We start from the raw sequence: 57,671 nt of genomic DNA, 5'->3' as shown, positions 1-57,671 counted from the left end.
ATTGGAACGTATACTGTCCAGACCCGGCGGTAAACGTCAATTCATGGTCTCCACTCTTTTGGAAAGTCGCCTGTTCTCCGGTAGAACCTAATTTTCCGGCCAGCTCTCGTGGCACATTACCAGGCGGATACTGAATGGACGGGTATTGTGTGGTAATGGTCTGTTGTAGCGCATCCAGCTCCATAACGCCTGGAAGCGTAATCTCAGCTGTCGTATTATGCGGTACGTGAACCGTCATCTGCATTTCCTCATTCACGATTTCCCAATGGACAGCAAGCGCACCATATGGTGTCTCCAGCTTGCCATGGGCCGAAGTAAGATTAATAGGCGGTTTGGGTGCTAACCGTGACTTTTTGTAGCCCGCTTCAAGCACATCGATTCCGGCAATATTTTGGTACATAAAGTCTCCAACTGAACCGTACGAATAGTGATTGAACGAATTCATATCAGTGCTCCAGAAGGAGCCGTCCACTTTGATGCTGTCCCAATGCTCCCACATGGTCGTGGCCCCACGTTCAACCTGATAGAGCCAGGAAGGATAATCTTTCTGGAATAAAATTTTATAAGCTACATCTGTATAGCCATTGTCGGATAAAACCAGGCATAGATAGGGCGTGCCCACAAAGCCGGTATCCAGATGCATATCGTTTTTTTCTATCAGCCGTACGAGCTCCTGGATCACTTGCTTTTTATACCTTTCTGGTACCAATCCGAAGTGCAAAGCCACAACCTGTGCAGTTTGGGTATTCGAAGTCAGCTTGCCAATGTCATCAAAATAACGGTTCGCAAAAGCGGCTTTAATCCCTTCATGCAGGCTTTGATAGGTGTTGTAATCGGTATAGCGATTCAGCAGTTTGGCCGTCTGCGCCAAAATATGAGTCGAATACGCAAAGTATGCAGTCGCTACCAGCGTTCCATCGGTCGCTCCAAAATAGCTTCCTTCCTCGCTGTCCAGCGCCAACCAATCTCCCAGTTGCAAACCACTATCCCACAGATGCTCCTCAGTCCCCTGGGCACGGATATAATCGACCCATGCTTTCATACTGTCATACTGCTGAGCCAAAATCTGCTTATCCCCATAACATTGATAGATCGTCCACGGACATATAACCGCCGCGTCCCCCCATGCTGCCGTCGTTTTGTCCATATTATCTGCAAAGGTTCCTTTGAGGACGTCCGGCACGACAAAAGGCACAGCCCCATTCTCCAGCTGGTTGTAAGCCAAATCTTTCAGCCACTTTCGGAAGAAGGAAGCACTATTCATATTGAAGCTGGCCGTTCTGGCAAAAATCTGTGCATCGCCGGTCCAGCCTAATCGCTCATCACGCTGCGGGCAATCGGTCGGCACATCCAGGAAGTTCCCCTTTTGCCCCCATACAATATTGTGCTGGAGTTGATTGAGCTTTGGATCGGATGTCTCGAACAAGCCAATTGTCTCCATATCTGAATGCAAAACAACGCCCGTAAAATCTTCAATGTCTACGCCAGCCGGAAAGCCCTCAAGTTTCACATATTGGAAGCCTTGAAAAGTGAAATGCGGCCTAAATATCTCCGTCCCCTTGCCGTTGCAAATGTACGTAATCTGCTGCGCTGCATCCCGAATGTTATCTCGGTAAAAATTCCCTTGCTGATCCAGCACTTCACCATGTATCAAATTCAGAACCGTACCCTCAGGAGCTTCAACTTTAAATTCCAGCCAGCCTACCATATTTTGCCCCAAGTTAAGGACCAGCTCGCCTTTAGGCGTTTGAATCAGTTCAACAGGCTTTAATCGGTTCATTACACGGACAGGCTCGTTCTCCTGAGCAACCAGATGACTTAACGGAAACGGGACGACCTGCATCATTTTCCGTTCATTCAAGGAGCGGTGCTCGCCTGCCTGCTGCTCCAATCGGGCATCATAGATTTCGCCGTTATAAATATCCGACATCAAAATGGCACAGCTCGTTTCCTCCCAGGAAGAATCTGAGCAAATGAGTTCTGAACGGCCATCTTCATAGCTAATCTTCATTTGAAATAACAAAGCATTCGTGTTCCCATAGGTATCCTTGCGCTTTTGCCAGCCTAGATAGCCGCTGTACCAGCCTTCTCCTACCGTGGCTGTGATGCGATTATGTTGTTCTCGAATGGTAGAAGTCACATCATAGGCTTGCACCTGGACACGATCGTTATAATCTGTCCATCCCGGGGTAAAATAGGCATCGCCTACTCTTTGTCCATTTAGCTCCAGCTCATATAGACCAAGGCTTGTGGCATAAATGACTGCTTTTTTTACTTTTCCCTCAACTGAAAAACACTTGGAGGAAGCAAAAGGGGCTCTCGTCTGAAACTTTTCATGGAGGCTTCGCTCCTTCACTGTAATCCATTCTGCCTTCCAGTCCTGCTCAGAAAGCAGCCCCATTTCCCAAAAGCCAAACTCACTCCATTCCGATTCCTCCGGTTCGGTGTCACCTGCTCCCTGAGCCCATACTTTTACCCGGTAATAATATCGTTGTCCGGATTCCAGTGGAGGACCTCCATAGGGAAACAAAATAGATTGCTCCGAATAGGAAAAATGATTCCAAATCAGCGGTTCAAAAGTAGGATGTATGGATACTTGCAATTGGAAGCGTTTTTGGAAAACGTATATGTTGTCAGATTCAATTTGCCAGCTTAGTCGCGGCTTTAGGCAGCTCAGTCCAATCGGATTGTTTAAATGTTCACATCTAAGCGCTTTCACTTTTAGCATTCGTATGTCCTCCCTGAGGTCTTCTTTTGTGTTTCTATACTCAAATTAAAACGCTTCCAATAGTTGTGCGCAATGTTGTATCCCTGCATGTTGTATGCTTGATTTACAGGTGTTGAATGTCCAACCCTTATATTGAATCTTAAAATGGGTCTATTAGAAAAATATGTACGTGTATACATCGCTGCTACACTAAGCGATCCCGTCTCAAAAGGAAATAGCTTGTTTTATATACATATGGATTGTAGTATTAAGCCGATCAAGAAAGGAGAATCACAGTATTGGAAACGAACTACAAAAGGCTGCTGGATCAGATGATGGCACCCTATGATGAAATGCTGCAGAGTCTAATAAGTGATCACGCCAATTTTTCGAAGGTTGACTATTTGGAGCAACACAATGAGGAATATGGAAAAAGTGATGCCAACTATACCAATCGCTTGAAGGTGCTTTTGGCTATGTATAATCGTGAGGATCGAGATGCCCCGCATTACGAACCGATTGTGAGAAGGCTGCTCGTGAATGAGATTATAGACAGGGAAACGAACAGTTTTCAGGGGATTGGCGATGCTCTGTATTACGCCATTTTTTTACTGCAAAAGTATGAGCGTGAGCAGGACCAAATTTTGTTCCAGCAGGCCAAGAAGGCCAATTTCGATACATATGCCGGGTTTGACCCTGAGTTGATTTTGGAAACATATTTGTTCAGCAAAGATACAGCTGATCTTGAGGATTGCATCAATATCGCGAGTGAGCTCGGAGAAGATATGTATCTATCATTATTTATCGATTTGTGGATCAGAGAGCAGACGGATTGGAACAAAGAAAATTTACAGGCACTCGTTTATCATGAGAGATGGCGCAACCATCCAGAAGGTGAAATTGAAGCCCTTAAAAAGCTGGCCGAAATGGAAAGAACAGAAGGAAATCATCATAATTACTGTTCCACTGCATCTAACTTGGCAGAGAAGTTTATTGAAACAGGTCGATTGGATGAAGCGTGGGAAACGATGGTAACCATTATTCCGCTTATTACGAAGGAAAAAGAATGGTTCCTGTACGGACTTGGTCGCAATATTATTACCTCCTGTATCCATATCATCTTGCATTTTGGGGCAGAAAGCCTGCAGGCCTCTTCATTATGGCTAACAATAAAAGGGATTCTTCAACCTGCCGCTAACAATATGGGGACCAATCAATATCAGCTTGCTGTATCTGCCAGCAAATTTATGGCAGATACCGAATTGGAGCAAACGTTAATCAGAAACCAAAAGCACCGTTAATAATCCAGTTGCAACAAGGAGACTGTCGCGTGTACTGCAAAGAACCAGGCACTCGACTCAGTGGCTCGCCGTCCGGTCGCCCCTCGAAGCGAGGGGCAGCAAAAATACGGATTGCAGTGCATGGCCTTCTCTACAGATTTCCGGTCACGATAATACCATCTGCTTGCTTCAGGTGCGCTCTGACCCATGCTGTAAAGGAATCGATAAATAGGCGTAATTCTGACTCCTTGGCAGGCCAAGTATCCAATTGTGTTAATATTTCATGCCATACCGACGCCTGAATCGGATTATCCCAGCAGGGGTCAAAAGCCTCATACGTTTCTCCCGTATCAGGATCGACAAGCGGATATTTGGACTTTAACGCAGACAGCACGATATCAAAGTCATCTGCGTAGATGAATATCATCTCCTCCAGCTTCGGTTCATCAGCATCCCCATAACGCAACGGTTCAAAAGTATATCCAATATTGGCTCGTGGACCCCTATAGCGATAGATTAGTGTCTGAATCTCTTTTTTGTCCTTCTTACTCAATCTCACCCACTCCTTTCTTCAGCTATAACTCGAACCAATCCGCAGCGCATTTCTCTTCTTCCAGCACCCTGCACATTCCTTCCCTCAACCTCATCGCATCTCCGCCGCCGATATGAAATAGACAATAGATATAAGGTTCATCATCTTCTAAATCTTCAATATTTCTTGCCTCTTCCAATGAAATCTGGAGCGCTTCAGGCCAATCAGAATTATTCTGAAGCAGGACAAAACCATCCTCATCCCTTTGCATCCGATATCCGTCAATCCTAGGCAATGCTTCAGCTAAGCGTTCCATTAGCGCTTTAATATCCTTAACATTTGCGACCTTAATTCCATACTCCCAACCCATCTGCATTCCTCCAACACGTTTTCAAAAAACCTGACTGAAAGACCTGAGTGCGTACAAGCTGTATTTTTTGTTTAATGCCACCCATTTTTGCCGGATTTCCATAAGCTCTTCACTCCCTTCTGATTTTCCTGAAATTTCTTATAACTTATTATAATAGATATAGGCTTCCGGTGAGTATACTCCGGAAGCCTATGGATTCATCTAACCACTCTTTTATTTATCATGCCTTGTCAGGCACAGGCTTACTATTCCCGTCTCCCTTTTTTACCCCCAGCATAACGATAGCCATACAAGCAACCAGAACCGCTATAAGAATAAAGGGAATATATTTGTCTACTCGATATAAAGTGGTCGTCAAAATAGGAGCAATGATCGCGGAAATTCCCTGTATCGCAGCTACCAGCCCTGCTGCTCCCCCTTGCTGTTCTTGACTGACCGAAAGCGAAGCACCTGCCATAAATCCGGGCATCAGTAAGCCCGTGCCTATGCCAAACATAAAGAACGCTGCATAGTAAAGGGCCAAGCTGGCTGAAATCAGAAAAAATGCCATTCCAGCAATCAGGAATAGAGAACCGAGCAAAATCATCGGCTTAGGCTGCCATTTAAGCCATTTCATTTGGATGATCTGCACGATCAGCATCGCTGCTCCGGAGAACATAAGTCCAAAGGAAACAACTCTTGCTGTTTCTTCGGATGTAAGACCTAACTGATCTTGAAAATAAAAACCACCTATAACCTGAATAGTCACAATACTAATCATCGTAACCAAGCCTGCAAACAAATACATTCTTAGACCTGGCTGGAGGGGATTAATTCGAGCAGGTTTTTGCTGAATAACAGGCTGGGCGGCCGGAATCGCCAGTAGAGACACCACGAATGCAACAGCGGCAATGACAATTCCAAAGTATAAGGGCCATAACAGTCCTATTAAAGTAAAGGCACCTGCAATCGCGGGGCCAAATACCAGCCCAAGCCCATTCGCCGCACTAATAATAGCCATACCACTTCCACGCTCTTCGCCCTCCGTTACATCCCCCATATAAGCTTGGGAAGATGACAACACGGCCGGGATAAAGCCGCCAATTAAGCCGCGTGTAACAATCAGCAGGAATAACAGCAGTCCCCCACTGAGCCAACCCTTTAATCCTGCAAAAAGAGTAAGCGTAAACAACAGGCAGCTTACACACATCCCTATAAACCCAAGCAAAATCACAGGCTTGCGGCCCTTTGCATCACTCAGATTTCCCCATACTGGAGCCATTAAGGCCATCGTTATAGAACCAAGCGATATAATTATTCCGGAATGGCTTTCTCTTAAGCCTAATTCACGAATAAGGGGCGGCATAATTGGAGCAATGAGCATGAGCCCTAGCATAGCCACAAAAACACTGAAAAAGATGCTCCCTTTTATTCTATTCATCCTCGCACACTCCTCTGTTATAGATTCTCTCTATGCAGAAGTATACGGAGCATACCAAAAAGCTACTGCCTATAGACGGATAAATTTGCGGTTAAACGGATTTAATTTAGCCTATAAAACAGCAGCCAGGCTGAAAGGGCTTAATTTCCTGACGAGTTTTTACGATATATGATGTACAGTCTTTTTACCTTTAGTAACAAAACGCAGTTGTGGGTTGAGTCTGTATATCGATCTCTAAGGGGGAAATCACAGTGAAAACAAAGATAGGATCAATCATGAAGGTGAGATCGTTAAGGGCGAAGTTAACCATAATGTGCTTGATTATTTTAATTGTACCTACTTTTGTGATTGGAAGCAGTTCTTATGTTGTTTCTAAGAATGAAATGAATGAATCAGGCAAAGTGGCACTTAAGAATAGTGTGCAAATGGTAATTGGTATGATTAGTTTCCTCAATGGGCAAGTCGAAGCCGGTAATTTAACATTGGAGGAAGCACAGGAAAAACTGCGCATCGAACTGCTCGGTGTAAAAGATGCTAATAACAAAAGACCGGTAAAGATTAAATATACTGTAGGTAAAACAGGTTATCCGTGGGCAGTCAACCAAGATGCGGTTTCAGTGATGAACCCTTCAAATGAAGGCCAGGATTTAATAAATGCCGTATCCGAAGACGGTGTGCATGTGGGAAAAGAGTTTGTAGAAGCCGGTACAAACGGCGGGGGATTCGTCACTTATAAATGGGCTTTACCTGGTACAGATCAAGTAGAGACGAAAATCTCGTACGTTGAGAAGGATCCTTATTGGGGGTGGATCATCGGTTCTGGAGCATATTTTAACGAATTTAACAGCGGAGCGACCAAAGTCCTTTATATTGTCCTGATTATTACGGCTGTTGCGGTTATTCTGGGAGCAGTTATCGTAAGCTTTGTTTCGGGACGTTTTACGAAACCTATTATCACGATTGCAAAGCGGCTTAACTCAGTTGCGGACGGTGATTTAACAGTCCAAGAAGTCAAAATGAATTCAAAAGATGAGATCGGTGAGCTTGCACAGGACTTCAATCATATGATTAAAAATATTCGATTTCTGATCGGTGAGGTAAACCTGTCCACCAAGCAGGTCGCTGCTTCCTCAAAAGAATTGACCCTTGGAGCAGAGCACACTGGACAGGCAACCGAGCATATCACCGTCGCAATTCAGGAATCGGCGGCCGGTGCGAAGGAGCAGCAACTGATGCTTCAGAAGACAACCAGCTCGCTTGAGGAAATTTCAATAGGTATGCAACGGATCACGGATAGCTCCTTGACTATTGCTGAATCGTCTGCAGACGCGATGGAAATGGCAAGCCTTGGCGGTACTGCTGTACAACATACAGTGAAGCAAATGGACTTGATTAACCATTCTGTCAATGAAACCGATGCGGTTATGAGAATGTTGGATGAACGCACTCAACAGATCGACACGATGCTACATGCCATTACGGATATCGCACAGCAGACCAATCTGCTTGCCTTAAATGCTTCGATTGAGGCTGCCCGTGCAGGCGAAGAAGGCCGCGGTTTCTCCGTAGTTGCTTCAGAGGTAAGAAAGCTGGCCGAACAATCGAATCAGTCTTCCGGGCAGATTTCTGAGTTGATTCAGAATATGCGCAAAGATATGGAGCATTCGCTTCAGACCATGGAACGCGTAAAACAGGATGTCGACTCCGGCATTAAAATTGCCAATGAGACGGAGCAGCAGTTTAACAAAATTGTGGCGTCCACCAATCATATCGCACAGCAAACGGAAGAGCTTGCAAGCATCACGGAGCAAATAACCGCAAGTGTCCAGGAAATTTCAGCAAGTGGAGAAAACGTATCGAGTCTGGCGCTCCAAGCGGCGGACAACTCGCAGAATATTGCAGCGTCTGCAGAAGAACAGCTAGCTTCGATGCAGCAGATCACCAGCCTGGCAACGACCTTGTCGGATATGTCACAGAAATTACAGGATCTAACGGTCAAATTTAAATACTAACGGAATAAGTCTTTCCAAAATATCACGCTAAACTGTTATTCATATTATGAGGTCAACCATTTCTTTCTGGTTGACCCTATTTGCATTTGCTCTGAGAAATTACGGAAAAGGCTCGCAAATCGTGATCCCCTTCTAGCGATGTGAATTGGGCACGGTTTTTATCGATTTGGTTCAGAATTGGTTCAGAGGCATTTAGTATAGTAAATCAGTAGTGTAAGAAAGAAAAATTATATTAGTAGGTTAGTCATCATGGAGGATCCTAGTAAGTTCATCGTGACACCGGAATTTTATGGAGGAAATTTATGCGTAAAATCAAGTCTTTTTGTTTATCTTATCTTGCTATTATCGTTTTATTTGGAACCTGGACATGGAGTTTTTCCGAGAGTGCTGTGTATGCAACCTCCCCACCAGTACCTAGTGTAACGGATGCTGTGTATGCTACTGAAACCACAGTAACGAGTTGGACAAATCCTTCTAAACAAGGTCAATCCGTAACGTTTAGCATCAAAACCATCTCAACTCCACAAATTACGAAGGATTTAACCGGCACGGTGGTCCTTATGGATGGTACGGATATATTAGATACGCTGACGATGAGGCCAAATGGCATTGCGAATGGATATGCCACTGCCACTTACACCACAAGTAATCTAAGTGTGGGAAGTCACCCGATTACGGCTATATATAGTGGGGATGCTCGATTTATTCCCAGTACATCTGAGCCATACATTCAGGTCGTAAATGCATCTGCACCTACACCTTCACTGAGACCTACAGTAACTACAGTATTGAGTTCGACGAATCCGTCTAGTCAAGGTCAAGAAGTAAGGTTTAGCGTGAGGACAACTTCAAACCCACAAACGTCGGGCGATTTAACTGGAACGGTCATTCTTATGGACGGCACGAATGTATTAGATACGCTGACGATGGAGCCGGTGGGCATTTCGAACGGCTATGCCAATGGGTACTACACTACAAGAGACTTAAGTGTGGGAAGCCACGCGATCACTGCTATATACAGCGGGGATGCTCGATTTGCCCCGAGTACATCTGAAGCGTATATACAGGTTGTAAATGGAAATGCAAGCACTGGTGGTACTGAAAACACTGGCGGAACTGGTGATACTAGCAATAACGACAGCAGCAGTAGCAATAAAAAAGATAAGAAGGATAACACGGATAGCAGTGATTCATCTTCTTCCAGTGAAACAACCACACCTTCATCACCATCGGTTTCTTCAACGGTTTTACCGACTCCAGAAATCATGCCAGTAGAGCAATCCGAGGTTGCGCATGAAAAATATATAACGGGTTATCAGGATGGTACTTTCCGACCGGACCAGTCGATTACACGGGCTGAAACCGCTGCAATGATGGCTAGGATTATGAAGTTGGAGACAAAAGAAGGCTCAACGACATACAAAGATGTACCTAGCACGTATTGGGCAAAGGATTCGATTATAGCACTTACGACACAGCACCTCATGAATGGGTATGCAGATGGAACATTTCGACCAGAGCAACCCATTACCCGTGCAGAAATGGCAGCAATACTCGCATCCTGGAAGCAGCTTAAAGGAACACAAACCACAGCTTCTCCTTATACCGATATCGAAAAACATTGGGCAAGAGATTCCATTGTAGCGTTAGCTAATGCAGGATGGATTACCGGCTATAATGATGGAAGCTTCCAACCCAATAAATATATAACACGCGTAGAAACCGTTACAATTTTGAACACAATCTTAAAACGAGGACCCCTGGAAGGAACCATTCAGGCTACATGGAAGGATGTACCAACAGATTACTGGGCATTCAAAAATATTGAAGAAGCGTCTCGTACCCATACTTCAACCATCAATACAGATGGCATTGAAACTTTCGTGAAATAAGCACCAAATAAAAAGGCTGGAGTCCTATCTATACAGGGTTCCAGCTTTTTGTTTACTTAATATTTTTTAACATGGTCAAAACAGAATTTTTAAAATAATTTCTTTAAAGATGATGGCTTCACTCCGTATTCCCGGAAAAATTGCTCTGAAAATGCACTCACATTACTGTATCCTACAGCCATCGCAGCTTCTGTTACATTGCTTTCCTGGCTTCGAAGCAGCTTCATCGCATATTCAAGACGAATTTGGCGCAAATGTTCAAATACAGTTGTTCCAAAACATGCTTTGAATCCTTTTTTTAATTTAAAATCATTTAATCCAACCTTTTTTGATAATGCGATCAGTGAAGGAGGATCAATCATGCTGGATTCAAGGATTTGCCGAGCCATATGCAACTTTCTGACATCTTCTTTAGATAGGCCTTCGGGCATGGGAGTTAAATCAAATAATTGAATCATAAACCTATTCAAAATCTCTAGTGCCGCTGCTTCCATTAATAAAGGCGATCTATGCACACTTTTCAAGTCTTTGATCAAATGTTCAATCATCACTATACTTCTGTGATCCAGTTCAAAACTAAGATGATGGAACGCAGCACCCTTCAGAATTTGATTAAATTCAATAGCTACCTGTCGACGAGCTGCCAACTGTGAAGCTGCATAATTAAACAACGAGACAGGAATGCCAAGCGCAAAGGATTGGTATTGTTCGTTAACAGGAGGATGGAAATATGCTTTGAAATCCTGTAAAAAAATAAGAGCACCCCGCCCTATCGGGAGCGTGTAGTCCAGACCAGCTATATTTACATGACGTTGACCCGAAAGTGCAAATTGAAGTTCAATCATTTGTCCTCTGGAGGCAAAGTTCGTCGGATAAGGCTCGTGATATTGAATATGCGAATACACAATCTCGATTCCGCTGTAAGTCGTAACTCGGTAAATATGTCCGTCGCCCGCTTCCGGTAACATCATATACGTATGCTCGTTTTGTTTTCTAAACGGAGTTTTTTCTAAATAATGCTGATATATTAATGATAACGAATTTGAATTCACTAGCGTCCACCTCAAAGGTTTTCATTCATTCTGATACCACAAGTGAGAATCGTTATCATTAATATTAGCTGAATTTGACTGGTTTGACCAGGCTTATTGGAGTATGCTGTAGAGATATTCGGGGAATCTATTAATCCCAATCCATATAAAACGTTGCCTTCAATTTACCCTTCTCACATGCTGGGCAGCTCAAATGAACCGGCACATTGTTTTCAATGTGTTCCTGCTGCATAACACTCGCGCATCTAGGACAAGCATAAGAAATTTTATACTGTGATGAGTCCGATTCCATCTCAATAAACAATTCATTGCGGATGGCCTGACAGACCGGGCACACATACAGAGCGTCATAAGCATCATATCTCGTCGAAGGGTTGCCTATGAAATCCTCAATACGCCGTTTAAGGGCAGCATCCTGTACAAACGAAGCAATGGATTCCAAACGCATATATAATAAACCAAACCCCACAAATATGTTCTCAGTATACGCACAGATATCACAGTCCAGCTTGTACGCTTCCCCCATTTTTATCCTCCCCAGCTCTTCTAAGGTTATTGAAGCCTCTACCTATTTCTTTACAAGACTTGCTGCATGCGTGACCCGGTTTCTCCCGCCACTCTTGGAAGCATACAGTGCCAAATCTGCTTGATGAACTATCGATTGTTCCGTATCCGCTTGCGTAACCGTTGCCACGCCAATACTCACAGTAATGCTGTAATCTCCCCAATCCCTTGAGGCCGTCGTGGAGCGATATCTTTCTGCTGCACGAATGGCTTCCTCTGCGTCGTTGCCCGGAAGAATAATGACAAACTCCTCGCCACCATAACGAGCGACAATATCCATCTCCCGTGACATGGATTGTAGTAATTCAGCCAGATTAGTGAGCACCAGGTCGCCCACCGGATGACCATAAGTGTCATTAATGCTTTTGAAACGATCAATATCAATGATCAGCAACGAGAAAGGTATTCCGGTCTCTTGAAAGGAGGCTAGGCTGATTTGTAATTGATCTTGAAAATATCTTCTATTTTTAAGCCCAGTTAACGGGTCGGTTGACGCCATCGTTTCTAGCTGGTGATTGATCCGCACTAGTTCCTGCTGTTTGATTTCATATTCTTCGTGCAACCGTTCAAGCTTCTGGTTTGCTTCATTCGTCGCCTGATATAATTCCTGAAGCTTGGTTTTGGTCTGTAGTATATCTTTCTCATGTTCAATCCGCTTACGCATCATAAGCACTACACAATCAATAACAGCTTCTCCATTGCGTTCCTGCCGAACTCCGTTTAGAAGTACAGGCACATCCTGTCGATCACTTGTGCGAAACGAGAAGTACATCTCATCAACATGCCCGTACAACTGGATGTAGGGATAAAAATAAGTATGAAAAAATAGCTTGTTCGTAACAGACATTGTCGTTTCAATCGGCCGCCCGAGCAATTGATCACGTTCATAAAGAAGCATGTCCAATAAAGTTTGATTTACCGATTGAATGATCCCAGCGTCCGAAATTGAAAAGTATCCACAGGGAGCTTTATCTAATTGAATATCCATTGCATGACTGCCTTTCTTTCGATATTACACACTGGCTAAATATTCTTTGATTAAATCGCTCGTTTCTCCTGGTTGGCTTAAATGAGGATAATGCCCCTTTGCTCTCATCTGCTGAAGTCTGCTGTTTCTAAGATGGGTATGCAAATAATCCCCTACCTCAATTGGAGCAATACTATCGTCTGAGCACTGGAGAATAAGCGTAGGAACCGAAGCATGCTGAAGATCGACACGACAATCTGAAAAAAATGTAACCTCTGCGAATTGCCGTGCAATATGAGGATCTCTGGAGCAAAATGCCTTTTCCAACTCTTCGGTTAAGTCCCCTCGCTCGGGATTTTGCATAGCAATGGGCGCCATGTAACTAGCCCAGCCAATAAAGTTCATTTGCATCATATCCAGTAATTCATCAATATCACTCTTATCGAAACCTCCATAATAAGAAGGCAGGTCATTCACATAGCGTGGAGAAGGACCGAGCATGACAATGCGTTCAAAATATTGAGGGCTTCGGATGGATGCGAGCATTCCGATCATGCTGCTAACGGAGTGTCCGACGAATATGGTATTCCGTAATTCTAACGCTTCCATAATATCCAGCACATCTTGAGCATATCCTTGCAAGTCACTGTATTTTTGGGAATCATAGTATTTTATTTGGGAATCTCCAGAACCAACGTAATCAAATAAGACGATTTGGTAGTTGTCGATAAAGCTAGGGACGATATAACGCCACATATCCTGATCGCATCCAAAGCCGTGAGCAAATACAATCGTCTGGCTGCCTGTACCCAACACTTTTACATTATTACGTCGGAGAATATCAACGGTCATTGTAAATCACCTCTCTGAGGTAGTATCTGTTCTATGGCTTCTCTTCCCTATTATATCGGAAAAGATTTGATTATGGATAATGGATCTCATTCATAAATCCAGCGTTTAATGATCCCCTTTACCTTGTGCACATGTTGCTGTGATGGGGAACAAATAATAACTAATTCGTTTTTCCCATTCGTATCTAACCAATAGTGAACGTCATCCCCCTCATTAACCGTTTCATGAATGATTCTGATGGATTTATGACTTATTTTCGATTTAGCCGAAAAAATGGGGTTCATATCCATAACTTTCTGACCATTAGAAAAGGATGTGTTGTAATAAGGAATCCCCCAGTTCTCTTTATCCTGATGTTGTACTAAATTTAGAAATACACGCACCCAATAATCCTCTAGTTCTGTGTAACTCTGTTCATTCAACCCATTCAAATTCATATATGTATCCACTCCAAATGATTTAATAAACTTAAAAAAGTCTCGCCCTGTGATCACATTTCCATGACGGAATGCACAATTCACAGACCGAGACTTCTTCCAATCTTTATTTTACATCCACATCATTCGTGATTTTCTCTATTAAACCTCTCAAGCCTTGGTTGGTATCATTTAATTGATCAATAATATTCATGAACTCCGATACAAGCTTGGCCTGCTCCTGGGAAGATACAGTAATCTGCGTAATCTCTTGTTCCATACTATAAACCGATTGTCTGACAGCTTGCAAGGATTGCTCGATTCGACCAGTGGCTTCCTTGGTGCCCGTAGACATCTTGCGGATTTCTGCGGCAACAACCCCAAATCCTGCTCCTGCCTCACCCACCCGAGCAGCTTCAATGGCTGCATTTAGTCCAAGCAAGTTTGTCTGCTCTGAAATTTCCTTGATGTAGCCAGCCACCTCAGTCACATTACCAGAGTCCTCAACCGCCTTTTTCGTATTGCTTAAAATTTCCTCGGCTGTCGCACTAAGCTCCTCCGAATGGGCTGCTACATGCTGAATCCCTTCCACTAGCTTGCTTGTAACATCCTCTGCTTGGCTCATCAACTTCTTCAGTTGATCCTGATTATCCATACTATAGGTGATGCACATTACTGCCTCAATCTCATTCTGTTCATTCTTTATCGGATGAAAGTATGAATCAGCAGCAAACCCGAAAACTTCGGCATCATAGCGAACTCGGGTCTTTTCTCCGTCTACTAGCATTTTGAAGTTCTTGTGTACATCAGGGAGAGGGTCGCCTGCCTTGAAATCATAGACTAAACTTTTCCCCGACTGAAAGAATAGAAATTTTTCTTTATCCATTACAGATATTAAAACATCATGTCGTGCAGCTTCTCTAATAAACGGCATGGCAGACAAAACAGCTTCTACTTGATTCATAATATGTATCCACTTCCTTATATTTTGTTATCTACCCTACCCTTTATTTCGACATTTTCACCCCATGTGTTTAGTAAAATTAACATACTATTGACTATGGGATCTCCTAATCTGTATACATTCACCGTAGTTTCCTGAAGGGAAGCTGGTTTTAAGTCCAAACAGCGCATACCTACTGAATAGGCATGCGCTGACTGCATCACTTTTTGAAGACACACACTAATATTTAGTCCAGCTGTTCCCCATTAGTTTCGATCACACTCTTATACCAATAGAAGCTCTTCTTTCTGAATCTGGCAAGTGTTCCTTTACCTTCATTATCCTTATCGACGTATATGAATCCATAGCGTTTTTTCATTTCACCGGTTCCCGCACTTACTAGATCAATACATCCCCAAGGTGTATAACCTATTAAATCTACTCCATCAGCAATGGCTTCTTTCATTTGCTCAATGTGCTGCTTTAGATAATCAATTCGATAAGCATCTTGAATGGAGCCGTCTTCTTCCACTGTATCCACAGCGCCCAGACCATTTTCCACAACCATTAACGGGATTTCATATCGATTATAAATGTTATTGAGGGACCATCTCAATCCCTGCGGATCGATTTGCCAGTCCCAGGCGCTTGCTTTTAAATAGGGATTCTTTAATCCCATGGATAAATTCCCACCCACCTTCTCCTGATTGGGGTCTGCACTGACACAAGTGGATGAATAATAACTGAAAGTATAAAAATCTATGCATCCTTCTTTTAAGACGTCCTCATCATTGTCCTGCATCGTAATTTGGATATTATGTTCTTTAAAATATCGTTTGGCAAATCCGGGATAAGCACCTCTTACTTGAACATCTGAACATAGGAAATTACTCAAGTTATCCTTTTGTTGAGCGAGCAAAACATCATCGGGGTTACAGGTAAGTGGGTATGAACACATATAAGCAATCATACAGCCAATTTTAAAATCCTTATTGATTTCATGCCCCAGCTTTACTGCCTTTGCACTGGCTACAAATTGATGATGCAAAGCTTGATACAGGTCCTGCTCATCCTTCACTGTAGCATGGGCAAGCTCTCCATTCCCCTCTGGCATCATCGCTCCAGCCATGAACGCCCCAAAAGACAAGGTTAAGATATTGATTTCATTAAAGGTGAGCCAGTATTTTACGACATCTTTGTATCTGTTAAAAAGAACTTCACAATATCTTACATAAAAATCGACCACTCTGCGATCTGACCAGCCGTTATATTTTTGGGTTAAATGAAACGGTGCTTCATAATGTGAGATTGTAACCAACGGCTCAATGTTGTACTTTTTTAATTCTGCGAACACACGATCATAGAACTGCAAGCCTTGCTCATTCGGCTCTGTATCATCTCCGTTAGGAAATATTCTGGACCAAGCGATGGACATTCTAAAAACCTTGAAACCCATTTCAGCAAATAATCGGATATCCTCTTTATAATGATGGTAGAAATCAATAGCCTCGTGACTTGGATAGTTCATTCCTTCTTCCAATACAGGCGTAATTCTTCGGGAAATAGTATGCGTCCCGGTTGTTATTACATCAGCAGTGCTTAGTCCCTTACCATCCACGTTATACCCACCTTCAAATTGGTTAGCAGCCGTGGCCCCTCCCCATAAAAATCCTTGTGGAAACTCCTTGGTTATATTATTGTTCATAGTTCATCATTCCTCCTAAAATATGGGTAGCTTAGACCATGACCGTCAACAAATCCTCTTTATAACCAATCGTCTTCTTCTCCGTTTCAATAACATCCAAGTAACTAGCAGTGTTGGCAACAATTACAGGAGTAGTCAGAACATAACCAGCCTCTTGGATAGCCTCCAGATCAAACTCCATGAGCAATTGTCCCTTTTTGACGGCTTCCCCTTGTTTTACTTTGGGATAAAAATGTTTACCTTTCAATTTGACTGTATCCTTGCCTACATGGATGAGAATTTCCACGCCCTGATCACTGGTAATTCCGATGGCATGACCTGACGAAAATAAGGAGGTTAATACACCATCTACAGGTGAAACGACCTTGCCTTCGGAAGGCTCAATGGCAATCCCTTTACCCAGAGCACCTGTCGAAAATGCTTCATCAGTTACCTCAGATAAAGGTTTTACATCACCCTTTAACGGACTAATTACCGTCTCCTGTCTTATTAATACTTCTCCTCCTTTTGCTGCTCCCGTTGAACTAACTTCTTTTTTCGTTTCTTTCACCTCATCATCTTTAAATCCGCCAAAAAACATAAGCAAGAAGCCTAATACGAAACTTACCAGGATACCAATAACAGCCCCATAAAATCCGCTGTCTATCCCTGACGGATTAATATAGCTCGGAATCGCGAAAATGCCTAAGCCGCCAATGATATAGCCTTTCGTTCCCATCATTCCGATAATACCGCCACCTACTGCAGACGCTATACAGCTTAAAATGAATGGTTTCTTACGTGGTAATGTAATCCCGTAAATCGCGGGTTCTGTTACACCAAAGATCCCGGAGATGACAGCTGGAATGGAAAGGGATCTCAGCTTTACATTTTTGGTTTTGAACAAAATTGCCAGTACGACACCTGTTTGAGCAAAGGAGGCTCCCAGCGTTGCAGCAAGGATCGGATCGAATTTGAGCACCGCCAAGTTGTTCATAGCGATAGGAACAAGACCCCAGTGCAGTCCAAAAATAACAAATACCTGCCAGAAAGCCCCCATGATAATACCTTCAATCATCGGGCTTAAGTTATACACAAAGAGGGTGGCTGCGCCAAGCAGTTGACCTGCCCAAGTCGAGAGTGGTCCAATCACAATCAGCGCTAAGGGTACAATAACTAACAAAGTGAAAAACGGAACCAAGAATGTTCTCACTACGCTAGGGATGACCTTTTTAAAGAAATTTTCTATTTTTGAGCCTACATAGGTGGATACGATGATCGGAAGAACCGTTGATGCATAGCTCATCAGAATGACCGGAATACCTAAGAAGGTGATATATACCGGTGACTCAAATATAGTGCCGCTAAATAAAGTGTATAGCGGTTTACCCGAGGCTGTTATCGTGCTAAAGGTTGGATAAACAAGTGACGCCCCGATCGCCATACCTATAAAAATGTTGGCATTGAATTTTTTAGCTGACGTATACCCCAGGAAAATAGGGAAGAAGTAGAACAAGCAGTCTCCTAATGCATTGAGAATTTGATAGGTACCCGATGTAACAGTCAGCCAGCCTATAGCTACAAACAAGGCCGTAAAACCCTTAATCATACCCGTGGCACTCAAGACACCCAGCGTGGGTGTAAATACACCTGAAATGGTATCAATAAACCTATTGAACAAACTGACTTTTTCACCTGATGTTTCTTCTGAATCACCTGCCTGGAAGCCGCCTATCGCAGCAACATCCGCATAAACCTCGGGCACATGATTACCGATCACAACTTGGTATTGTCCCCCGCTTTTTACCACCGTGACGACACCATCCATACTTTTCAGAACCTCTGTATTGGCCTTATTTTCATCCTTTAGCTTGAAGCGCAAGCGTGTAATACAATGAGTTAGACTATTTACATTTTCTTTGCCGCCGACATTTCTGATGATGTCTTTTGCTAATGTCTCATACTTCATTGTAACTGCCCCTTTATTTGTATTTATAAAAAAAGGCAAAACCAAAATAGATCAAATTCGATCTAGGTTGGTTTCGCCTGCATTACCAGTAACAATCCAAGGAGTTATTCAATTGGTCATTGAGTTACGCGCTGAATATGAATCGTTATATACAGTTTTTCTTCATCTGACAATACCGTGTCCAAGTATTTCTCAATTTTCAGCATACAACTGTAAGCTTTTTTGTACTTTGCTTTCACTTGCCTTAATAGAAAATCATCTTCCAGTGCTAATTTTTCTTTTTGAATTAACCGCTGAAAGAAAAACCTTAAATGTGTAATAAATCGTTCATAGCTAGTCGAGTGTTCATCCAGGGTAATATTGTAAGAGTACTTAATAATATTTAGGATATCCTGTATTTTTTGAGTTTGCTGAGCGACATCCGCTACTTTATGGTAGGAGCTGTTGACTTGAGCATTGATTAAATGAAGAGCTATATTACCTGCTTCATCTTCAGACAATCGTTTACCTGTTTCGTCTTCAATAAACTCCAGCGCTTTTAAGCCAACTCCAAACTCTTTAGGATAAAATTTTTTAATTTCCCAGATGAGCGGATTTGCATTTTTAAACCCTTCATCAAACATTTTAAATGCATTGTTCATGTGATCTGTAAGCGAAACATATACATAGTCGCTCAGCTGTGCTTCCAATATGCTTTTTCCATATTCAATGATGTCATAGCATAACGAAACATATTCTGTAGGGGCATCCTCTAACAGTAATTTAAATTTCTCTGAAGCATCTTTTTGTTTAAGTACAAACACCTTTTCAATTAAATGCTCTTCTACTTGTTCTCCTGCATTCTTTTTGAATGCAATTCCACGACCCATAACAACAAATTCATGCCTTTTTGAATCTTTGGCTATTATGGCGTTATTATTAAATATCTTTGTTATGATCATTCTGGCTGCCCCCCTGATCCCGCAATAATCTAAAAAAGGATTTAGATGCTGGGCGATATTTCAGATAGGTCACAAGACGGTAATAGCCGATCAAGCTTTCGCTGTAAACCAAACTATAATGTGTAGATTTATAAACCCATTAAAATGAAAGCGTATTCATAAAGAGGAATAAGCCCTACACTATCACTCACCTTTCTACGTTATTGCAAATCTGTATACAAAAAGAAAAGGCAAAACCCAACACATGGAAGTCCAGTTCCATGTCCCGGGTTTTGCCTTTTCAGTAACAATCCCAAGATCATAATAACATCGAATTTAAGTTTTGCCAACAAAAATGTTTGCGCTTTCTTTTTGGAAATATCCACATCGAATACGGCACATTACCCGTATAAAAATGTCAGCCGCCAATGTAGGACATGTTAATTTTTTTTCTGTTGTTTGCAGTCTGTTCTGTACGTTCATCGGAATACCGATCTATGCGTTGTTCCCATACTGAAGTAATCGCATCAAGTAATTCCTGATCATTCGCCCCGTTACGAAGCATCTGGCGCAAATCAAATCCGTCTGAAGCAAACAAACACGTATAAAACTTACCATCAGAAGATAAACGGGCACGCGTGCAGGATGAGCAAAACGAATCCGAAACCGAAGTAATAAAGCCAACTTGCGCGTCGCTGTCTTTATAACGGTAACGTTTTGCCACTTCTCCAAAGTAATTCTGATCTACCGGCTCCAACTCGTACTCATTCTTAAGGCGCTCCATAATTTCTTCTTTTGTTACTACCTTTTTGAAGCTCCATCCGGTATCGTTACCTACATCCATAAATTCAATAAAACGAAGAGTTATTCCCTGGTCCTTAAAATAAGCAGCCATCGGCAAAATCTCAGAATCATTAACACCTTTTTGAACCACCATATTGACCTTAATCTCAAAACCGATTTCTCTTGCAAAATCGATCTGCTTCAAAATAAACGCAGGCTTAATGCCCCGTCCATTCATCTGCCCAAATAGCTCGGGGTTCAGAGCGTCTACACTGACATTAAGCCGTCGCAGTCCCGCGTCATAGAGGCGTTGCGCCTGTTGCCCTAATAGCAAACCATTTGTGGTCAACCCTATATCCTCAACTCCACTGATAGACAAAATACTAGAGACAAGGTCGGGAAGGTTCGGTCGCATTAACGGCTCACCACCTGTGAGTCGTATTTTTTTGACCCCAAGGCCTACAAAGAACTCAGTAAGCCGATGAATCTCTTCAAACGATAGGCATTCGCTTTTGGGAAGAAAGGCAAAATCGTCGCCGAAAATTTCTTTTGGCATACAGTAGGAACAGCGAAAATTGCAGCGATCCGTAACAGATATACGTAAATCACGAATCGGACGCCGCAATGGGTCCTTCAGCGGATGTGAACTCATGTGACCACCTTCTTTTTTTCATTAGCTGTATTTGACGTTGCGGACATGGACACATGACGAGCACTTTCACTAGCCTCCGCTGACAGGCGGAATAAAAGCTGCGATATCTCCATCCTGCAGTACATCTGTAAGCAACGCGTACTCCTCGTTTACTGCAATTCGTGTAGAATTGATCGGCATGCCCGGGTATTTATCTGTGATCCAACTGTATAATTCCCCTACAGTTTGGCCTGCCAAATCTGCCATTTCTTCAAATTTTCCTGTTACTTCACGGAGTCCCGCAAAATAGTACAGCTTAATCATGACTGATTTCCTCCGGCTTTTTCTTTTGTTGTCCGATCCATTGTGTTCCGTTTTCCCATATCTCTCGCTTCCAGATCGGAACGATTTCCTTGATTCGTTCGATTGCGTATTCATTCGCCTTATACGCATCCGAGCGGTGTGGTGAAGAAACAGCGATGACAACGGCAATATCACCGATCTGAAGCTCACCAATCCGATGTGCAATTGCTACTCTTGTCCCTTCCCATTTCCGTTCAATTTCGTGGCCAATCTCTGCAAGCTTTTTCTCAGCCATAGGCACATAGGCATCGTAAGCAAGATACAATGTCCGTACGCCTTGGGTCCACTCTCTTACGTGCCCTGTAAACACGGTCACCGCTCCCGCTTCTGGTCTTAAGACATAATCTGCATAAATCTGCGGAAGAATGGGCTCCGTCACGATTTCAAATACACTCATCTTTTCCACCTTCCAGCCACCTGGCAAGCTACTCTGCTATGAAAACTCTGCTCACTATTTATATTTCCTGGATCTACACCCCTTGTTTAACCGAACAACTGATGGTATAGCTTTTGACCTCTGGCAATACTTCCAATACCGTGAATGAGGAGCCTTCCGTTTTTAAATAAAATCATTCGATGCTCAAAGGCATAAAATTCAACGAAATAAGGGGTCCTTTTTACACGTTCCGCCATAAGCCTGCCCATTTTCTCTGCATCGTCCAACGTAATCGGACGATGAGGGTCTGGAAGAACCTGCACTACATCCCGTCCGCACAGCGAAGCATACGCCGAGCGACGGGATGCGGTCAGTGCAGGAAACACAGGATGTTCTCCACAGGTCGGACAATTCTGATTGCGGATGCGGGAAATCCCTATGTCCATCTGCGTATTTTCCCATAGATCAAATAAATGAACCTTGCTGCGCATTTTATCACGTTTACCGCTCAGCCACTTCATGGCTTCTGCACTTTGGAGAGCAGCCGTCACTTGAACTGCGGGCGAGATGATTCCAGCCGTATCGCAGGTCTGATTGATTGCCGGCAGCGATGGCAGTAGGCAACGAAAACAAGCTGACTTGCCCGGCACGAACGGAAAAACAACGCCTGTGCTTCCAACACAGGCGCCGTAAATCCATGGAATTTCAGCCTTTCGTGCAGCATCGTTTATAAGCAGCCGGGTTTCAAAATTATCCGTTGCATCCATCAGCAATGTGCTTTTACCAGCAAGCTCTTGAGCAAGCCCGGTATCCAAGCTGTCGAGATAGGTATACAAGCGTACGTCTTCTCGTATCGCCTTTAACCTTTTTTCAGCAGCCGTTACCTTGGGGAGCATTTGTGCAGCATCCTGCTCCGTGAATAACTGCTGGCGTTGCAGATTCGACGTCTCCACATAATCACGGTCAACCAGGTGAATCTCTCCGACGCCCGCTCTTACTAATGTTTCAGCGATGGCGGAGCCTAGTGCCCCGCAGCCGATAATGGTAACAACAGCTTCAGACAGATTACGTTGTCCTTCACTGCCGATGGGTCTAAATAAGATCTGTCTTGAATAACGTTCCTTCATCACAATGTCCCCCTAACGTTGAAGAGCGATCGTTAACTTTGTGCTTTTTCCTGTGGCTCTCGCTAGAAACGTTAAAGGTGTCTTTATAATTTCTCCACTCTTAATGCTTTACTGCTGAAGTTCCTTTTGTTTCTCAAAGCGGTTCTGCTCGGCAGTTACGGGGAAACGTCCTTGATAATATAGCCATATGACGAGAATCAGGCTAGCCAGTGCCACTTGGGAGAGTAACATGAACCCAATGGAATATTGGCCAGTAGCCGCATGAATCGTCGATAACAAGATCGGAGGGAAAAAGCCACCCAGGCCACCCATCATGGATACAATTCCGTTCACTATGCCCGCCTGTTTATTAAAATAAAATGGAACTAGCTTGAAAATGACACCGTTCCCGATTCCCGCACTCACAGCGATAGCCAAGCACCCTACGGTATACAGGGTGATGTCTGGGGAAAAAGCCAAAAGAATCGCAGCGACCGTGTATACAGCAAACGTACCTACCAGCAGGAACAAGGGCTGAAAACGATCCGCCAGCCAGCCACCGATCGGGCGGAAGAATGTAGCAATTGCGATAAAGCCTGCTGTACGCATCCCTGCATCCACTTTATCCAGTTCGAAATTCGATACGAGAAAATTCGGTAGATACACCGTAAACGCTACAAATGAGCCAAACGTAATAAAATAAAAGAGCGAGAAAAACCAAAGCTTTTCATTTTTGTAAACCCCTTTGATTTGCTCCATAATGGGCGTCTTGACTTTAGCTTCATGACGGTCCCCAAAGAAGAAATTCAAAACGATAAAAACAAGCAATAGGATAAGGTACAGCTTGACTGTAAGTGCCCATCCTACCTGTGTCGCTACAATCGGAGCGGAGAAAGTCGTTACCGCTGTCCCCAGGTTGCCCACACCATACATCCCGTTGACAAAGCCATGTCTTTCTTTCGGATAGTACTTGGGCAGTGAAGTTACTCCAACCGAGAACACCGCTCCCCCAATCCCAAGGAACAAGCCACCGATAATTAAATCCGTCATCGTCGAAGCTTCACTGATATAGTAGACCGGAAACAAAAGCAAAACAAAGCTAACGAGGAAAACGATTCTCGCCCCGAAGATATTGGCATAATAACCAAGCGGAATGCGCAGAATCGATCCAAGCACGACCGGAATCGCCGTAACCATGGCCAGTTTTCCGGGTGGAATCGCAATATCCTCCGTAATGAACGGCATGAGGGAAGAAATGATGACCCACACCATGAATCCAAGAATCAGGTTCAATGTTTGTAGCGGCAACTGCATTTTTCTAATCATTTAACTCACCTTTTCAACTTTATTCTGTCGAATGTTTGATTTGTATTTTTCTGTTCCCATTGTAGCCGCTAGCCGTTCCTTTCGAATATAGGGGACTCCCCTTTCCCGGTCAGGGGAGTCCCTGAAAATAAAAAAGCCGCTTCTCGTAAGAAGCTGCTTGATTCATTGTAGATATATTATTGGATTAAAAATAATCTTCTTCATAAACTAGAAATCCAGCATTTTTTTCTTTAAAGCATATTGGACCAGCTCAGGCCGGCTTTTTAAGTTCAACTTCTCCATGATTTTAGCTTTATTCGCTTCCACGGTTTTGACAGAAATGAACAGCTTTTCGGCAACTTCCTTGTTACCGTATCCCTTTGCAACCAAAGGGAGAATCTCCAGCTCGCGCTTGGACAGAATCTCATACGGATCTTCGGTTTGTGATGTTGTGTCTTTCTTAATGAACTCACGCACGAGAGAAGTGGCCATTTTAGGATGGATATACGTCCCGCCCCCATGAATGGTACGTATGGCAAGCAATAACTCCTCATCTGGCGCATTTTTCAAAACGTACCCTGAAGCACCATTCTTCAAAATATGAAATAGATATTCTTCGTCGTCATGCATGGTCAAAATCAGAATTTTAGTATCAGGATGGTCCTCTTTAATCTTGCCTGTGGCGATCAATCCACTTTCGCCTGGAGGCATGCTGAGGTCCATAATTAGAATATCCGGCTGATGTTTGGCTACCATAGTATACGCTTCAATCCCGTCCGCAGCCGTTCCGACAACCTCCATATCCGATTGGAAGTTGAGAATCATGGAAAATCCGCTTCGTACAATGGCATGATCATCCGCTAATACAATTTTGATCAAGTTTCTATTCCTCCTCGTGTCCAATCGGAATTTGTAAAAAGACTTTGGTTCCTTGGCCAACATTCGAAAGGACGCCAAAACTTCCACCTACCAGCTCTGCTCGCTCCTGCATACCATACAAGCCAAGTCCTGTTCCAATAGGCTTGCCCCCCTTATCAAAGCCAATCCCATTATCCTCTACAGTCAAACGAAGCGCGTGTTCGTGCTCGGACAAAGTAACTTTAACGGTATCCACCTGGGCATACTTTAACGCATTGAGCACAGCCTCCTGACAGACGCGATAAATGACTGTTTCTTTTTCGCTTCCATACCGCTTCTGGGGAAGATCAGATACGAACTCAACCACTAGACCAAAACTTTGCTCGACCCGCTTAAAGTGGGAACGGAATGCCGCCTCAAGTCCAAAATCATCAAGGGTAGCAGGACGAAGATCCACAGACAGGTTGCGGATATCATCCAGCAAGCGTGTCATGGATGCTTCTGTTTGTTTCATGTTTTTAATGAGCTGCTCATCATTCGTCATGTATTTTAATACCCGTAGTTCAACAACCGCGCTCATCAATTCCTGGGCGACGCTGTCGTGCAGCTCTCTGGAAAGCCGTTTACGCTCGTTTTCCTGTGCTTCAATAACATGTTTCATCATTTTGTTCTGATACAATTTCTCCTGCGTCTGAAATTGCGGGGTCAAATCTCTCAGCATCAGCACCCGGATTCCATTTGTAGAATCAATCGTATGAAAAGAAGCTGCATAGGGAACCATTCCATTGCTTTTCGTCTCCAGATAAACCTGAAAAGAAGCAAAATTGTTGGATTCAGGCACATTGAAATAACAGTCGAGGCAGGTACGGGGCTCTGTGTCGCTTGTATAGCCTCTGCATGTTCCACATAAGGCCCTGTCCTGTCCTTCATAGAGTTGAATGAGAACGTCATCGTCTACAATCTCCTCAGCCGCCGGGTTCATGGCTAGGGTTTTCCCTTCCCTATCAAAAAAGAAGATAGCTTCTGTACTGTTCTCAAACATCTTCACCATTAGCGCACTCAAAGAGTCTGTCCCTATAGACAATGTCAATTCAGATCACTTCCTTCCCGTTCAACTCTCCAATTCCCCTATGTGCCAAGGTTTCCAAATCACGCATCATAGCTTCGGTCATCAGCTGTTCTTCTCGAAATCCACCCAGCAGCACACCCGCGACGCGAGCATCATTCCACAGGGGCACAGCGCCGAGACTCTTGAGCTTCTCGGATTGAACGATTGGATAGTTAAACAGGTTGTCTGCCCCAACAAATTGATGAACAGATGGAATAAAGATAGATTTCCCGGTTTTAAACACGACTCCTGCTATGCCCTTTCCAGATTGCAGTACAATCCGCTTAAATCGATCATTCAAATTGCCAGCGGCGTTTTTCCATTTAATGACGTATTGATATTCGGCCGGTTCAACCAGAGCAAGTGCCATAAAATCATAACCGAAATGTTCGCGTATTCGCTCAAGCTCCCTTTGATAATCCATCTTATTATTCATCACTCTCTCCTAATAAAACTAGGAAAGAAGGCAGGGCCCGCTTTCCTAGTTTGATTTATGTCTTCTGTAAAGGATATAACTTCTGCGCACATAATTCAACGGAACACTCCACACATGTACAAGCCGGGTAAACGGCCAGAATGCAAAAATCGCAAAACCCATAAGGACATGAAGCTTGAACGAGATCGGTACGTCTCTCATCAGTGTAGGGTCAACACGGAATATGAACAAACCGCGGAACCAGATCGAGATAGTCTCCCGATAATCAAATTCCGGCTGAACCGCATTCGTTACGAGAGTGGCAAACATCCCCATGCACACAAGCGCCAACAGCAATACGTTTACAATCAAATCAGAAGCTGTACTTAAACGACGCACATTACGAATTGTAAAACGTCGAGAGGTAAGTATCAACATCCCAAGGAACGTCATGGCTCCAAATATTCCACCAATATAGACCGCTCCAATGTGATATAGATGATCGTTTACCCCCAGTGCATGCATCCAGGTTTTGGGTATACCCAGACCAGACACATGACCGAAAATAACTGGAATGATCCCCAGGTGGAATAAGAGGCTTCCGATCATCAATTGTTTCTTTTCAATAAATTCGCTCGATTTTGCCGTCCAATTGAATTGGTCCGTTCTATAGCGGAAGATATGGCCTACGATAAAAATGACCACACACATATAAGGGAAAATGACCCATAAAAACTGCTCCATCATCATAGCGTGGCTGCCTCCTGTTCTACGCAAGCTTTAAGCGTTTCGCGCAGTCCCTTGACCAGATGAAAATACGGGCTTTCCATTTTTTCCAGCGCTTTAAGCAAATGATAAGTGCCGTCTTCCAAAATCGCGATCGGCATGCGGAAATTTTCTGTCGTCTTTGCATCCTGTACCCATTCGGCGGCATACAGGAATTCACACATGAGCGGTAGGTAATCCGGCAGCTCACCATCTGGCATTTCAAGACCATACATTTCATAGAGAACCTTTAACTTTACCAGCATTTGTCCTCTTTCTTTTGCATCTTCAAACTTGAAGTAAGTCATATATAGTGCGCAATTTTTTTGAAAATCGAAGGTTTCTGTATACAGTTCCTGGATCTCTTCCATACTAAACTCTTGCATAAGAGACCAGTACTTATGAGCATGCGTATACGCAGGATGATCCGGATCAAATGATGCTTCCAGAAAAGCCGGATGAAAATCCAGCTTTTCCGGGTACATGAGTTGTTGGGCGAAAAACCCGAATGAAGGCTTGAATTCATACAGTTTCGCTACATTAATCACGCCAAATACCCCCGTAGAAGTTTTCTTCATACATTTGCTTGCCTGATTTCGAAGGCTCTTCCATTCCCGTGGAGCTTGCCAGGCTACAACCGCTACAGCCAGCTCCTGCAACTCCACAACCTTCCATATTCCCTAAGGTATCACCGTAACCAGCAGCTCCTTGGGCGCGATATGGATTAGAATAACCCTCTTTATGCGATGTTGGAATAACGAAACGGTCCTCGTATTTGGCAATGGCCAGAAGCCGGTACATCTGCTCGGCCTGACGTGCTGTCATGCCGGTGCGTTCCAGACGGCTTTCATCGAAAGATTGTCCTGTGGACTGGGCACGCATATAGGAGCGCATCATAGCCATCCGCTGCAGCGATTCTTTCACCGTCTGGGTGTCGCCCGCCGTCAACATATTGGCAAGATACTGAATAGGCGTGCGCATTTCTTCGATAGCTGGAAAGATCATATCTGGATTCTCGATGGAGTCTTTCCCTTCAAAGTAATTCATGATCGGACTAAGTGGTGGTACATACCAGACCATCGGCAGCGTGCGGTATTCCGGATGAAGCGGGAATGCCAGCTTATACTCAATAGCAAGCTTGTAGACCGGTGAGTTCTGCGCAGCCTCAATCCAATCTTGCGAGATCCCATCTTTTTTTGCCTGCGCAATTACCGCTGGATCACTTGGGTCCAAGAACAAATCACACTGTGCTTTATACAGATCTTTCTCATCCTCTTTAGAAGCAGCCTCCTGCACCTTATCCGCGTCATACAATAGAACGCCAAGGTAACGAATTCGTCCGGTACACGTCTCGGAGCAGACGGTTGGCAACCCGGCTTCTACGCGCGGGAAGCAGAAGGTACATTTCTCTGCTTTGTTCGTCTGCCAGTTGAAGTACACTTTCTTATAAGGACAACCCGTCATGCAATATCTCCAGCCGCGACATGCTTCCTGATCCACAAGCACGATGCCATCCTCGTCCCGTTTGTACATGGCACCTGAAGGGCAGGATGCGACACAGCTTGGATTCAAACAGTGTTCGCAAAGCCGAGGAAGATACAGCATGAACGACTTCTCGAAATTGAATTTAATCTCTTCTTCAATTTTCTGAATATTGGGATCGAGAGGTCCTGTCACATGGGTACCTGCCAAATCATCCTCCCAGTTTGGCCCCCAATTCAGATCCATTTTTTCGCCTGTTACAGCAGATTGTGCACGCGCGACCGGAGAATGCTTCTGCTCTTTGGCGTTGGTCAAATGTTCATAATTGTAAGTCCAGGGTTCATAATAATCCTTCATTTCAGGCATATCGGGATTGTAGAAAATTTTACCGAGCGCTATCTTGGACAGCTTGTTCCCTGACTTCAGTTCAAGTTTCCCTTTGCGAAGCTGCCAGCCCCCCTTATACTGTTCCTGGTCTTCCCAGCGTTTTGGATAACCAATACCGGGCTTCGTTTCCACGTTGTTGAACCACATATATTCCGCACCTTTGCGGTTTGTCCAAGTTGTTTTGCACGTCACGCTGCACGTATGGCAGCCAATACATTTATCCAGGTTCATGACCATGGCAATTTGAGCTTTAATCTTCAAGCCAGTTAACCTCCTTCATTTTACGTACCGCTACGTACACATCGCGCTGGTTGCCGATTGGACCGTAATAGTTGAACCCGTAGCTAAGCTGAGCGTATCCGCCAACCATCTGGGTCGGTTTGAGATGAATTCTTGTTGGCGCATTATGACTGCCCCCGCGTGTATCCGTGATTTCGGAGCCTGGCACTTGAATGTGCTTATCTTGAGCATGGTACATAAACATCGTTCCTCTTGGCATCCGGTGACTGACAACTGCTCGGGCGGTTACGACACCGTTACGGTTGTACACCTCCAGCCAGTCATTGTCGGCAATAGCATGAGTTGCTGCATCTTCGTTATTGATCCATACCGTTGGGCCTCCACGGAACAACGTAAGCATATGCTGGTTATCCTGATAAGTGGAGTGAATATTCCATTTCCCGTGTGGAGTCAGATAACGAAGCACAAGTGAATCCTGGCCACCCTTGATTTCCCGATCACGTGTACCGAATACCATCGGTGGCAAAGTCGGTTTATAGATAGGCAGCGACTCCCCAAACTGCTGGAAGATTTCATGATCGATATAGAAATGCTGTCTTCCTGTCAAAGTCCGGAACGGAACGAGACGCTCAATATTCGTGGTAAATGGCGAGTAGCGACGTCCCTGCTTGTTAGAGCCACTGAATACCGGTGTCGGTATAACTTCACGCGGCTGCGCTGTAATGCTTTGGAACGTGATCTTCTCGGCGGCGCGGTCGGCTGAGATGTCCATTAGCTTCACACCGTGATCCTTTTCCGCCTCTGCGTAGGCTTTTTGCGAGACACGACCATTCGTTGCAGACGAAAGATGAAGAATCGTATCAGCCACTTGACGGGCTGTCTGGATCTTCGGCAGTCCATCTTTAATGGACTCATCGTAATAAACCCCGTTCAGCTTCTTCAATTCCTCATATTCATCCGCTACCGAGAAGCTAACGCCATGCGCGCCCGTTTTTCCAGTAGCCAAATTTGGACCGAGCGAAACATATTTATCGTAAATTTTGGTGTAATCGCGTTCTACGATGCTGAAATTAGGCATGGTTTTACCCGGCACAGCTTCGGCCTCGCCTTTCGTCCAGTCCTTTATAAGCCCCATCGGTTGCGCAATTTCGCCTATGGAATCATGCCCAAGCGGTGCAGTTACAAGGTCTTTATATATTCCCGGTAGATGCTCTTTGGCCATGTTCGAGAAGGTTTCAGACAGCTGACGGTAAATATCCCAGTCCGAGCGGGATTCCCAAAGCGGATTCACCGCAGGATTAAATGGATGCACGAACGGATGCATGTCTGTCGAGGACAAATCCGTCTTCTCATACCAGGTTGCCGCCGGAAGTACGACATCCGCGTACAATGGCGTTGTGGTCATCCGGAAATCAAGTGCGACCATCAAATCAAGCTTTCCTTCCACATCTTCCCGCCAGACGATTTCCTCAGGCTTCTGATCTTCGTTCGGCCGGGCAAGCAGCGCGTCGGAGGCTCCGAGCAAATGCTTCATGAAATATTCCTGTCCCTTGGCCGAGCTGGAAATGAGGTTGGACCGCCAAATAAAGAGCGAACGCGGAAAGTTCTCCGCTGCCCCTGGATCTTCAATAGCAAAACGAGTCTTACGCGATTTAATCTCTTCCACAGTGTGGTTAATGATTTCCTCGTTTGACTTCTTGCCTAATTGCGCCGCCTCTTCGGCGAATAGCAGGCTGTTTTTATTAAACTGCGGGTAAGAAGGCATCCAGCCCAACCGTGCAGCAAGTACATTGTAGTCCGCCGGATGTTGGTAACTGACCTCTCCCCCAGTCGGCGATTTCAATGTGTCGGTGCCGCTTTCTTCATACCGCCACTGTTCAGTTGCAAAATAGAAAAACGAAGTAGCATTTTGCAACCGAGCCGGTCCCTGCCAGTCTTTGGCAAAGGCAATCGTTGACCAGCCTTCAATAGGACGGCACTTCTCTTGACCTACATAATGCGCCCAGCCTCCACCGTTAACACCTTGGGAAGCCGTCAGCACGACCAGGTTCAAGATGGAGCGATAAATGGTGTCACTGTTGAACCAGTGATTGATCCCCGCCCCCATAATGATCATGGAACGTCCTTGAGTGTCGATGGCGTTCTGAGCAAATTCGCGAGCAACTTGCACTACGACCGATGCCTTGACTCCCGTGATCTTCTCCTGCCAGGCAGGAGTGTAATGAGAAGCTGCATCGTAATAATCCTTTGCATTATGAGGGCTATCATTGCGAGCGACACCATACTGACTCATCATCAAATCATATACGGTGGCTACGAAGCGCTCTGAACCATCAGCCAGACGTACTTTTTTCGCCGGAATGACACGTTTGAATGTTCCGTTACCTGTGTTATCAAAATAAGGGAATACAATTTCTTCCCATTGCTCGTCATGACCTTCCACCGTGAGCGCAGGCTCAACCTTGGTTCCATCTTCCCGTTCCAGGATCAGGTTCCATTGCTTATCCTGCTCCCAGCGCTGTCCCATTGTACCGTTCGGGACCATCATTTCCCCTGCTACTTCATCGAAAATGACTGGCTTCCAATCTGCATGCTGTGAAGCATCCCCCAGATCACTCGCCCGCAGAAAACGCCCACCTTTCCAGGCTCCTTCGTGGGGATCAAGCAGAATCATGAATGGCATATCTGTATATTGCTTGGCATAGTTAATGAACATGGGTTCCTGACGTTCCTGGTAGAACTCATCCAGAATGACATGTGTCATCGCCTGTGCCACAGCGGCGTCTGTACCCGGATTGGGTGCAAGCCAGTTGTCAGCGAACTTCACATTTTCCGCCAAATCCGGAGCCACGGATACGACCTTGGTTCCTTTATAGCGTACTTCCGTCATAAAGTGAGCATCTGGCGTCCGGGTAAGCGGCACATTCGAGCCCCACATGATCAGGTAGCCCGCGTTGTACCAATCTGAGGATTCAGGTACGTCCGTTTGCTCACCCCAAATTTGGGGAGAAGCAGGCGGAAGATCAGCATACCAGTCGTAAAAGCTCAACATTTCTCCACCAAGCAGAGAAATAAACCGCGCTCCTGAGGCATAGCTTATCATTGACATTGCTGGAATAGGGGTGAAGCCTGCAATCCGGTCAGGACCGTATTTGCGAATGGTGTAAATTAATTGCGCCGAAATCAGATGCAGAACATCATCCCAAGCCACACGAACATGCCCGCCTTTGCCGCGAGCCGATTTGTAGAGCTTGGCTTTCTCCGGGTCTTCGACAATGCTGGCCCATGCGTCTACCGGATTGCTATGCTCCTTGAGGGCAGCTTGCCAGAGTCGCAATAACTTACCGCGCATATATGGATATTTCACACGTAACGGGCTGTATTCATACCAGGAAAATGAAGCACCACGCGGGCATCCACGCGGCTCAAATTCCGGCATGTCTGGACCGCAGGAGGGATAATCGATTTGCTGATTTTCCCAAGTGATGATGCCGTTCTTAACAAAAACCTTCCAGCTACAGGAGCCGGTACAGTTAACACCATGCGTCGTGCGAATCACTTTGTCGTGAGACCAACGCTGGCGGTACACGTTTTCCCATTCTCTATTTTTTTCTTCAAGGATTGACCAATTTCCGGAATAGCTCTCGATTGGTTTGAAGAAGTTGAGACTGTATTTTTTTTTCATCGGTGATCAACGCTCCTTTTCAGAATGAATCAGCCCATCGCAAACTCACGGGGAAGATTCATTCGCTTACTCTCATTATGTAATTCATTCCTCTCCGTTCCCATTAGGGAATGTCCTATAGCGCTATAGAAAATCCCTCGTTCTAAGGAAAGATACAAAAAAAGCCCCCCTCTACCAGAGGGAAGCTTGTATGAATAGATTAATTGTTCTTTTGGCCTGTTAACAGGAGCATTATAAAGGAAATGAATATGATCGAGCATGTCCAAGCCCAGGCCATAGGAAGATGACCAGAATCCACTGCAATATAGATGGCTGTAGGGATCGTTTGTGTTTTACCCGGAATATTTCCGGCAATCATCAGCGTAGCACCGAACTCGCCCAGCCCACGGGCAAAACCAAGTATAAAGGCCGTTTTAAAAGAAGGGAAAATCAAAGGAAAGGTGATATATCGGAAGACCTGCCATTCATTTGCCCCCATCGAGCGCCCTGCGTTTTCCAAGTCACGATCCACTGCAGCGAATCCCATTCTCAGTGTCCGATAGACTAGGGGAAAAGCCACAACCACCGCGGCCACGACCCCAGCCCACCATGAGAATACAATAGGCTCGCCAAACCAATGCTCCACCAAACGTCCAAACCCACTTTTTCGTCCGAGTAAGATTAGCAGTAAAAATCCAACTACCGTCGGCGGGAGCACCAAAGGCAGCATAAGCACGGTTTCAACGAGTGTTTTCCCTTTAAATAATCCTAACCGCGACATGGACCATGCCGCAAACAAGCCTAATAGGATCACCAAAACGCTGGATAACAGTGCAATCTGTAACGATAATCGAATCGGAGGCCAATATTCGCTCCAATCTATAGCCTGCATGCTCACTTCGGTATGGTAAATCCATACTTAGCCATAATGTTCAGAGATTCTTGCGATTGAAGGTATTCATAGAAGCTTTCGGCTTCTTGGATGTGTTTGGAAGCTTTGATGATCCCGATAGGGTACTCAACCGTTGAATAAGTTTTAGAGTCCACCTCAAAAGCAATTTTCGCCTTTTGCGAAGTTAACGCATCTGTCTTATACACAAATCCGACATCTGCGTTACCCGTTTCTACATATTGCAGCACTTGTCTAACATCTTTTGCCTGAACAAGCTTGTCTTGTAACACATCCCAAAGCTTAATGTTCGTCAGTGCTTCCTGTGCATATTTGCCTGCAGGAACACTCTCAGGAATACCGATTGCTACCTTTTTCACTTCTTTTTGCATTAAATCCTTTACACTCGTGATGCTCGTCGTCCCGTCAGCAGGGATCACCGCTACCAACTCGTTCGTCAGCCATGTTTTTTGTTTATTGCTCTCTATTAAATGCTGATCTACGAGAGACTTCATGTTTTTCTTCGAAGCAGACAAAAACAAGTCCGATGGAGCTCCTTGCTCAATCTGCTTTTCCAGTGCACCAGAACCACCAAAGTTGAAATTCAATTGAATACCTTTATGGGATGATTCGTACAATGTCTGGATTTCTTTAAGTGCATCTGTTAAGCTCGCAGCCGCGGAAATGGTCAGTTCTACAGTTTCAGTCTTTTTCGATGAATCCTGGCCGGAGACCTCGTTCTGGACCGCGCTGCTACCACTTGAAGCTGATTGTTGCCCCGCACCGCACCCTGCTAGTAATAACACAACACAAAAAGCAAAAAAGAGTGCCTGGCTATGTTTGATAATTTTTTTCATTTTGTTTGACTCCTTACGTCTAGCCTGTCATGAAGTGATAGGTTTCATTATGAATGGGGTTGTGCCTGTCTGGTACGTTCAACTAGTGTACAATTCTCAAGAAGAATATGATTATAAATGTCCGCTTCCAGGTCCTCCAAACGCTTCAATACAAGTCGATGTGTGCCACAAGCTTCCTGTAACGGCTCAAAGCCATTGGTAATCAAACGCAGCTCCTGCAGTGAATCCACAACCGCTTGGTGTTCGTCTTGCAACTCGGATAAGTGAAAAAGAAGTGCGTCCACACGCTCAAACGTCGAGTCCTGAAAAAACGCTTGAATCAACGGAAACAGAAGACTTTCCTTGAATTGAATATGTACCGTTAACTTCTGTTTAAGCAAGGTATAAAGTTCATTCACTCGCTTCAGGTGCGAATAGCGTTCGCCATGAACCCGTGTTAGCTTGGTAATATACGGTGTGAGCGCCGCTAGTTCTTCACACAACTTTGTATGATACTCATCCTGAATATAGGCGATCAGTTCTTTGGGTTCTAGTGAGGAGGGTTGCATTTGCTTATGCTGTGCCTGATTTTCCTCCACTTCATGCACCCGCGCCAGCAGTTCACCAGCGTGCAGCCCCCGGCTGGCAGCCGCTTCACGGAGCGATATTTTTCCGCCACAGCAGAAGTCAATCCGTAGTTTACGGAACAAGTCACTTGTTTTGGGTACTTCTTTTACAATGTCCGCTACCCATGTTTCTTCCGTTAACTGGCTCATTTTCATTCCCCCATCTTACTTCAGTTTTATACTTAACTCTCATTTTATGTCTCTCTCAAGGCTGAACCAATTAGGGCGATCCCTTTTTCACTCGTGGAAAGAGCCTGATTATAAAAAACCTGAGACCAGCTGTTCAGCTGCTTCTTTGCCTTGAGCGATACAATCCGGAATGCCAACCCCTCCATAACCAGCACCACATAAAAATACACGCGGAAAATCCTGTGACAAATCATGTCTCACCTTCGCCATCTGCTCTTTGTGTCCTATCGGATATTGTGGCATGGATTGATTACACCGACTGACTTCAGTTAATTCAGGTTCAGCATCGATTCCCATTAAATCCTTCAGGTCTTTGCGCGCCGCAGCTACAAGTTCATCGTCTGTCATCTGAACCCATCCCTGTGCGCCTGCATGCCCAATGTAAGTCCGTAAGAGTGTATATCCTTCAGGTGCGGTATGGCTCCACTTTGTCGATGACCAAGTACAGGCCGTAATCATTTTTCCTTCTTTGCGGGGAACTAAAAATCCAGTTCCCTCATAGGCAAGATGAAGGTCTGAATTTTTATACGCCAGGGAAATATTCGCTACCGAAACGTAGTTAATCTTATGGAGCCAGCTCACACTTGCGATATCGGAAAATAATGTAGCCGCCTCAAAGGCTGGAACTGCACAAATCACTGCATCTGCATCTATGATTTGCCCATGGTCTAGCACTACTTGATAACCGTCCTCTTTTCTCACCTCAGCCACACGCTGTCCCATCACAAAATGGACGGTGTCGAGCTTTTCCTTTAACCGATCCACAATGGTCGATAATCCATGTCGATAGGAAAGAAACATGCTTTTCTTGGCGATATCCGGCAATTTGTTAGGTGCACCCGACTTTCTCCCCGCTCCTTTAGCCATACCTATAATCAAACTTCCATGCTTTTGTTCCATCTGTTTAAATTGAGGGAAGGTTGACTTGAGGCTAAGAGAATACGTATCACCAGCGTAAATACCAGATAGCAAAGGCTCAGTAATCTGCTCCAACACCTCTTTACCTAGACGCCGCTTGATAAAATCCCCCAGAGATTCATCCATATCGCCTTGCTTGGCTGGAATAATTAAATCCAGAGCTGCGCGCGCTTTTCCCAGTGGAGAGATTAGCCCTGTTCGAATGAAGGGAGTCAACTTTGTTGGAATGCCTAAAATAAAGCCCATCGGCATGGTATGCAGCTTGCTTTTATGCAAAATGGAGGCCGACTTGGCCTTCGGGTTTGTTGACACCAAATCGGCTTCCAGCCCCAATTCCATAGTCAGATCCAATATAGCCGTCTTTCTGGCCAGAAAAGCATCCGGTCCTTTTTCGATCATAAAATGGTTTTGGCGAACCGTTTGCAGCTTTCCTCCCAGACGGTCGCTTTTCTCCACCAGTGTAATCTCCACTTCAAGCTGCCTGTCCTCCGCTAACTTTTTCACATAAAAGGCAGCACTTAAACCGCTTATTCCTCCACCAAGGATCACAACTCTTTTAGCATTTTTATTCATGAGCACACGTTTCCTTCCCCACTCCAGGCATATATGCACAATAAGGGTCACTCTCCAAATAGTCTCCTGTGATGGCAAAAGCCCTTGCTCTGGAGCCTCCACAGACTGTATTGAATTCGCAAACTCCACATTTGCCTTTAAGCAGAGATTTATCCCGAAGATGGTTCATAATCGGAGAGTGCCGATAAATATGGGCCAAACTATCCTTTCGTACATTCCCGCAAGTTAGCGGTAGGAAACCACTCGGGTACACTTCGCCGATATGACTGATAAAAACAAATCCATCGCCATCATTTACGCCTTTCGGGGCGCGTCCCAAGACATCTGCCCTTTTTTGTTCGGACGTTGTGTTATGCTGTCCTGCTTTGTGCTTTTCCTGTAGGACAACCCTTCGATAATGAGGTGCTTCGGTAGCCTTTACACCACAGGGCATCTGTTGCTGTATCTGATACAACCACTTCATTACAGCCTCATGCTCATCAGGAGTAATCATATCTTTTTCCATCCCACGCCCGGTTGGAACCAGAAAAAACAAGCTCCATAACACCGCCTGCATTTCCTTTACCTTTTCTGCAATTCGCTCCAGATCATGAAGATTGTATCGGGACACGGTGGTGTTCACTTGGATAGGGATGTTCAATTCCTTCAAATATCCAATTCCCCGCATGGTCGTATTGTAAGAACCCACAGTCCCGCGAAAATGATCATGAATGTCCGCGCATGAACCGTCCAGGCTAAAAGCCCATCGTGATAAGCCAACCCGCTTTGCTTTTTCGACCGCTGCTCTTGTCACTTTTGGGGTAGCACTGGGAGTCATGGAAACCGATAGCTTTTTCTCCTCAATTGCATATTGAGCCAACTCAAATAAATCAGGACGCGATAACGGATCTCCACCTGTGAAAACCACCAGTGGTTGATTCATTTCAGCGATTTGATCGAGCAGCTTTTTGCCCTCTTCAAATGTCAGCTGACGAGGGTCAGGCTTATATTGGGCTTCCGCTCTACAGTGAAGACATTTTAATGCGCAAGCTCTCGTTACCTCCCAAATGACGATAAACGGGTCTACGCGATAATCTCGTGGCGTTTGCAAAGATATCATTGATGTCTCTCCTTTTTAAAAATATAAAAACAGCACAGATACATAGAGCATCAATGAAAATCCAATTTCAGCCATGCCTACATGCTTTGCCTTTAACTCGAATTTAGGAAGCCATATAGCTCGTATGAACAGAATTAAAAATGGAATAACCAAAAACACCTTGATCCAGGCGGCCAACAGCACAATGATCAGATGATAGATAATAGACGCATAATAGTAACGTGGATTTTTTCTTTCACGGATGATCGTTTTAACATAAAGAGCCGTTCCTATGAAATAACATACCAACAGCAAAAATAGCTCTGTGGTTAATGTCCAATCTCCACCTTCTCCAATATGAACAACAGGGTATATAAAAGAACAGAAAAGCAGAATCGCGGTAATGTCATTTAACAAAGCACGCTCATTCTTCATTTTGGCGTAATACATATTAGCCATAAAAAAGAACAGGAGCAGAACTCCGTACCAGATCAACACAGGTTTAACCCATACTAGAGAAGCCAAAAGAGGAAGGAGTATTGCTCCGTATATAACAACAGGTTTACGGTATCTTTTACTGTTTCCCGTTTTGATCCATTGGAGAACAGGAAAACTAAATAAATAGATAAAAAACCAGCATACGAATAGAGGTATATGAATGAATTGTTTTGGAGAAGCAGCTAAGCCAAACAAAAATGGAAGAATGAGCATTGCCCAGGCTCCATGCTGATTGGGGATGTATCTACTAATCCCTTTCAAAGTCTTGATCCTTTTTTCACAATGTGTAACATCTTTATAGCTTCGGTTAATCGACTCATCATCCATTCCCCCAAAATTCAATTTTTCACCCTACTTTAATTCTAAGTATTCTGTCCAATTGAACCAATCAGGGAGTTCCCTTTTTTGTTTGGGGGAATAGCCTAACCTGAAGATAAACCTTCACTTTCTTTATAAAAACGTACCAAAATAATAGTCCAGCGCTTCCTGGGAGTATCCGTCATCTCCTTGCCAGGCTGCTACCGAATAAAAATCATCATTGCCGCCGCGGCGTCTACGAGGTGTGTCCCGTGGTGCCAGCAAGCCAGCATATCCCCATACCTCCATAACCACGTCGCGTTCATTTTTGCTGGATGGGAACACATCTTTCCAGCGCTTCTCCAATTGCCGCGCACCATTCTGAGCCTCACAGTCCTGAACGGCTTCCAGCATGTTATGAAGGATAGCCAGATCCTCATCCGAAACCTGGAACTCCTCTTCTTGACTAAACAATTCAAGGTCCATCCAGCAGTAAAGAAGGTGATTCAGCCGAATACCGCCCCATTTGATCCGTTCAAAATTCAGCACATTCAAATCCTTATTGACGTATTCCTTATCGGACATTAGTTTATGAAAATTACAATCCCCACAGCTGCTGTAATTGGGCAGAACAACAGGTCGCTCCCCATAGGTATGCATAGGCAGTTTTGCGGTTAATGCCCAGCTCGATAAGGCGCTTCGCAAATGAACCTTTTTCGTGGAAAGACTGTGCAGAAACGCCGCTGCCACTCGCTCTTTTGTAGCCTTTTGCTGGTGCAACTCATGTAACCTATTTATCATCTCATCATGCGTAATGGTGATCGGATCGAACATCAAGCCCTTGCTTTTGGCATATTCAAAATCCTCACCCGAAAAGGGTCCTCGCTCCTGCTTCCAGCCGCTGGACCAGAAAGTGTTCATGAGTATTTTCTTTGCTTTTTTATCCATCACACTTCTCCTTACTTATGCCAACAGTCTCACCTACAAGATCGCTATTCACCTTTATACTTAAAAGCAACGGCCGTATTTCCCGACCGCGGGTCAAAATAAGAAGAGATTTTCCCCCAGTCAAATTCATATTCCATATAGGGGTAAGGCTTGGTTTGACGATAGTTTGGCTTTACGGACAAATGTCGTTGTAACAAACGATCATGCTCCCTTTGACGCTTTCTTTCCCCTTCTTCAGACCAATTATCCCATGAAGTTGGAAATTGATTGCCCTGAAGCGAAATCTCCACAACGATGAGGGTTGAATCCTTAAAGCATACAGACACAAAAAAGTGCCGATGCAGCAAAGGAACCTGATCAAAATGATACCAAATGTAATCATTCCCTAGCTTTCTTACAGAATGAAAATATTTCGTGTACAAATCGGTCTCTAACAACTGCTCTTCTGTTAAAGAAGAATAAATCGCGTGCTCATTATCAACTTGAATGATGCCCGATTCCCAGTCATTCATTGCTGCCACTCCTTAAACTGATATGCCAATCTTCTACAGCTACTCTTTACCCTCGTTTGTCCACATGATGGAAAATGGCCTGCCAGGCTCGATCCAGCACGCGTGTATGTAATCGTCTAGCACAAACATTTCTAACGATACCAAGCACGATCACACCCACAAATACAACACTAAGTATTGTAATAGAGGGAACCCAATATTCGAACATGGCATTTATCAGCACATCCAGCAGATGTCGCTCCGGCTGCAAATATTCCACCACTGCAACAATACATGCTGCCAGCAATACGAGCACAGATAGGGTCATAAGCGTTGCATTGATTACTTTGTATCTGGCAAGCCCTTGCTGAAAAATGCGAGTGCCAGCATATTGCTCCAGCAAGATAATTTGCTTGTGAAAATCATCTTCCACCTGCTCTACAGGCAGGTCGTGCTTTTGAATCAATGCATGTGCTTTCTTCAGTTCGGATTGAATAAATAGGCTGCTCTGGATAGCAGATCCTAACTGACCTAAAACATTCATATCTTTTTACCTCATTTCAATAGTTTCTAAATTACGAGTATATCGTTTCATACTGAACATGACAATGTATGGAAAATTATAAACAAATGATAAGATAGGATAGTCTAATATAAAACAGAAGGGAGATTGGTCATGCAGTCAGTTGATCACCAACTCTATCTGGCTGAAAGCCATCGTATTCCTAAATTATCCATTTCACGGTACATTCAATATTTTAATATAAATGTCAAACCATTTTTGGAACAATGTATGGTTGAGCATACGATCCAAGGCTATGAAGTCTACAGATTCAGATTGACTGGCAGAAAAGCGCGGAGAATTCGATTCATGGAACTTCCTGCTGCTTCTACAAGTTGAAAGCAAATCGGTCGCCGAGCAATATGTGAAGTTAAAGCAACAGCTGACAGGCTTCCCAAAAGAAATAGAGGTACGCAGCGAATTGATGATCAGCACGCCCCAATCGAATTACCCCACACCACCACCGCAACATGTACAGCGGCGTGCATTCAAGCCCTTTTTTGCTGTTGAATATGTAGATGTGCAAGCCCCATATTTGGATGAATTTCGGCACATTATGATTCACAATAACGGCCCTGCCATGCGAAACATTCTTGAGCATAAAAAGTGGTGCTACATGATGATTGCCCTTGAAACATTGGAAGTGTGGTACCATCATGACGCCTTTCCGACATGGAATCAAATTCATATCATTGGCCTTTACCCAGAAGCTATGCTCCATTATAAAAAAGATTTCGAAGAAGGCTTGCAACAACATGCCGGAGTTACTTTTCAGGAAAACTTCGATAGACTCAAAAGTATTCGAACCATGCTGTACAAAACGATCGCTTCCAGGCTCTTCCCTACATGAGCTTATTAATAAAAATCAAAGTACCCTCGCCAGGTTCCCTCATTCTGGTGCTTGGCAAAATAAAAGCTACCCCCATCGACAATATTCAATTCGGATTTGGCATCTGACGCAATCTGAAACACAAATTCATAGCCTTCGCCAAAGTCGATGCCTGGTTGAATAAAGCTGGGATAGCCACCCATTTTGTGAACCGCATATATGTCCTCTACGATGTCCTCAAAATAGTCGGGCTCCTCCTCGTCCATATCATTGAGGGCATCGCCGTATTCCTCAGGAATATCTTCCCCGTCCCAGACTGGATAATCATTCTCTTTGAGCTCGGGGAACAGCGGAAATGCTTTGATTTGCATAAATGCCGGACCAAAATCTTTTTCAACCAAATCCTCTACCGACGTATACTCACGAATACACATATATCCTTCCATATCCTCATGATCCAGTACATCGGGAGACAGGAAGACTGTCAACAGCTTGATATCACGTATAGCCTGAGGAACAAAAGGCATAGCAGGCAGATACAATTGCATGATCGGAGCCATAACATTTCCCTGTACATCAATCGGCTGTTCCTCTGTCGGTAAAGCTACTGTGACTCTACCCATCCAGCTCTGATCAAGGGAACCCGACGGTCTGCGTCCCCCTGTATGAAAAATAGTAGCTTTACGTCTTAGAATCGTTCTTAGCTTCTCAATGGAGTTGCTGGACAACGAAATCACTCCTTCTAACCTAGAATAGAAACATCACAACATCCTCGCCTGCTCTACAACCAAACTCACTTAAGCGGTCTTCCATCTCTTGAATCTGGCGCAGATAGTCTTCCTGTACAGCTGGCAGCTCCTGTTCATTCACTAATGTCCCACCGAGTCTAGCGCGCGCATATTCGGCACCTTTCCACATCGCCTCAAACACAGCTTGCGGCTGCACCGTTCGTACCGCATCCATACTGAAAATCAAATCTGCAAAGCGATCCTCTGCGAGTGTACTCAACCAAAAGAAGCCGGGATCGGTTCCCGTATGTACGCTAAATAGTTCATCATAGCCTCCCGGACCGTGATGGTGTGCATGGAAAATATCCATATCTCCCCACTCCATTCCAAGGCTGAGCATGACATCCCAGATGTCCACTCCACGGTAAGATTGACCTTGATCTGCTACCAGCCTAAGCATGACAGTGTGTTCCCTCTCACCTTCCTGATCTACAAATGCTTGAAGTTTTTCCGCTTTTGCACGTGCATGAGCAGCGTCCTCCCGAGGAAGCACACGAACGGTACCCTTCTCCTCAAATCGCGCTGGCAGTGTGTTCATAAAGTCAGTAACCTTGGCTTCTTCCAATCGAATCTGCATCTCTACATTATCGAATATATCCATACAAATACAGATTTTATCATAATGGCATTCGCCTGCCGGTCTGCGTCCCACACTAGTCCATATCTGCAAATCATGGACATGCCCATACACAATATACCCCTTAAGCAATTGCAAAATATCTTCATCTGACAACGTAAAACCACTGAATTCCACATCAATCAGCCAATAGATATTAGCATCTGGCTCCACTTGATGGATTCCTTTTATCGTCTTCACAGGCTTCTGTACCAACTCTACGGCAAGAATGCTAGATACATCCTCACTCCCATGTTCCGGTAAATTCAAGAATTCCCCTCCTTATTACCTGTTTTCACTTAACAGTTTCCTATAATTCTCAATCTATATTAAACTATAAATCACCAAGCACAAAATAGTATAAAAACGGTGCTGGGTCGTTGAACATGATTCGTAGAAACTCAAAGCTTCGAAAGGGGAGAACTCATGATGCAAAAACTTTGGCAAAAAGGAAAGGCTTTGTCCCTGCCTATTATGGTGTCTGCATCGCTGATTTCTGGAGCGCTGTTGGTAAATATACCTGCAGCGAATGCAGCTGCAACCAAGGAATTGCTTCAGTTATCCGGGCAGGCTACTTACTATGGAGAGGTTGAGAATGGTCAGCCACACGGGCGCGGTACGATCAAATGGAGCGAATATAAGCAGTATTCGGGTGATTTTGTGAATGGCAAGCGATCAGGTACTGGGAAATATATAAATCAATACACGGATGCAGATGGACAACATCATAAAGTCGTATATAGCGGAACGTGGAGCAATGACACCATAAGTGGCAAGGGTACGCAGACTGATAAAGTGACGCAAACGGACGGAACGATACGTTCGAATGAAATCCAAGTCGGTACTTTTCAGAACAATGGATTACAGAACGGCTACCAAGTGATCCATGCTGTAGCCGATCCAGACTACAGCTTTACTTATAAAAATGGTAAAGAAGTGCTAAATATTTTGCACAGTAATCAGGATCTGGTCCAAAGGTGGCAGCAAGGAGAGCTTTTCTCCGTAAATTATAAAAATGGCTCCGTTCAAAAGGAATACTCCATGTTCCCTGAAGAGGTCGCAACCAAAGAACGTCAAAGACAAGCGGCCATCAAATATCTCAAAGGGATTACCGCCAAGATCACCCCTCACTTGCAGCAGTTTGAAAAGCTGTCCAAGCAGGTTCCTTTAAAATAAGCTAGAGTGTCGCACATTATATAGTAGCTTCTATGCATGATGGCCTCTCATTCTTATGGAAAGCTCCATTTGAACAGAGAGGCTTTTTTTCATTTTCTTCATGAGTAACATGTAAGAATTTCGGATCATAACAACTACTACTATTTTCCCTCATACCCCCTCATGAACTCATACAAATGACTTATTTTTCACAAAAACCCCCTCCTTTTTTTGCTAACCACCGCTAGAATCACTAAAATATTAAGTAATTATTTTAATCATCCGAGGTGGACATCATGGCTAAAATTATGGTTCCTCCTGAGAAACTAGAGGCGGTTTCCAGGCAGTTCGCACAGGCACGTGAACTGGGAGCACAAATTTGCGGACAACTGTCACAGCAAATTCAAATGCTAGAGAATAGCTGGGCAGGAACGACACAGCAGCGCTTTTATCAGGATTTTCATAAAGCACGTGGACAAATGGATGCTTTTACTCAAACGGTCGGTTCTGTCAGCACAGAGCTGCGTTCCATTGCAGTAAAATTCAAGGAAACAGATACCCAAGCAGACACAGGGATTAACCAAGGTAATCAGAGCGGGCAGATTAAGAGCAATGAAGGAGCATCTTCCGAAAAAAGAGGAAACGATCCAGCAGATATAGCCATTAACAGCCTGTCAGAAGCCAATAAATGGCGGGGGCAACTGGGCTTTGCCGGGACAGCGATCTATAGCGGTCTGGCTTCCACACTTGTGCTCACCAAAACAGTAGAATTCAAAAAAAGTCTGAAAAATCCCACTCGGGCGGTTATACATAATGCGGCATGGGTGAAAGGCAAAGGTAACAATGCTTTTATGCGTAATTTGGGCAAAAGCATAAACCGCCAATTCGCTAAACCAGGTATTGTCATGAAAGGCTTGAAGGGCTTTGACCGTTTAGCCGGAAAGCTTCAAATGGGTAAGCTCGGCCTTGGATTCAACAAAGCCAATAGCTTTCCTCAGTGGACGCGGAACGTTATTGCCGGGGTGGAAAAAGGACGTTACGGCATAGCCACTCGCCAAATTCCCGGCATGATTGCCAAAAAGCTGTACCCTATTAATGCCACCATGAATATTGTGGGCGAGGGCATCAGTCTGGCCGGAAAATGGAAAAGTGGGAAGCTTACCGGAACGGATGTCGCTGTATCTGCTTCTAACGTAGCGATCAAAACTGCCGCAACTTATGGCGGTGCTGTCGTTTTGGGGTCCGTAGGCGGTGCTATCGGCGGTCCGGTTGGTGCAGCCGTCGGTGCATACGTTGGCGGTACAGTGGGAAGCTGGGCAGGTGGAAAAGTCGCCAAGTTCGCCGAAAAAGGGATACGCTGGGCCAGCAAACTATTTAAATAACATACACTTAACAGAGAGAGAAGGAGCCTGACTATGGACAAACAAACGGTAATTTTAACGCTTGAGGAACTAGGGTTTGCCTTGACTGCACTGGGTGCAGAGGATATGGCTTCGGGTCTGCTCCAATCCTATTACGGGGAACTAACGGAGGATCGCTGGGAACTGCTTTTTCATGCTGCAACACATAGCCTGGTATCCAAGGGCTTGTTGGAACAGCAGGATGACGGGCAACAGCAGCTTGAATTTGATACGTTCATTGTTGACATGCTGGCTCATCTGGTACAAAGCCGCCAAATGCTGCGTGGATACAAGGAGCAACAGGACAAGCAAAATACATTAACGATACACCATGGAAATGGCCGTTTTTTGTATCACCTCTCCAGCCACAATGAACTCCATTTCTTTCGCTGGTCTTCCCCAGAAGACTGGCATCACGACATTGATCAATTATTCGACCTGTTTTCCCCAAACTTCAATGCACACTGCCGATACGTCGATCTGACAGAAGAACAGTGGAATGAGTTAACCTCATCCAACTTCACGATGCAGCAAATGGCAACGTGGAAGCTTCAAGAGTCGGCTGAGCAAATGATACAAGACTGGCGAGAAGATTTTAATCGTAATCACTGCAGCCTCGATAATTTGAGCCAGATGGTATACACGGACACGGATGAAGAGGGGCCTTCCGTTACAAATCTGCTATTTGTTCTTAAAGGAACGAATGATGTGTGGATCGTAAGAAATACAGAACTGGATATGCAGGCCACCCCATGTCTGCGCATTGAAAGTGTGACTGAATCAGACTGGAGAGAACGGATAACTCAGTTCATTCAGGCGTTTGTACCCGACGAGGCGGTATTCCGTGGATAAAATTGTATATCGCAGATCTCTGGCATTTTGGAAAGCCCTTGGTAGCTTGATGTTTGTGCTGATTTGTCTGTTTTTACTGTTGCTCATTTTTATCGACGAAGATATCTCTGCTCTGCAAATCTTCTTCTTTATTACGTCTGCTATGATTGGACTTCCTTTTTTCGGTAGTTATTTGGTGGTCTGTTTGAACAGAACGCTTCGTAAGGATACCTTCCTGTTCATCTTTGATGAACACAGTATTTCCGACGGTATTCGAACTGTCCCGTGGTCTGCAATCACTAAAGTTGAATTCGAGGGAGCCTCCATCCGCAAATGGTTGCGCCCTCGTTTCCCCACCTTTATTTTTCATCTGAATGACCGCAGCACCTGGGAAGTCAGCACCGATTATGTGTTGAACGATATGGAACTGAATCAAGCCGGGAAACAACTGCGAACTCTCATTAACCAGTATGGCAAGCCGAAGAAAAAACGTTTTTGATTTGCGCTCTCATTCCATGAATTTCTTTTATTCCAGCTTATTCTTTATGCTTGAAAGACACCCGTTGCTGCGATGCGCTGTACCGCCTCTAGCAGTCTTTCTTCACTGTTCACCAGGCTGACCCTCACATAAGAAGCTCCTGCACGACCAAACCCTTCTCCAGGGGCAACCGCAACTTGCGCCTCGTCCAATAAAAAGTTTGCAAAGGAAGCCGATGTATACCCTTCCGGCACCTTGAACCAGGCAAAAAAAGACCCTTGGGGAGCGGCAACATCCCAGCCAATATTTCGTAACGCTGCAATGAGAACATCACGTCGCCGCTCATATAACGCCGCGAGCTTCCGTACTGGCTCCTGGGTGCCCAGCAATGCGACAGCTCCCGCATCTTGTACCGCGCCAAAAACAGTACTGTAGGCATGCGTATGATAATGCTTGAGCGCACCAATAACGGACGCATTTCCAACCGCAAAGCCAAAGCGCCATCCAGCCATGTTATACGTTTTGGAAGCTGTATACGTCTCGACACCATATTCCTTGCCGCCAGGGATTTGCAATAGACTAATCGGCTTATGCCCGCCAAATCCAAGAGCACCATATGCAAAGTCATTCATAACCGGAAACTGGTGCCGAGCAGCATAATCCAGTGTCTTCGTCAGGAAATCTACGGAAGCTACCGCTCCTGTCGGATTGTTCGGATAATTAATCATGAGCAGTTTGACCTGCTTTGCGATTTCTTCAGGTACGGTTGTATAGTCCGGCAAGAATCCATGTTTCTCATCCAGAGGAATCGTATGAATACGAGCTCTTGCCAGCGCAGCAGCGGAATAATATTGGGGATATGCGGGATCGGTGGTCAACAACCAATCACCGGGATTCAGCAACGCCTGCGGAATCCCCATTACACCTATGGCTGAGCCATTGAATACAGCAACTTCCCGGTCAGGGTCCAGCTCCACTTGATACTCCCGTTGATAGAACGCAGCGACAGCCTCCAGCGTGCTTCTTTTCCCATGAAAAGGCGGGTAGCCCTGATTGATCGGTTGATCGACCGCTTCCTTCAAAGCGTTGATGATATGCGGTGGTGTTGGCTGATCTGGGTTGCCGGCTGCCAAATTAATTACATCTATTCCTTTACTTTTATACAGATTCACTTTGTCATCAATTGCGCTAAAATAGTTGTCAGGGAGAGCCTTGACGAGATCAGAGGATGAAAAAATCACGTTTATCTCCACCTTCTATCCATAAGATACAGACTAGGTAAGTCAGCCCACATAAGATAATACCTCAGTTATTTAAAATAGCTTGGCAGCTTGTAGCCTTCATACACAGGATTCGATTGGATGTACTTTTGGAATTCATCCGAATGATATCCCTCAATAATGTCTTTGACGAAGGGCTTGTCCTTATTCTTGCGGTCCACAGCTACCACATTTGTGAACGGGTCTGTCATATTTTCAAGCTTTAATGCCGAGGTCAACTTCATTCCATTCGATACAGCAAAGTTCCCTTGTATAGCCGCAAAATCAACATCCTCCAGTGCACGTGGCCCCTGTGCCGGGTCGGTAGCAACAAATTGCAGATGATGCGGATTAGAGGTGATATCGTTCACCGAAGTTTGCAATGGATCGATATTGTCCTTTAAGGTAATCCAACCTACTTCCTTCAAAATGTTCAGCGCACGCAGCATATTGACTGGCTCGTTGGGCAGGTTGATTTGGGCTCCAGCACTGATTTCGTCAAGGCTGGTATGCTTGCTGGAGTACAATCCCATTGGAGGAGTCGGAACTTGCACAGCACCAACCAGATCAATATTCTCCCGCTTATTCATTGAATCCAGATAGAGCGAGTGCTGGAACACATTGGCATCAATATCTCCATTAGCCACGGCTACATTGGGCTGAACCCCGTCTGTAAACTCTTTATATGTAATCTTATACCCCTTCTTCTCCAAATATGGAGCCACACCATTCTTAAACTGATCGCTATATGGACCGGGATTAAAGCCGATATGCAGTGTTTTCTTTTCTTCGTCCGCAGCGCTGTCCGACGTATTCTTGCTGCCACAGCCTGAAATAAAAAGCACAACTACGCCCAGCAGCAATATAAATGAAATCCATTGTTTCTTCATTTTGAGTCTCCCCCTGCTCCTTGATATGGTCTAGTTTTGGTGAGTTAAAATATTTAAAACTTTTAAAACATAGTAATTTGATATGTTTTGTAGATATTACAATGATTTTTTATTCACTGTCAACAACATTTAAATTACGTATCTTCCGCAAAACTAAAAGGGGGTCGCTTCGGGCTATCACTTCACCAATTTGTCATATAAATCCGTTTCAAATATACCCCTATAGGGTATATTTGAATATAGAATAAAATCCAAAAGGAGTTATAAATATGAAAAAACAATGGGCTTTGCTCGCTGGTACAATTATGATTATTTTGAGTGGGTGCGGGAACAGTAACACGCCAGCCCAGGAGCATACGACAAGCAGCAGTCAACAGCATGACGCATCAGATATGAACCATTCCACCTCCAGTGAGCTTCCTGCTGGACTAAAAGAAGCTGAAAACCCAGCCTTCAAAATTGGCAGCCAAGCGACCATTCAAGCCGATCATATGGCAGGCATGAAGGGCGCTACGGCCACGGTTGTAGGTGCTTATACGACTACTGCTTATACAGTCTCCTATACACCAACCACTGGAGGAGAAAAAGTGAATAATCATAAGTGGGTTATTCATGAAGAGATTAAGGATGCGGGCAGCGAGCCCTATGCAGCTGGCACAGAAGTTATTCTGGCGGCAGATCATATGAAGGGGATGGGTGGGGCTAAGGCTATCATAGATTCCGCTGAGCCAACGACCGTATATATGGTAGACTATACGCCGACTACTGGAGGAGAGCCTGTCAAAAATCATAAATGGGTGACGGAGAGTGAGCTTTCAGCCAATTAGAACTCTTTTATCATAGGTTGCTTGTGATCGCCAAAGGGAGCCGGGCAACGGCTCCCTTGTACAGCTTTATTGGGTTTGGACAAACCTAGTTGGCTTCACTTCTAGCCAATGTTCAATGTTCATATGTATCTGCTAGAGTCAGTTGATTTAACGCGGCATACGCAGAATGGCTGCCTTCAGTGCCTTGGTCCCTTCTTCGCTTTTTAAATAATCCGACGGTGTTTCGTGACCAAGTGCGGGAATTTTTCGATCCATCCAAGTCAGCAAATACTCGCCCATGTCGGGCAGCAGCACGATCTGAATTTCCTTTGGAATTTTACTTTTGGCCACCTTTGCCCTTATCACCGGATCTACCTGATCATATCGCTCCTGATAGATCTGAACCATGTTGGCCCAGCTTTCCGGCTTAAACTCTTTTAAATATGACTCTCTCATCCATGAACCCTCCTTATGATCTCAGACAACGCTTCTCATGCTGGAGCAACCATTCTTTTCTCCATAGGCCACCTGCATAGCCAGTTAGTTTCTAATTTGATCCGATAATTCGGTGACATGGAATCACAATGCTCAGCTTATTTTTGCCATTCGCACTGCCAACGGCTCGGATTGCTTTTTCGTTTCCAATAGCGAGAGCAATATCTTTATAAGCTGTCGTTGTACCGTAACCCACGGTCACCAGCGCATTCCATACTTTTTGCTGGAAGTCCGTACCTTCAAAAGCATAAGGAAACGAAAATTCAAAGCGCTCACCTTTAAAATACTCGTCAAGCTGGCTGGCGCATTCCTCTAATACTTGGATTGGAGCTTCTTCTGTAAGCATCGTTAAAGGCTCATTCCGATTAGAGAACATAATGGAATAGACAGCCTCATTGGTGCCCCGTATCTCTATCTCTCCAATCGGCGATACATAATTTAATACGTATAACTTGCTCATCAAGGATATCCACCTTCCTTTTCTAATCCTTATTCAAATTTCTATACTCACTAGGAGAACATTGGTTCAAGCTGCGAAACGACTTATAGAAATTGGAGGGACTTTGGAAGCCTGTCTCATAGCAAATTTCAAGATTCGTAAGATCTGTATTTTTAAGAAGATAAGCTGCCTTATCTACTCTTATTTTTTCCAAATACATACGCGGGGTTTCCGAGGTTTCTTGTTTAAAGATCCGATCCAAATAAAAAGTGCTTATTCCAACATGATCCGCAATATCCTGCAATACTAGTTTTTCTTTATAATGGTTGATTAAAAAAGCTATCACATTCTGGACAAGCCTGATATACGGCGAATGATCTGTATGAGGCTGGCATCTTTTGCAAGCGCGAAAACCCGCTTTTTCCACGGTGTCCACATCAAAGTAAAACTCGACATTGATTTTTTTCGGCTTTCGGGATCGACAGGAAGGTCGGCAATATATACGGGTTGTTTTCACAGCGGTAAAAAACACCCCGTCATATTTACGATCACATGCTATAATTTTCTCCCACATTTCTTCAAAAGAAAGACTAGGTTTAGCCATGATCAAAGAATCCGTCCTTTCTCTAGTTCATACTCACATAGTTCATAATTTTGCACAATTCGATTCCAGTCGCTCCGAAGTGCAATATATAGACGAACTAAACCATTTCGATCTATATATTGTTCATTGGAAGTCGCTTATGGGATTTTTGCAAAATCCTCATATAAAACTGAAGTATCTTGAAGGTTGATCAACTGTTCCGCATTCTTTTGCAAAGCAACTATTATCTTATCAGAAAACGCATTTCCAAAGCTAAACCGTTTGACTCCTAACTGCTGAAGCTGGCGGACATTCGTCAGACCTGGCAAAGATAAAACATTAAGCGGAGCATGTATATGAAATACAACCTCTCTGATCTCTTCATCACTCTTTAAACCTGGAACAAAAATTCCATCCGCACCACTATCCACATACGCTTTGGCCCTTTCTATGGTCTCCGAAAGTGGAGTCTCCATCTGCAAAAATGTATCTGTTCTTGCATTTATAAAAAACTCTTTAAAACCATGAACATCCAAGGCAGCTCTTATTTTGGACAGCAGGTCACTGTGCGCCCTCACTTCTCGAAGTCCCTTTTGCTGTTTTAATGAATCCTCAATATTAATCCCCGCCACTCCGACATCGGCTGTCCTTAATACATGCTCGACAATCGTTGCCGCATCCTCCCCATATCCTGCTTCAATATCTGCCGACACAGGAACTTGAACATGCTCTGCAATAGTGCGAATGATGCTTATATGCTGGTCAAAATCAATAAGCTCTCCATCTGCAAACCCAAGTGTATTGGCAATCCCCCAACTCGTTGTACCTATCGCCTTAAAGCCTGCCTTCTCCAGAGCCACGGCAGATAGCAAATCCCAAGCATTCCCCAAAAATAAAGGTTCCTTTGAAGTATGAAGTGCATGAAATTGCTGGATTTTGTTCATAAATATAGCCTCCTAATAGGTGATGTGTCTCATTCTATCAAGAGGCTGTATTTGTTTCGTCCTCATTCTTGCACATATGGTCTGTGAAATTGCTTTTTATGTTAACGAAGCTATTGAAAAACAGGATACTTTTTAAACCAATTCATAGACAAGACTTCCCTTCATTCCATACTATATTTAAAATTTAAATTTCATTTTAAAGAAGTATGCCATACACTTAAAATGTATTATTTCACATTATAAGTAAAATGCGATTGTTTTCATCGCCGACATGAGTGTACATTGTTGACTTGCCCATGATTTTGCTTTACTTTTAAAGTATTACTCATATTTTCCAGATCCATCATACAAAGACCGTTCCAGAAGCCCCAAACCTGCAAGCTTCTGAAACAGTCTAGTAAAATAGCGTATTTATAAACTAAAGACCGTTAGATGATCCGATAGCCGGATGGCAGTCTGCCAGTACTGCGGATATTACGGATTTGCTGCAACGTCAAACGTTGATTGGTAGAGATAATAGATTCCACATCATTCCCGCGAATCAGATCATCCAGGTCGGCGATGCTGCGATTGCCTCTATACACACGGAAGTTACCTCTAAACCGCGTGCCAGTAAAGAGTACAAGTGTAGCATTGCTGCTGGTAGAAAAGAAACGCAGACTTTCGATGCCGTCGAGAATATTATCGGTGTTGCGGATACCTAGGTTTCCTCTGAATACTCTGCTAGAACCCCGAAAATTTTCTTCATTGTAGACTGTAAGGCGTGGATACGTTTGAGATACGTATGCTTTATTAGTCATGTAAATTCCTCCTTTCAACTTTAGCATATGCTTCCCTATTCAATTGGCGCGGGCCTCACAGCATTCATCTAAAAATGGTTATGTGTTGAATAGAGTAGACGCAGACTTGAAAAAGGAACATACGTTCTGTATAATTTATCTTAGTAATTTGGAAAATCCTGAACTAACGGAGATGCAGACATGGACGATAAATTTATTGAGGAACTACGTGAAATTAGCAGGAACGACAAGCGAAGATCCGAATTTCTCATTAAAGGGATGAAGGAAACGCTTCAGGAAAGAAAAGAAAAAAACTTTATCGAAAGATGGATTTGGCGACAAAAAAATAAGAAGCTTATAGCGCGGAAGTTTAAATCCTAGTAGATATAACAACAGCTCTTCGTAGCAGTTTATTTTCATAGCATATACAAGTACATTAGATCAAACCTCATTTTTTAGGGAGGCAAAGCCATGATTGAGCAGCTTGTCCCATTCGATGATCTATTAAACCACAATCCATTTTTGATTGATGAGGTTCGATATAATTTGCTTCATCGAATATGTGAGTCAGAAGAATCAACATGCCTTAAAACGTCTGATGGAAATATGATTTTCGCTCAATCACCCGGACATAAGGCTTGGCTATGGATTTCGCAGCAAATCATCGGCAACCATAAGTTAACCTATATCGAAGAACTCTTACATTATTTAGAAGGAACCAACCTATCAGGTGTATGTGGTGATGTCGAAACAGCCGAGAATTTCGCACATGCTTACGCCGAGCGGCATACTGCTCAGGTACATACTCATATGGTTATGGAATCTTATTTCTGTCCTGAATACAACAAACCTTCCGACGTTGAGGGGATCATACGACAAGCCACTTCAGAGGACGTACAGGTAGTTGCCCAGCTTCTAGCTGGTTTTTCAAAAGATGCTTTAGACCGTTCAGTTGATCCGACTAGTCAAATTTCAGCTGCGAAGGCAGCGATTGAGACAGGGAATTTATATCTTTGGATTGTAAATAGTATGCCCGTGTCCACGGCTAACATTGCTCATCGTTCTCCAAGGCATGGCCGTATTAATGCTGTTTATACTCCCCCTACCTGGCGAAAAAAAGGTTTTGCCAGCGCAATTGTATCGGGGTTATGTTCCATTTTAAAAAATGAGCAGCTAACCCCCATGCTTTACGCAGATGTAAAAAATTCAGTTTCCAATCAAGTTTATAAAAATATCGGTTTTAAAGAAGGCGGCAAAATTACTGATATTGCGTTTGGATAGACCCTCCTGCTGTCAGAGAGCATATGATTGCTCATTCAAAACAAACAAGCCCAGCGATGCCATCTACCGCTGAGCTCATTTTTCTATAATTCTTTATTCTGTTACACCCAATTCCGTGTGAACCGAAGATCTTCGTGAAAGTAAATATACAGCTACCATGGCGATAGCGACACTAGCTGCTCCAAACCAAGGGATGGAGGCCAGCGAAACCTGACCAACAACTACACCGCCAATTCCGGCTCCGGCTGCCATAGCAAGCTGCATAGTAGACTGGTTGAGACTCAGCATCACACCGGAAGATTCCGGTACGAGAGTGACCAAGTTATATTGTTGAGTAGGTCCGGTTGTCCAGGCTGCGAACGACCATAGAATCAATAAAGCAAATACTGCCATCAAAGAATGAGCGGCAAAAGGAAGTAAGAGTAAGGAAATACCGTGCAACATCATGCCCCCTAATAATGTAAAGGGTATACCCTTTTTATCCGCACTGTATCCACCAATTTTTGACCCGATTAGACTGGCAATTCCGAAGGCGAGTAATACTGAGCTTAGCATATCCTCTCCTACACCTGATACATTCAGCAAGTACGGTGAGATGTAAGTATACGCGAGTGAATAACCTCCTAGCCAAAAAAAGGTAATGCCTAATCCCAAGGCAACTTCAGGCTTTTTCAGAAGTGCAAACTGCTGCAGTAAAGGGATCGGTTGATCTCCTTTCAAGCGAGGGATTGTCATAGCGATAACGATCAAGGCAATAATCCCCGCTAAAGCGATGCCGAGAAATACGGTTTTCCAGCCATATGCAGAAGAGATCATTCTCCCAAGCGGCACACCTATAATCAGCGAGGCTGTAAAACCCATAGTGACTGTAGCAATAGAACTGGCCTGCTTGCCAACTGGGGCTATTTTTGCAGCAATGCTCAGTGCAGTAACCACGACCATCCCCGCCCCGAGGGCCATCAGAATACGTGCGGCAATAAACATCCCAAAACCTGGCAAGACAAAGGAGAGCATATTGGCTACTGCAAATAATCCTAAGGAACTCAAGAGCAGGTTGCGTCTGTCCCATTTAGCGGTTACTGCCATCAGAATCGGCGTGCCTATCGCGTAAGCAAGAGAAAAGACGGTAATCAGCTGGCCCGCTGCGGACACCGTAATCCCCATGGTTGTCGCAATCTGATCCAAAATACCTGAGATAATGTACTCAGATGTACCTACCAAAAAACTGACAATGGCCAAAATGTACACCTTCCACGTGCTCTGCATTTTAAAAAACGCCTCTTTTCTTTTAGTATTTTTATATTTTTGTATTTTTACAAATATCGAAATTAAGACTAAAAAAAATTATGTCAACAGGAACGGGGCATATTTCTGTGCTGCTTCCACATCCAAGCTGTAATAAATAAACGTCCCCTCTTTGCGGTATGTGAGCAGTCCCGATTCTGCCATTTGCTTCAAATGGTGTGATAGCGTTGAAATCGCTACACTGTTCAGCTTCTCGCCCAGTACAGAGCAGCATTGATCACTTTCCTCTTTTAGCAGAAGTGCTATCTTGAGACGAGTCGGTTCTCCAAGTGCTTTATATATTTTTACAGCTTGCTGCATCTCTGTTGTCTCTTTCACCCTGTTCGTCTCCCTTCGGTTCCAGTCTTAATTTCGATGTTTGTCGAAATTAACTTAACACAAACATTGGTAAAAGTAAACCCGATTATGTTAAAGTCGCATCTTTTTTGGACTCTATAGTGTGAATAATGGTCTTCCTCATCTTATAATAAAAATAATCCCCCATCGGCAAAGAAGGATAGGGGACAAAACAATCTGAATGCAGAGATGGAACCACGGATTTTATTGCATGGAGTTAATTTGTGCTTGCCGTGGGTCTGACAATGATTTCATTCACATCTACATCCGCAGGCTGCTCCATGGCATACACAATGGAACGAGCAATGGCATCCGGCGAAATCGAAATACGGCGGTATTCTTTCATTCCCTGCCGAGCCTCTTCATCTGAAATACTGTCGGCAAGCTCGGATTCGGTTACTCCCGGTGATACCAGCGTTACACGAATATCCCCACCAACCTCCATACGCAACCCCTCAGAAATCGCCCGGACTGCATACTTCGTTGCGCAGTATACTGCTGCAGTCGGCGTTACACTATACGCGCCAATAGAAGCAATATTGATAAACTGACCAAATCCTTGTTTTTTCATGATGGGAAGCCCTGCCGCGATCCCATGCAGAACGCCTCGTATATTAACATCAATCATGCGGTCCCATTCTTCTACTTTCAGGGCTTCCAATTTTGAAAGAGGCATCACTCCTGCATTGTTCACAATGACATCCACACGTCCAAACCGTTTTTCAGCGTACTTAATGAACGCTTCCATCTGCTCCCTTTGGGTCACATCCAGTTGCATATAATCAGCCGATCCCCCTTTTGAACGAATTTCGGAGGTAAGAGCCTCCAGTCGTTCTGTGCGTCTGGCTCCTAATACAACATGAGCCCCATGTTGAGCAAGTAAACGAGCAGTTGCTTCACCGATTCCACTGCTTGCTCCTGTAATAGCTGCAACTTTCCCTTTAATATCTAACATGCTTATTCCTCCTTTAGTTAAGAAATTATTGAAGTAGATGCTTTCCCTTTTCACATGTTTATTGAGCATTGTTTCTACATCTTTATTATGAGACGATGGTGATTGGAGATGGTAGAAGAATCAGAGCAAGTTATTGCCTAATCCTCCAAAGACACTTAATATGAATTCAAATCCATATCGAAAAACAAAGCGCATCTCAAAGTAAATTTGTCCACTGAAGAGTGAAGATTACTACGGTGTAAAAAAGGGAGGGGCATAGTGAAAGCAACCGAAATTGAGAGTTCTACCACGGAAAAGCAAGCCGAATTGACCAGTCTCATAGAACAATTTACAAGTCACGACGGAGTTCACGCTACAGATATCCCTTCACTTCACTTCGTCCGAAGTTCGAATACCACCGTTCCGATTTATCAGGTCCATGAACCCGCCTTATGCATTGTGGCTCAGGGGAAAAAAGTCGTGATACTCGCAGATGAAAGTTATTATTATGGCACATCCGACTACCTTGTGGTTTCGGTAGATTTACCAATTTCC

At 44.2% G+C, this 57,671-nt stretch carries 58 protein-coding genes and 1 pseudogene (2 of these 59 only partly in view); 13 read left to right on the top strand and 46 right to left on the bottom strand.

The window, feature by feature from the left end; genetic code table 11:
- Window positions 1–2,728: the 5' portion of a family 78 glycoside hydrolase catalytic domain gene (locus ACXHJ1_RS14545; RefSeq protein WP_457904830.1), read on the bottom strand. It extends 35 nt beyond the left edge of the window; only the first 2,728 of its 2,763 coding nucleotides appear in the window; its start codon is at window positions 2,726–2,728; its stop codon lies off the left edge, out of view.
- Window positions 2,729–3,006: 278 nt separating this feature from the next.
- Here ACXHJ1_RS14545 and ACXHJ1_RS14540 point away from each other — a divergent pair, with 278 nt between their 5' ends.
- Complete coding sequence (locus ACXHJ1_RS14540; protein ID WP_457904829.1) at window positions 3,007–4,008, top strand: hypothetical protein; 1,002 nt, start codon at window positions 3,007–3,009, stop codon at window positions 4,006–4,008.
- A gap of 130 nt (window positions 4,009–4,138) precedes the next feature.
- Here the strand turns inward: ACXHJ1_RS14540 and ACXHJ1_RS14535 are convergent, their stop codons facing one another.
- The 3 genes from ACXHJ1_RS14535 to ACXHJ1_RS14525 all read right to left on the bottom strand — a co-directional run bounded on the left by ACXHJ1_RS14535 (window position 4,139) and on the right by ACXHJ1_RS14525 (window position 6,309).
- On the bottom strand, window positions 4,139–4,546 hold the full coding sequence (locus tag ACXHJ1_RS14535) for a hypothetical protein (protein ID WP_457904828.1): 408 nt from the start codon (window positions 4,544–4,546) through the stop codon (window positions 4,139–4,141).
- Window positions 4,547–4,562: 16 nt separating this feature from the next.
- Window positions 4,563–4,889 (bottom strand): hypothetical protein, encoded by a 327-nt coding sequence (locus tag ACXHJ1_RS14530; RefSeq protein WP_016821768.1) that lies wholly within the window; start codon window positions 4,887–4,889, stop codon window positions 4,563–4,565.
- Window positions 4,890–5,109: 220 nt separating this feature from the next.
- Window positions 5,110–6,309 (bottom strand): MFS transporter, encoded by a 1,200-nt coding sequence (locus ACXHJ1_RS14525; RefSeq protein WP_457904827.1) that lies wholly within the window; start codon window positions 6,307–6,309, stop codon window positions 5,110–5,112.
- A 251-nt stretch (window positions 6,310–6,560) separates the two neighbouring features.
- Between ACXHJ1_RS14525 and ACXHJ1_RS14520 the strand changes: the two genes are divergently transcribed.
- Window positions 6,561–8,321 carry a methyl-accepting chemotaxis protein gene (locus ACXHJ1_RS14520; RefSeq protein ID WP_107733184.1) on the top strand — a complete coding sequence of 587 codons (1,761 nt, stop codon included), beginning with the start codon at window positions 6,561–6,563 and terminating at the stop codon, window positions 8,319–8,321.
- 302 nt (window positions 8,322–8,623) lie between these two features.
- Complete coding sequence (locus tag ACXHJ1_RS14515; protein ID WP_107733183.1) at window positions 8,624–10,213, top strand: S-layer homology domain-containing protein; 1,590 nt, start codon at window positions 8,624–8,626, stop codon at window positions 10,211–10,213.
- 89 nt (window positions 10,214–10,302) lie between these two features.
- On the opposite strand, the gene ACXHJ1_RS14510 is transcribed toward ACXHJ1_RS14515, so the two are convergent.
- From ACXHJ1_RS14510 to ACXHJ1_RS14365, 30 genes are all read right to left on the bottom strand, one after another.
- Complete coding sequence (locus ACXHJ1_RS14510; protein ID WP_016821772.1) at window positions 10,303–11,265, bottom strand: helix-turn-helix domain-containing protein; 963 nt, start codon at window positions 11,263–11,265, stop codon at window positions 10,303–10,305.
- 130 nt (window positions 11,266–11,395) lie between these two features.
- Window positions 11,396–11,791 carry a hypothetical protein gene (locus tag ACXHJ1_RS14505; RefSeq protein WP_457904826.1) on the bottom strand — a complete coding sequence of 132 codons (396 nt, stop codon included), beginning with the start codon at window positions 11,789–11,791 and terminating at the stop codon, window positions 11,396–11,398.
- Between the two features lie 42 nt (window positions 11,792–11,833).
- Complete coding sequence (locus ACXHJ1_RS14500; RefSeq protein WP_457904825.1) at window positions 11,834–12,817, bottom strand: sensor domain-containing diguanylate cyclase; 984 nt, start codon at window positions 12,815–12,817, stop codon at window positions 11,834–11,836.
- A gap of 24 nt (window positions 12,818–12,841) precedes the next feature.
- A complete protein-coding gene (locus tag ACXHJ1_RS14495; RefSeq protein ID WP_019688184.1) occupies window positions 12,842–13,648 on the bottom strand; it encodes an alpha/beta fold hydrolase in 807 nt (268 codons plus the stop codon).
- Between the two features lie 86 nt (window positions 13,649–13,734).
- Window positions 13,735–14,085 carry a hypothetical protein gene (locus ACXHJ1_RS14490; protein WP_217484724.1) on the bottom strand — a complete coding sequence of 117 codons (351 nt, stop codon included), beginning with the start codon at window positions 14,083–14,085 and terminating at the stop codon, window positions 13,735–13,737.
- A 106-nt stretch (window positions 14,086–14,191) separates the two neighbouring features.
- Window positions 14,192–15,028, bottom strand: a complete 837-nt coding sequence (locus tag ACXHJ1_RS14485) for a methyl-accepting chemotaxis protein (protein WP_017426869.1) — start codon at window positions 15,026–15,028, stop codon at window positions 14,192–14,194.
- Window positions 15,029–15,254: 226 nt separating this feature from the next.
- Entirely contained in the window at window positions 15,255–16,712 is a 1,458-nt protein-coding gene (locus ACXHJ1_RS14480; protein WP_457904824.1) for a glycoside hydrolase family 1 protein, read from the bottom strand.
- A 31-nt stretch (window positions 16,713–16,743) separates the two neighbouring features.
- The gene (locus tag ACXHJ1_RS14475; RefSeq protein ID WP_102998938.1) at window positions 16,744–18,660 is read right to left on the bottom strand and encodes a beta-glucoside-specific PTS transporter subunit IIABC; all 1,917 of its coding nucleotides are present in this window, start codon (window positions 18,658–18,660) and stop codon (window positions 16,744–16,746) included.
- Window positions 18,661–18,776: 116 nt separating this feature from the next.
- Entirely contained in the window at window positions 18,777–19,601 is an 825-nt protein-coding gene (gene licT, locus ACXHJ1_RS14470; protein WP_457904823.1) for a BglG family transcription antiterminator LicT, read from the bottom strand.
- Between the two features lie 397 nt (window positions 19,602–19,998).
- Window positions 19,999–21,015 carry a GTP 3',8-cyclase MoaA gene (gene moaA, locus ACXHJ1_RS14465; RefSeq protein ID WP_457904822.1) on the bottom strand — a complete coding sequence of 339 codons (1,017 nt, stop codon included), beginning with the start codon at window positions 21,013–21,015 and terminating at the stop codon, window positions 19,999–20,001.
- A 69-nt stretch (window positions 21,016–21,084) separates the two neighbouring features.
- On the bottom strand, window positions 21,085–21,318 hold the full coding sequence (locus ACXHJ1_RS14460) for a MoaD/ThiS family protein (protein ID WP_025365498.1): 234 nt from the start codon (window positions 21,316–21,318) through the stop codon (window positions 21,085–21,087).
- The gene (locus ACXHJ1_RS14455; RefSeq protein ID WP_457904821.1) at window positions 21,311–21,754 is read right to left on the bottom strand and encodes a molybdenum cofactor biosynthesis protein MoaE; all 444 of its coding nucleotides are present in this window, start codon (window positions 21,752–21,754) and stop codon (window positions 21,311–21,313) included. The genes ACXHJ1_RS14460 and ACXHJ1_RS14455 overlap by 8 nt, the downstream gene beginning before the upstream one ends.
- 86 nt (window positions 21,755–21,840) lie before the next feature.
- Window positions 21,841–22,860, bottom strand: coding sequence for a ThiF family adenylyltransferase (locus tag ACXHJ1_RS14450; protein ID WP_017426865.1), 1,020 nt, complete (start codon window positions 22,858–22,860; stop codon window positions 21,841–21,843).
- Between the two features lie 108 nt (window positions 22,861–22,968).
- Window positions 22,969–24,165 carry a nitrate/nitrite transporter gene (locus ACXHJ1_RS14445; RefSeq protein WP_017426864.1) on the bottom strand — a complete coding sequence of 399 codons (1,197 nt, stop codon included), beginning with the start codon at window positions 24,163–24,165 and terminating at the stop codon, window positions 22,969–22,971.
- Between the two features lie 207 nt (window positions 24,166–24,372).
- A complete protein-coding gene (locus ACXHJ1_RS14440; protein WP_038978085.1) occupies window positions 24,373–25,020 on the bottom strand; it encodes a response regulator transcription factor in 648 nt (215 codons plus the stop codon).
- A 7-nt stretch (window positions 25,021–25,027) separates the two neighbouring features.
- Window positions 25,028–26,092, bottom strand: a complete 1,065-nt coding sequence (locus ACXHJ1_RS14435; protein WP_017426863.1) for a PAS domain-containing sensor histidine kinase — start codon at window positions 26,090–26,092, stop codon at window positions 25,028–25,030.
- A 1-nt stretch (window position 26,093) separates the two neighbouring features.
- Window positions 26,094–26,546, bottom strand: coding sequence for a GAF domain-containing protein (locus tag ACXHJ1_RS14430; protein WP_016821790.1), 453 nt, complete (start codon window positions 26,544–26,546; stop codon window positions 26,094–26,096).
- A gap of 45 nt (window positions 26,547–26,591) precedes the next feature.
- Window positions 26,592–27,275: a respiratory nitrate reductase subunit gamma gene (gene narI / locus ACXHJ1_RS14425; RefSeq protein WP_013372381.1), complete on the bottom strand. Its 684-nt coding sequence runs from the start codon at window positions 27,273–27,275 to the stop codon at window positions 26,592–26,594.
- Window positions 27,272–27,838 (bottom strand): nitrate reductase molybdenum cofactor assembly chaperone, encoded by a 567-nt coding sequence (gene narJ, locus ACXHJ1_RS14420; protein WP_016821791.1) that lies wholly within the window; start codon window positions 27,836–27,838, stop codon window positions 27,272–27,274. Before narJ ends, narI begins: the two co-directional genes overlap by 4 nt.
- Window positions 27,831–29,420 carry a nitrate reductase subunit beta gene (gene narH / locus ACXHJ1_RS14415; protein WP_017426862.1) on the bottom strand — a complete coding sequence of 530 codons (1,590 nt, stop codon included), beginning with the start codon at window positions 29,418–29,420 and terminating at the stop codon, window positions 27,831–27,833. The genes narJ and narH overlap by 8 nt, the downstream gene beginning before the upstream one ends.
- Entirely contained in the window at window positions 29,410–33,084 is a 3,675-nt protein-coding gene (locus ACXHJ1_RS14410; RefSeq protein WP_457904820.1) for a nitrate reductase subunit alpha, read from the bottom strand. The genes narH and ACXHJ1_RS14410 overlap by 11 nt, the downstream gene beginning before the upstream one ends.
- A 199-nt stretch (window positions 33,085–33,283) precedes the next feature.
- Window positions 33,284–33,961: a molybdate ABC transporter permease subunit gene (modB, locus tag ACXHJ1_RS14405; protein WP_457904819.1), complete on the bottom strand. Its 678-nt coding sequence runs from the start codon at window positions 33,959–33,961 to the stop codon at window positions 33,284–33,286.
- Window positions 33,958–34,809 (bottom strand): molybdate ABC transporter substrate-binding protein, encoded by an 852-nt coding sequence (gene modA, locus ACXHJ1_RS14400; RefSeq protein ID WP_044787706.1) that lies wholly within the window; start codon window positions 34,807–34,809, stop codon window positions 33,958–33,960. Before modA ends, modB begins: the two co-directional genes overlap by 4 nt.
- A gap of 47 nt (window positions 34,810–34,856) precedes the next feature.
- Window positions 34,857–35,564 (bottom strand): DUF542 domain-containing protein, encoded by a 708-nt coding sequence (locus tag ACXHJ1_RS14395; RefSeq protein ID WP_044787707.1) that lies wholly within the window; start codon window positions 35,562–35,564, stop codon window positions 34,857–34,859.
- A 108-nt stretch (window positions 35,565–35,672) separates the two neighbouring features.
- Window positions 35,673–37,094, bottom strand: coding sequence for a protoporphyrinogen oxidase (hemY, locus tag ACXHJ1_RS14390; protein WP_457904818.1), 1,422 nt, complete (start codon window positions 37,092–37,094; stop codon window positions 35,673–35,675).
- Entirely contained in the window at window positions 37,087–38,193 is a 1,107-nt protein-coding gene (locus tag ACXHJ1_RS14385; protein WP_457904817.1) for a TIGR04053 family radical SAM/SPASM domain-containing protein, read from the bottom strand. Before ACXHJ1_RS14385 ends, hemY begins: the two co-directional genes overlap by 8 nt.
- A 15-nt stretch (window positions 38,194–38,208) precedes the next feature.
- Entirely contained in the window at window positions 38,209–38,997 is a 789-nt protein-coding gene (locus ACXHJ1_RS14380; protein ID WP_102998945.1) for a YwiC-like family protein, read from the bottom strand.
- 123 nt (window positions 38,998–39,120) lie between these two features.
- Window positions 39,121–39,915: a hypothetical protein gene (locus tag ACXHJ1_RS14375; protein WP_044787713.1), complete on the bottom strand. Its 795-nt coding sequence runs from the start codon at window positions 39,913–39,915 to the stop codon at window positions 39,121–39,123.
- Window positions 39,916–39,959: 44 nt separating this feature from the next.
- On the bottom strand, window positions 39,960–40,427 hold the full coding sequence (locus ACXHJ1_RS14370; protein WP_457904816.1) for a hypothetical protein: 468 nt from the start codon (window positions 40,425–40,427) through the stop codon (window positions 39,960–39,962).
- A 46-nt stretch (window positions 40,428–40,473) separates the two neighbouring features.
- On the bottom strand, window positions 40,474–40,950 hold the full coding sequence (locus ACXHJ1_RS14365) for a DUF6097 family protein (protein WP_447249195.1): 477 nt from the start codon (window positions 40,948–40,950) through the stop codon (window positions 40,474–40,476).
- Window positions 40,951–41,082: 132 nt separating this feature from the next.
- Between ACXHJ1_RS14365 and ACXHJ1_RS14360 the strand changes: the two genes are divergently transcribed.
- Both ACXHJ1_RS14360 and ACXHJ1_RS14355 read left to right on the top strand, forming a co-directional pair.
- Window positions 41,083–41,307 carry a hypothetical protein gene (locus tag ACXHJ1_RS14360; protein ID WP_457904815.1) on the top strand — a complete coding sequence of 75 codons (225 nt, stop codon included), beginning with the start codon at window positions 41,083–41,085 and terminating at the stop codon, window positions 41,305–41,307.
- 25 nt (window positions 41,308–41,332) lie between these two features.
- Entirely contained in the window at window positions 41,333–41,818 is a 486-nt protein-coding gene (locus tag ACXHJ1_RS14355) for a hypothetical protein (protein WP_457904814.1), read from the top strand.
- 5 nt (window positions 41,819–41,823) lie between these two features.
- On the opposite strand, the gene ACXHJ1_RS14350 is transcribed toward ACXHJ1_RS14355, so the two are convergent.
- Together ACXHJ1_RS14350 and ACXHJ1_RS14345 are read right to left on the bottom strand one after the other, a co-directional pair.
- The gene (locus tag ACXHJ1_RS14350; protein ID WP_457904813.1) at window positions 41,824–42,534 is read right to left on the bottom strand and encodes a DUF1963 domain-containing protein; all 711 of its coding nucleotides are present in this window, start codon (window positions 42,532–42,534) and stop codon (window positions 41,824–41,826) included.
- Between the two features lie 10 nt (window positions 42,535–42,544).
- Window positions 42,545–43,471 carry a cell division protein ZipA C-terminal FtsZ-binding domain-containing protein gene (locus tag ACXHJ1_RS14345; RefSeq protein ID WP_044787722.1) on the bottom strand — a complete coding sequence of 309 codons (927 nt, stop codon included), beginning with the start codon at window positions 43,469–43,471 and terminating at the stop codon, window positions 42,545–42,547.
- A 159-nt stretch (window positions 43,472–43,630) separates the two neighbouring features.
- Between ACXHJ1_RS14345 and ACXHJ1_RS14340 the strand changes: the two genes are divergently transcribed.
- From ACXHJ1_RS14340 to ACXHJ1_RS14325, 4 genes are all read left to right on the top strand, one after another.
- A complete protein-coding gene (locus ACXHJ1_RS14340) occupies window positions 43,631–44,377 on the top strand; it encodes an MORN repeat-containing protein (protein ID WP_019688199.1) in 747 nt (248 codons plus the stop codon).
- Between the two features lie 275 nt (window positions 44,378–44,652).
- Entirely contained in the window at window positions 44,653–45,738 is a 1,086-nt protein-coding gene (locus tag ACXHJ1_RS14335; RefSeq protein ID WP_113049996.1) for a WXG100 family type VII secretion target, read from the top strand.
- Between the two features lie 33 nt (window positions 45,739–45,771).
- The gene (locus tag ACXHJ1_RS14330) at window positions 45,772–46,608 is read left to right on the top strand and encodes a hypothetical protein (protein ID WP_126665930.1); all 837 of its coding nucleotides are present in this window, start codon (window positions 45,772–45,774) and stop codon (window positions 46,606–46,608) included.
- Complete coding sequence (locus ACXHJ1_RS14325; RefSeq protein WP_044787728.1) at window positions 46,601–47,086, top strand: DUF5381 family protein; 486 nt, start codon at window positions 46,601–46,603, stop codon at window positions 47,084–47,086. The genes ACXHJ1_RS14330 and ACXHJ1_RS14325 overlap by 8 nt, the downstream gene beginning before the upstream one ends.
- A gap of 44 nt (window positions 47,087–47,130) precedes the next feature.
- Here ACXHJ1_RS14325 and ACXHJ1_RS14320 read toward each other — a convergent pair whose 3' ends face one another.
- Both ACXHJ1_RS14320 and ACXHJ1_RS14315 read right to left on the bottom strand, forming a co-directional pair.
- Entirely contained in the window at window positions 47,131–48,306 is a 1,176-nt protein-coding gene (locus ACXHJ1_RS14320) for an aminotransferase class I/II-fold pyridoxal phosphate-dependent enzyme (protein ID WP_044787729.1), read from the bottom strand.
- A 68-nt stretch (window positions 48,307–48,374) separates the two neighbouring features.
- Window positions 48,375–49,214 (bottom strand): MetQ/NlpA family ABC transporter substrate-binding protein, encoded by an 840-nt coding sequence (locus ACXHJ1_RS14315; protein ID WP_044787731.1) that lies wholly within the window; start codon window positions 49,212–49,214, stop codon window positions 48,375–48,377.
- 269 nt (window positions 49,215–49,483) lie between these two features.
- On the opposite strand from ACXHJ1_RS14315, the gene ACXHJ1_RS14310 reads away from it, so the two are divergent.
- The gene (locus tag ACXHJ1_RS14310; RefSeq protein WP_044787733.1) at window positions 49,484–50,041 is read left to right on the top strand and encodes a YdhK family protein; all 558 of its coding nucleotides are present in this window, start codon (window positions 49,484–49,486) and stop codon (window positions 50,039–50,041) included.
- A 147-nt stretch (window positions 50,042–50,188) separates the two neighbouring features.
- On the opposite strand, the gene ACXHJ1_RS14305 is transcribed toward ACXHJ1_RS14310, so the two are convergent.
- From ACXHJ1_RS14305 to ACXHJ1_RS14285, 5 genes and pseudogenes are all read right to left on the bottom strand, one after another.
- Window positions 50,189–50,476: an antitoxin Xre/MbcA/ParS toxin-binding domain-containing protein gene (locus ACXHJ1_RS14305; RefSeq protein ID WP_044787734.1), complete on the bottom strand. Its 288-nt coding sequence runs from the start codon at window positions 50,474–50,476 to the stop codon at window positions 50,189–50,191.
- Window positions 50,477–50,489: 13 nt separating this feature from the next.
- Window positions 50,490–50,975 (bottom strand): annotated as a pseudogene (locus ACXHJ1_RS14300) (methylated-DNA--[protein]-cysteine S-methyltransferase).
- 22 nt (window positions 50,976–50,997) lie between these two features.
- On the bottom strand, window positions 50,998–51,558 hold the full coding sequence (locus ACXHJ1_RS14295) for a bifunctional transcriptional activator/DNA repair enzyme AdaA (RefSeq protein WP_044787754.1): 561 nt from the start codon (window positions 51,556–51,558) through the stop codon (window positions 50,998–51,000).
- A gap of 137 nt (window positions 51,559–51,695) precedes the next feature.
- Complete coding sequence (locus tag ACXHJ1_RS14290) at window positions 51,696–52,481, bottom strand: isocitrate lyase/PEP mutase family protein (RefSeq protein ID WP_044787737.1); 786 nt, start codon at window positions 52,479–52,481, stop codon at window positions 51,696–51,698.
- 428 nt (window positions 52,482–52,909) lie between these two features.
- Window positions 52,910–53,281 carry a hypothetical protein gene (locus tag ACXHJ1_RS14285; RefSeq protein WP_016821817.1) on the bottom strand — a complete coding sequence of 124 codons (372 nt, stop codon included), beginning with the start codon at window positions 53,279–53,281 and terminating at the stop codon, window positions 52,910–52,912.
- A gap of 180 nt (window positions 53,282–53,461) precedes the next feature.
- On the opposite strand from ACXHJ1_RS14285, the gene ACXHJ1_RS14280 reads away from it, so the two are divergent.
- Both ACXHJ1_RS14280 and ACXHJ1_RS14275 read left to right on the top strand, forming a co-directional pair.
- Entirely contained in the window at window positions 53,462–53,641 is a 180-nt protein-coding gene (locus ACXHJ1_RS14280) for a hypothetical protein (RefSeq protein WP_013311365.1), read from the top strand.
- A 90-nt stretch (window positions 53,642–53,731) separates the two neighbouring features.
- Complete coding sequence (locus ACXHJ1_RS14275) at window positions 53,732–54,541, top strand: GNAT family N-acetyltransferase (RefSeq protein ID WP_457904812.1); 810 nt, start codon at window positions 53,732–53,734, stop codon at window positions 54,539–54,541.
- Between the two features lie 93 nt (window positions 54,542–54,634).
- On the opposite strand, the gene ACXHJ1_RS14270 is transcribed toward ACXHJ1_RS14275, so the two are convergent.
- The 3 genes from ACXHJ1_RS14270 to ACXHJ1_RS14260 form a co-directional block, all read right to left on the bottom strand.
- Entirely contained in the window at window positions 54,635–55,807 is a 1,173-nt protein-coding gene (locus tag ACXHJ1_RS14270) for an MFS transporter (protein ID WP_044787740.1), read from the bottom strand.
- Between the two features lie 78 nt (window positions 55,808–55,885).
- Window positions 55,886–56,164: an ArsR/SmtB family transcription factor gene (locus tag ACXHJ1_RS14265; protein WP_016821820.1), complete on the bottom strand. Its 279-nt coding sequence runs from the start codon at window positions 56,162–56,164 to the stop codon at window positions 55,886–55,888.
- A 235-nt stretch (window positions 56,165–56,399) separates the two neighbouring features.
- Window positions 56,400–57,137, bottom strand: coding sequence for an SDR family oxidoreductase (locus tag ACXHJ1_RS14260; protein ID WP_016821821.1), 738 nt, complete (start codon window positions 57,135–57,137; stop codon window positions 56,400–56,402).
- Between the two features lie 258 nt (window positions 57,138–57,395).
- Between ACXHJ1_RS14260 and ACXHJ1_RS14255 the strand changes: the two genes are divergently transcribed.
- Window positions 57,396–57,671, top strand: partial view of an AraC family transcriptional regulator gene (locus tag ACXHJ1_RS14255; RefSeq protein ID WP_044787741.1) — the start only. It continues 654 nt past the right edge of the window; the window shows 276 of its 930 coding nt (coding positions 1–276); the start codon lies at window positions 57,396–57,398; its stop codon lies beyond the right edge, outside the window.

The sequence above is a fragment of the Paenibacillus sp. ALE2 genome, assembly GCF_054113385.1.
Note: the sequence above shows the minus strand (reverse complement) of the source record. Positions and strands in the feature narration are given on the sequence as shown.

Coding starts and splice junctions, on each gene's coding strand:
- ACXHJ1_RS14455 (WP_457904821.1), bottom strand. CDS start 21,754: ATGAGTGTATTTGAAATCGTGACGGAGCCCATTCTTCCGCAGATTTAT.
- ACXHJ1_RS14505 (WP_457904826.1), bottom strand. CDS start 11,791: ATGGGGGAAGCGTACAAGCTGGACTGTGATATCTGTGCGTATACTGAG.
- ACXHJ1_RS14275 (WP_457904812.1), top strand. CDS start 53,732: ATGATTGAGCAGCTTGTCCCATTCGATGATCTATTAAACCACAATCCA.
- ACXHJ1_RS14380 (WP_102998945.1), bottom strand. CDS start 38,997: ATGGATGATGAGTCGATTAACCGAAGCTATAAAGATGTTACACATTGT.
- ACXHJ1_RS14515 (WP_107733183.1), top strand. CDS start 8,624: ATGCGTAAAATCAAGTCTTTTTGTTTATCTTATCTTGCTATTATCGTT.
- ACXHJ1_RS14330 (WP_126665930.1), top strand. CDS start 45,772: ATGGACAAACAAACGGTAATTTTAACGCTTGAGGAACTAGGGTTTGCC.
- ACXHJ1_RS14385 (WP_457904817.1), bottom strand. CDS start 38,193: ATGATATCTTTGCAAACGCCACGAGATTATCGCGTAGACCCGTTTATC.
- ACXHJ1_RS14370 (WP_457904816.1), bottom strand. CDS start 40,427: ATGAATGACTGGGAATCGGGCATCATTCAAGTTGATAATGAGCACGCG.
- ACXHJ1_RS14360 (WP_457904815.1), top strand. CDS start 41,083: ATGCAGTCAGTTGATCACCAACTCTATCTGGCTGAAAGCCATCGTATT.
- ACXHJ1_RS14530 (WP_016821768.1), bottom strand. CDS start 4,889: ATGGGTTGGGAGTATGGAATTAAGGTCGCAAATGTTAAGGATATTAAA.
- ACXHJ1_RS14500 (WP_457904825.1), bottom strand. CDS start 12,817: ATGGATATTCAATTAGATAAAGCTCCCTGTGGATACTTTTCAATTTCG.
- ACXHJ1_RS14280 (WP_013311365.1), top strand. CDS start 53,462: ATGGACGATAAATTTATTGAGGAACTACGTGAAATTAGCAGGAACGAC.
- ACXHJ1_RS14495 (WP_019688184.1), bottom strand. CDS start 13,648: ATGACCGTTGATATTCTCCGACGTAATAATGTAAAAGTGTTGGGTACA.
- ACXHJ1_RS14305 (WP_044787734.1), bottom strand. CDS start 50,476: ATGAGAGAGTCATATTTAAAAGAGTTTAAGCCGGAAAGCTGGGCCAAC.
- ACXHJ1_RS14375 (WP_044787713.1), bottom strand. CDS start 39,915: ATGGATAAAAAAGCAAAGAAAATACTCATGAACACTTTCTGGTCCAGC.
- ACXHJ1_RS14450 (WP_017426865.1), bottom strand. CDS start 22,860: ATGAAGGAACGTTATTCAAGACAGATCTTATTTAGACCCATCGGCAGT.
- ACXHJ1_RS14285 (WP_016821817.1), bottom strand. CDS start 53,281: ATGACTAATAAAGCATACGTATCTCAAACGTATCCACGCCTTACAGTC.
- ACXHJ1_RS14480 (WP_457904824.1), bottom strand. CDS start 16,712: ATGAACAATAATATAACCAAGGAGTTTCCACAAGGATTTTTATGGGGA.
- ACXHJ1_RS14335 (WP_113049996.1), top strand. CDS start 44,653: ATGGCTAAAATTATGGTTCCTCCTGAGAAACTAGAGGCGGTTTCCAGG.
- ACXHJ1_RS14395 (WP_044787707.1), bottom strand. CDS start 35,564: ATGAGCCAGTTAACGGAAGAAACATGGGTAGCGGACATTGTAAAAGAA.
- ACXHJ1_RS14475 (WP_102998938.1), bottom strand. CDS start 18,660: ATGAAGTATGAGACATTAGCAAAAGACATCATCAGAAATGTCGGCGGC.
- ACXHJ1_RS14290 (WP_044787737.1), bottom strand. CDS start 52,481: ATGAACAAAATCCAGCAATTTCATGCACTTCATACTTCAAAGGAACCT.
- ACXHJ1_RS14310 (WP_044787733.1), top strand. CDS start 49,484: ATGAAAAAACAATGGGCTTTGCTCGCTGGTACAATTATGATTATTTTG.
- ACXHJ1_RS14525 (WP_457904827.1), bottom strand. CDS start 6,309: ATGAATAGAATAAAAGGGAGCATCTTTTTCAGTGTTTTTGTGGCTATG.
- modA (WP_044787706.1), bottom strand. CDS start 34,809: ATGAAAAAAATTATCAAACATAGCCAGGCACTCTTTTTTGCTTTTTGT.
- ACXHJ1_RS14430 (WP_016821790.1), bottom strand. CDS start 26,546: ATGAATAATAAGATGGATTATCAAAGGGAGCTTGAGCGAATACGCGAA.
- ACXHJ1_RS14340 (WP_019688199.1), top strand. CDS start 43,631: ATGCAAAAACTTTGGCAAAAAGGAAAGGCTTTGTCCCTGCCTATTATG.
- ACXHJ1_RS14270 (WP_044787740.1), bottom strand. CDS start 55,807: ATGCAGAGCACGTGGAAGGTGTACATTTTGGCCATTGTCAGTTTTTTG.
- ACXHJ1_RS14295 (WP_044787754.1), bottom strand. CDS start 51,558: ATGGCTAAACCTAGTCTTTCTTTTGAAGAAATGTGGGAGAAAATTATA.
- ACXHJ1_RS14445 (WP_017426864.1), bottom strand. CDS start 24,165: ATGATTAGAAAAATGCAGTTGCCGCTACAAACATTGAACCTGATTCTT.
- ACXHJ1_RS14315 (WP_044787731.1), bottom strand. CDS start 49,214: ATGAAGAAACAATGGATTTCATTTATATTGCTGCTGGGCGTAGTTGTG.
- moaA (WP_457904822.1), bottom strand. CDS start 21,015: ATGAGTTCACATCCGCTGAAGGACCCATTGCGGCGTCCGATTCGTGAT.
- narI (WP_013372381.1), bottom strand. CDS start 27,275: ATGATGATGGAGCAGTTTTTATGGGTCATTTTCCCTTATATGTGTGTG.
- ACXHJ1_RS14260 (WP_016821821.1), bottom strand. CDS start 57,137: ATGTTAGATATTAAAGGGAAAGTTGCAGCTATTACAGGAGCAAGCAGT.
- licT (WP_457904823.1), bottom strand. CDS start 19,601: ATGATCATAACAAAGATATTTAATAATAACGCCATAATAGCCAAAGAT.
- ACXHJ1_RS14460 (WP_025365498.1), bottom strand. CDS start 21,318: ATGATTAAGCTGTACTATTTTGCGGGACTCCGTGAAGTAACAGGAAAA.
- ACXHJ1_RS14365 (WP_447249195.1), bottom strand. CDS start 40,950: ATGAATGTTTTAGGTCAGTTAGGATCTGCTATCCAGAGCAGCCTATTT.
- hemY (WP_457904818.1), bottom strand. CDS start 37,094: ATGAATAAAAATGCTAAAAGAGTTGTGATCCTTGGTGGAGGAATAAGC.
- ACXHJ1_RS14410 (WP_457904820.1), bottom strand. CDS start 33,084: ATGAAAAAAAAATACAGTCTCAACTTCTTCAAACCAATCGAGAGCTAT.
- ACXHJ1_RS14485 (WP_017426869.1), bottom strand. CDS start 15,028: ATGAATCAAGTAGAAGCTGTTTTGTCTGCCATGCCGTTTATTAGAGAA.
- ACXHJ1_RS14490 (WP_217484724.1), bottom strand. CDS start 14,085: ATGAATTTGAATGGGTTGAATGAACAGAGTTACACAGAACTAGAGGAT.